The sequence below is a fragment of the Stenotrophomonas sp. NPDC077421 genome (genome assembly GCF_049545505.1).
In the GTDB taxonomy this organism is placed as follows: domain Bacteria; phylum Pseudomonadota; class Gammaproteobacteria; order Xanthomonadales; family Xanthomonadaceae; genus Stenotrophomonas; species Stenotrophomonas nematodicola.
On record NZ_JBMWDP010000010.1, the window covers coordinates 56,566 to 114,236 of the forward strand.

Here is a 57,671-nt window from a genome sequence, read left to right on the forward strand (position 1 = left end):
GCCGTGGCGCAGACCACGGGTCAGCCACAGGTAGCCCCCGCCGAACGCCAGGTAGGCCACGAACAGCAGCACGGCGAACAGGTCCACCCCACCGCTGTGGCGGATCAGGGCTTCGTACTGGGAGTACACCAGCGGCAGGCCGAGCATGACCCAGGTGAACAGGCCGGCCAGTCGCAGTACTCGGGTTTGGCTGAGGTATCCCAACATGGATGCATCTTAGGCTGAACCTGCGCCCCTGCACCCGGACATAAGTCATGGCCGCCGGGTCGCGGGGGGCCTCCACCCATGCAATAATCCGGCGCAGGGCCCCTTGATGGGCCAACCGCGTTACCCCACGGAGTCACAATGTCGATTGTCATCCGCGACGTGCGCGAGCACGAGCTCGATTCCGTCCTGGCCCTGAACAACAACGCCGGCCTGGCCATCCTGCCGCTGGATGCCGCGCGACTGCGTCTGTTCTACGAAACCGCTGAATATTTCCGCGTCGCCGAGCGCGACGGCAACCTGGCCGGTTTCCTGATCGGCTTCGGCAGCGAGAGCCAGCACGACAGCACCAACTTCGCCTGGTTCAAGCAGCACCTGGGCACCGGCTTCTTCTACATCGACCGCATCGTGGTCGCCAGCCGCCGTCGCGGCGGTGGCGTCGGCCGTGCGTTCTATGCCGATGCACAGAGCTACGCCGAGCTGCGCTACCCGCAGATGACCTGCGAGGTGTTCCTGGACCACGGCGCCGACGCCGCCCTGCTCTTCCACGGCAGCTTCGGCTTCCGCGAGGTCGGGCAGAACACGATGTCGCACGTGGACGTGCGCGCCAGCATGCTGCTCAAGGACCTGTGCAGTTACCAGTGGGTGCACGACACCTACGGCGACCAGCTGCCCGACGTGCCCTGGGTGGGCCACCGTCGCGAGCCGCTGCGCGTACAACGGCCGACGGGGACCTGATTGGTGGCAGCGAACATGGATTTTGAACAGGCCGGGGAACTGAAGATCGGCCAGGTCGGTATCGCCAACCTGCGCATCCGCACCCTCGACGTAGAACGCCTCACCCGTGAAATGCACGACCGCGTGGCACGCGCGCCCAAACTGTTCGGGCGCGCGGCGGTGATTCTGGATTTCGGCGGCCTGAGCCAGATGCCCGACGTGGCCACGGCCCGGGCACTGCTCGATGGCCTGCGTGGTGCCGGCGTGCTGCCGGTGGCGCTGGCCTATGGCACCACCGAGACCGAGCTGCTGTCCCAGCAGCTCGGCCTGCCCCTGCTGGCCAAGTTCCGCGCGCAGTACGAGCGCGCCGAGGCCGAACCCGTCGCCCCGCCACCGGCACCGGAACCGCCGCGCCGCACCCGCGCGGCGGCGGCCACGCCCGCACCGGTTGCAGCGCCCCCGGCCGCTGCAGCGTCGCAGCCCGGCCGCATGCAGACCAGCAACGTGCGGTCGGGCCAGCAGCTGTATGCCGAAAACTGCGACCTGACCGTGATGGCCACGGTGGGCGCCGGCGCGGAAGTGATCGCCGACGGCAGCATCCATATCTACGGTACGCTGCGGGGCCGCGCCCTGGCAGGTGCCCAAGGCAATACCACGGCGCGTATTTTCTGCCGTGATTTCCATGCTGAACTGGTCGCCATTGCCGGCCATTACAAGGTACTGGACGATGTCCCGGACACGCTGCGCGGCAAGGCCGTGCAGGTGTGGCTGGAACAGGACCAGATCAAGATCGCTGCGCTGGACTGATGCAGCCCCCAAAATACAAGAATCAGGAGAAGTCCTTTGGCTGAAATCATCGTAGTCACCTCCGGCAAAGGCGGCGTCGGCAAGACCACCAGCAGCGCCAGCCTGGCCTGCGGGCTGGCACGTCGTGGCAAAAAGGTGGCGGTGATCGACTTCGACGTCGGCCTGCGCAACCTGGACCTGATCATGGGCTGCGAGCGCCGCGTGGTGTACGACTTCGTCAACGTGGTACACGGCGAAGCCACGCTCAAGCAGGCGCTGATCAAGGACAAGCGGTTCGACAACCTGTACGTGCTGGCTGCCTCGCAGACCCGCGACAAGGATGCGCTGACCCAGGAAGGCGTGGGCAAGGTGCTCAAGGACCTGGCCGCCGACGGCTTCGACTACATCATCTGCGACTCGCCGGCCGGTATCGAGAAGGGTGCCTTCCTGGCGATGTACTACGCCGACCGCGCCGTGGTGGTGGTGAACCCGGAAGTGTCGTCGGTGCGCGACTCCGACCGCATCATCGGCCTGCTCGATTCGAAGACGCACAAGGCCGAGTCCGGGCAGAGTGTGCCGGCCTTCCTGCTTCTCACGCGCTACAGCCCGGCACGGGTGGAAAGTGGCGAGATGCTGAGCATCACCGACGTCGAGGAAGTGCTGGGCCTGAAGGCGATCGGCGTGGTGCCCGAATCGGGCGACGTGCTGAACGCGTCCAACAAGGGCGAGCCGGTGATCCTGGACCCCGAATCGGCGGCAGGCCAGGCCTACGAAGATGCGGTGGGCCGCATCCTCGGCGAAGAGCGTCCGATGCGCTTCACCACCGTGGAGAAGAAAGGCTTCTTCAGCAAGCTGTTCGGAGGGTAAGCATGGGACTGTTCGATTTCCTGAACCGGAAGAAGACCACTGCCGAAACGGCCAAGAACCGCCTGCAGATCATCATCGCGCAGGAACGCAGCCACCGTGGCGGCCCGGATTATCTGCCGCTGCTGCAGCGCGAGCTGCTGGAAGTGATCAAGAAGTACGTCAATATCGACGCCGACGCGGTCAAGGTGGACCTGGTCAAGGACGGCGAGCACGACGTGCTGGATATCTCCGTGGCGCTGCCGGAAGGTCCGCAGCAGCCCTGACCGACACCGCCCCTTCCCTCCGGAAGGGGCGCACTTTTCGTATTGCATGACCACCGTCGCCACCGACGCCGAGCCGCAGGTCACCTGCGTAGGCGATATTGATTTCGAGGATGCCGCCACACTGCTGGCGGCGCATGCGCTGCGCCTGCATCGGATCGAGGCGGGTGCGCCGATCCCGGGCAGCTACTGGGGCGAGCCGGAGGCGGGCATCATCGGCAGCGATGTGTACGTCCGCGACGACACGCCGGTGCATTCGATGCTGCACGAGGCCTGCCACCTGATCGTGCTGCCGCCGGAGCGGCGCGCACGGGTCCACACGGACGCGACCGATTCGGTCCCCGAGGAAGACGCCACCTGTTACCTGCAGATCGTGCTGGCCGCGCAGCTGCCGGGCGTGGGCAGCGATCGGCTGATGGCCGACATGGACGCGTGGGGGTATACGTATCGCCTGGGGTCGACCAGAGCGTGGTTCGAGCAGGATGCGGATGATGCGAAAGCGTGGCTGATCGAACGCGGTCTTCTTCCTGCGTAAAGCATCGGTAGTGCCGGCCGTTGGCCGGCACGCGCTCTGTGTGCGTGCAAGTCCCCGGCGCTGCGCGCCGTCGCCCGACCGGCGGTCGGGCGCTACCCGGGTGTGGGCCGGGGGCTAGTGCCCTGCCAGCGAGCGCAGGGTGACGCCGACGATGTAGGCCAGATAGGTGCCGGTGGCGTAGCCCATCGTGCCGAGCAGCACGCCGACCGGGGCCAGCGACGGATGGAACGCGCTCGCCACGACCGGTGCCGAGGCCGGGCCACCGATGTTGGATTGCGAACCGATCGCAAAGTAGAAGAACGGCACCTTCAGCACCATCGCCAGCGTCGACAGCAGGACGATGTGCACGGCGATCCAGATCAAGCCGAGCAGGAACAGCCACGGGCGTTCCAGCAGCGCGAGCAGGTCCATCTGCATGCCGATGCACGCGATCAGGAAGTAGAGCAGCAACGAGCCGAGCTTGGAGGCACCGGCGCCTTCGAGATTGCGAGCCCGGGTGAAGCTCAGGGCCAGACCGCAGGTGGTGGAGATGACCACGACCCAGACGAATGGCGCGTCGAGGCTGAACTGCGGGGCCCAGCTGACGTGGCCCTTGAACCAGGCCGATACCGGCCCGGCGATGGCATGCGACAGGCCGACGGTGCCGAAGGCGACCGCGATGATCAGCATCAGGTCGGTCAGGCTGGCCACGCGTTCGTGTTCGGCCTGGAACTTCTCGATGCGCACCTTCAGCGCATCGATCGCCGAGGTATCGGCACCGGTGGCCGCGTCGATCTTCGATGCATGGCCGGCCATGAAGATCAGCACCGCCATCCACACGTAGCCCACGCCGACGTCGACCACGGCGAACTGGCCGAAGGTGGTGGCGTTGACGTCGAACACTTCGCGCATCGCCAGCATGTTGGCGCCGCCACCGATCCAGCTGCCGGCCAGCGCGGCCATGCCGGCCCAGGTATCGCCGGCAACGGTGGACGGATGCATCCACTTCATCACCAGAAAGGCCACCACTGCACCGAGCATGATGCTGAAGGACGCGCCCAGGTACATCGCGATGAGTTTCGGGCCGAGCCGCAGAATGCCCTTGATGTCCACCGCCAGGGTCAGCAGCACCAGCGCGGCGGGCAGCAGGACATCACGGGCGATCGGGTTGTACAGGCGCGTGTTCTGGCCGTCGATCAGCCCGACGGTGTTGTAGATGCCGGGGATCAGATAGCACAGCAGCAGAGCCGGCACGACGGCGTAGAAGTGTTTCCACAGCCCGCGCGGTCGCGAGGCGGTCCAGAACACGGCACCGAGGGTGGCGGCGATCAGGCCGAAGACGACGATGTCGTTCTGGATCAGGGGCATGAGAGCATCCTGGTAGTGCCGGCCGGGGCCGGCAACCTTGCAGAGTCGATGGGGGTGCCGGTCAGCCGCCGGCGCCAATGAAAAGCGCCGCCCCGGAGGGCGGCGCTGCAATCCGGCTTACTGGCCGATGTGCTGCTTCAACCAGCCGTTGACGGTGTCGTGCCACTGCACGCTGTTCTGCGGCTTGAGCACCCAGTGGTTTTCGTCCGGGAAGTACAGGAATTTGGACTCGATGCCCTGGCGCTGCGCAGCGGTGAACGCGGCCAGGCCCTGTTCGACCGGAATGCGGAAGTCGAGCTGGCCGTGGATCACCAGGATCGGCTTCTTCCACTCGGCAACATGGTTGACCGGGTTGAACTTCTCGTAGTTCGCGGCCTTCTGGTACGGCGTACCGCCCTGCTCCCACTCGGTGAACCACAGTTCCTCGGTGGCGTAGCCCATCATGCGCTGGTCGAACACGCCGTCATGGTTGACCAGGCACTTCCACGGCTCGTTCCAGTTGCCGGCAATCCAGTTGACCATGAAGCCGCCGTAGCTGGCGCCCAGCGCGCACGCCTTGTCGCCGTTGAGGAACGGGTACTGCTTCTGCGCGGCCGCCCAGCCCTTCTGCAGGTCTTCCAGCGGGCGGTCGCCCCAGTGCTGGCTGATCGCATCGGTGAAGGCCTGGCCGTAGCCGGTGGACCCGTGGAAGTCGATCATCACCACGGCGTAGCCCTGGCCCGCGTAGGTCTGCGGGTTCCAGCGGTAGCTCCAGCCGTTGCCGAAGCTGCCCTGCGGGCCGCCGTGGATCAGAAACGCCACCGGGTAGGTCTTGCCTTCCTGGTAGTTGTACGGCTTGACCACGTAACCGTGCACGGTCTCGTTGTTCCAGCCCTTGAACTGGAACTGCTCGTAGTCGCCAAAAGCCACGTCGGGCAGCATCTGGCCGGCGCTCGGGGTGATCTCGCGCTCGTTGGCACCATCGAAGGCGGCCACCACGATCTGGTCGCCGCTCTTGAGGCTGTTGCGGGTGTAGGCCAAGGTCGTACCGCCACGGGTCGGCGACCCGATGCTGCCACCTTCGGCGATCACCGCCGCCTCGCCGCTGTCGATATCGACCAGGAACAGGCGGTGTTCGCCCATGTCGTCGGCCGAGGTGTAGATGCCCTTGCCGTCGCCGGACAGGACGATCTCGCCGGCCGAGCGGTCCCACTTCGGCGCGATCTCGCGGGTCTTGCCGGTGGCCACGTCCATCGCCATCAGGCCGAAGCGGTCGGCTTCGAAGCCCGGGCGCTTCATCGCGCGGTAGTACAGGGTCTTGCCGTCTTCGCTGAACACCGGACCGGCATCCCAGGCCGGGTTGGCGGCGGTGAGGTTCACCGGTGCCTGCTTGCCGTCTGCATCGAGACGGTACAGGTCGAAGTTGGTCGACCACGGCTCCTGCTTGCCGGCCACGCGGATCGCAGCGACCACGGACGTACCGTCCGGGGACCAGGTGAAGTCGTCATTGCCACCGAACGGCTTGGACGGCGCATCGCCATCGAGCGTGGCGCTGATCGCCGAGGCGCCCTTGACTGCGGCGCCCTTGGCTGCCGGCAGCGGCGCCACGAACAGCGTATTGCGGCGGCCATCGTTCCAGGTGTCCCAATGGCGCACGAACAGGCTGTCGAAGACTTCGCCGGTGTTCTTGCGCGCCTTGTGCGCGTCCAGCTTCCTGCTGGTGCAGGCCAGGTCCGAGCCGCAGGCCTGGAACACGCCGCTGCTGAAGGCCACGCGGTCGCCCTGCGGGGACACGTGGTAGCTGTCCACATCGACCGGGAAATCGGTGAGCTGGCGCGGCGTGCCGCCGGCGGTCGGCATGGCATACAGCTGCTGGCTGCCGCCCTTGGCGCTCAGGAAGTACACGGTCTGGCCGTCACCGGACAGCGCGGCGGAGTTGACGTTCCAGCCGGCCGGGGTCAGCGGCTTCGGCGGTGCGGCGTCACGGGTGCGCAGATCGCGGATGTACAGGCCGGTGCTGGCCTTGCTGTCCGTCCCGACCACGCGCTTGGCGAACACCACCTTGCCGCCGTCGGCGGTCAGCAGCGGGGCCGAAACCCGATCCAGCGCGATCATGTCGCGCACATCCAGGCCGCGCGTGGCCGCCAGCGACGGCATCGCGGTCAGCAGGCACAACGGCAGCAGGGCGTAACGAAGTTTCATCGGGGTCTCCGCGGGACGGCAAAACGCCGATGGTAGGGCGGCACCCGGTCCGAAGCAAAGGCCACAGGTCATGGGCTTGGCCAGATCCGGCAAACCCCGTGGGGGCACGCGTTGCGCGCGCCCCCTGGCGGTGGAGCCGGGCCCTGCCCGGCTCCCTGCGGCGGCTTACACGTTGCCGACGGCGCGCTTGCCGGTGCGGTAGATCAACCAGCCGACCAGGAACAGCACGACCAGGCCGATCCATTGGGCGCCCGGCAGGTGGAACGGCAGGGCCAGCACGTCGGCACGGCTGCTCAGCACGATCGGGACCGCGATGGCGATGCCCATCAGGGCCTCACCGGTGATCAGGCCGGCGGCGAACAGCACGCCCGGCTTGTGCACGCGGTCGCGGCCTTCTTCGTCGTCGGCGCGCACCTTGTGGAAGCGTTCCACCAGATAGGCGATCAGGCCGCCCAGGAAGATCGGCACCATCAGCTCCAGCGGCAGGTAGATACCGATCGCCGCCGCCAGCACCGGCACGCGGAAGCGGGCGTTGCGCGACTTCAGCCAGCTGTCGAAGGCGATGATCGCCGCGCCGACCACGGCGCCGATGCCGATGAAGGTCCACGGCAGCTCGCCACCGAACAGGCCCTTGGCCACCGAGGCCATCAGGTTCGCCTGCGGCGCCGCCAGTGCATTGGGGTGCAGCTCGGACTTGACGCCGATGCCGTATGCGGTGGCCAGCAGGTTCAGCACCGGGGCCATGATCAGGGCGCAGGAGAACGCACCGATGCCCAGCATCAGCTGCTGCTTCCACGGCGTGGCGCCGACGATGTAACCGGCCTTGAGATCCTGCAGGTTGTCACCGCCGACCGCCGCCGCACAGCACACCACCGCGCCGATCATGATCGCGGCCACGGCACCCAGCGGGGCCCCGCCAACGCCGACCGGCTTGAGGCCGTCGGCCCCCAGCAGCACCACCAGCACCGCCGAGGCGAACAGGATGGTGGAAATGGTGATGCCCGAGACCGGGTTGTTGGACGAACCGATCAGGCCGGCCAGGTAGGCCGAGACCGACACGAACAGGAAGCCCGCAGCGATCATGATCAGGGTCATCGGGATCGACACGTGCCACTGGCCCACGATGGCCTGGTACAGCGCCAGCAGCGGCAGGGTGAACACCACCAGGGCCACCAGCATCCACTTCATCGGCAGGTCGCGCTCGGTGTGTGCCAGCGCCGGTCCGCCGCTCTTGCGCGCGGCGGCAAAGCCGCTCTTGACGCCGTTGAGCAGCGACTTGCGCAGCGAGATCAGGGTCCAGACGCCGCCGATCAGCATGGCGCCCACGCCCAGGTAACGCATTTTCGCGCCCCAGATGGCGAATGCCGCCTCGGTCGAGCTGGCCGTGGCGATCGATGCCGCCAGTGCCGGATCGGTGTTCATGAAGAACGCCTGGTACAGCGGAATGGCGATGTGCCAGGTCAGGATCGAGCCGGACACCACCACGATGCCGACATTCAGGCCGACGATGTACCCCACGCCGAGCAGCGCCGGGGACAGGTTGGTGCCGATGAAGGCGGTGATCTTCGAGCTGCCCACGTAGGCCGAGGTGGCCCAGGCATCCGGGATCAGGCGCAGGCCACTTTCGGCCGCCAGCTTCACGAAGGCGCCGATCACGGCCGACACCGCCAGGATCTTCAGGCCCGGGCCCGGGTTCTCACCGGCCTTGAGCACTTCGGCGGCCGCCTTGCCTTCCGGGAAGGGCAGTGGATCTTCGACGATCATCGACCGGCGCAGCGGCACCGAGAACAGCACGCCCAGCAGGCCGCCCAGACCGGCGATGCCCAGCACCCACCAGTACTTGAAGTCCGGCCAGTAGCCCATGATCACCAGCGCGGGGATGGTGAAGATCACACCGGCGGCGATCGACGAGCCGGCGGAGGCGCCGGTCTGGACGATGTTGTTCTCAAGGATGGTGCCGCCGCCGAGCAGGCGCAGCACGCCCATCGAGATGACGGCCGCGGGAATCGCGGTGGCGATGGTCAGGCCTGCGAACAGACCCAGGTAGGCGTTGGCCGCCGACAGGATCACCGCCAGCACGATGGCAAGCACCACCGCGCGGAAAGTGAGCTGTTTGGGCGCAGCGTCGTTGTTCATGTAAGCCCCTGCTGGCAAAAAATCTGGTCCACGCTAGCGTTCATGTCCGGGCAAGTCCAGTGTGAAACGTGCTGCAGCGCGCGTGACTCACGGTGGTCACGACGTTGGGGCGGCAACGCCGCCGCCATGCCGCCCGGATCGGCAAGGCCTGGTCGCCCGGTCACCTGGGCGCGCCAATTAGTTATGTTATATCCTATCGCGCCACATCCTGGCGTTGCCGTGACCACTCCCCTCGCCTCCCGCCTGACCTCCATCGACCAGCTGCGTGGCACGGTGATCGTGCTGATGCTGCTGGACCATGTCCGCGAAACGTTCTACCTGCACCATCAGGTCCCGGACCCGATGGTGGTGGACCAGACCGAGCCGGCGCTGTTCGTCAGCCGCCTGCTCGCCCACCTGTGCGCCCCCGTGTTCGTGCTGCTCACCGGGCTGTCGGCCTGGCTGTATGGCAGCACGAAGGCCGATGGCCGGCGCGCCACCAGCGCGTTCCTGCTCAAGCGGGGCCTGTTCCTGGTGGCGCTGGAGCTGCTGGTGGTCAACTTCGCCTGGACCCTGCAGTTCCCGCCCAGCGTGATCTACCTGCAGGTGATCTGGGCGATCGGCCTGAGCATGATCGTCCTGGCCGGGCTGCTGTGGCTGCCGCGTGGCGCGCTGGCGGCACTGGCACTGGTGCTGATCGCCGGGCACAACCTGCTGGACGGTGTGCGGGTGACGGGCGACGGGCCGCTGGCGATCCTGTGGAAGGTGCTGCACCAGCGCGACTGGATCGCGCTGGGTGACCACCTGCGCCTGCGCACCTCCTACCCGGTGCTGCCGTGGATCGGCGTGATCGCCCTGGGCTACGCGATCGGGCCGTGGTTCGCGCGCGGCGGCGATGCCGCACAACGCCAGCAGCGGCTGGTGCTGGCCGGCGGCGGCGCCCTGCTCGGCTTCGTGCTGCTGCGCGCGGTCAACGTCTACGGCGACAGTCCGTGGCAGACGCTGGGCACCGCCGGTGCGACGCTGATGAGCATGTTCAACGTCACCAAGTACCCGCCTTCGCTGCTGTTCCTGCTGCTGACCCTGGGTGTGGGGCTGTTGCTGCTGCGCCTGTACGAGCGGCCGGCCGTCGCGCGTGTGCTGGCACCGCTGGCCGATATCGGTGCCGCGCCGATGTTCTTCTACCTGCTGCACCTGCGTGCTGAAGCTGCTGTACGTGCTTGCCGAGGCGTACCGGGGGCCGACCCACGGGGCATACGTCGGGGTGGACCATGTGGCCACCCTGTGGGTCCTGACCGCCGTGCTGGTCCTCGCCCTGTACTGGCCGACCCGGGCGTTCGCGCGGTTGAAGGCACGGCGGCGCGATGTGGCCTGGTTGCGGTATCTCTGAACGCCGGCGTATGAGGGACGTGCCGCCGCCCTATCGGGGGCGATCCGGAACCGCCCGGATGGGTGCCAGCACCTGTCCGGCGCACGGGTCATAATCGCGGCCTGTCTGTTGCCTGCCCGCCCATGACCGCCATTGCCCTGCCCGCCTCCGACGACTTCCTCGGTCACCCCAAAGGGGTGTACGTCTGCTTCTTCACCGAGATGTGGGAGCGGTTCTCGTTCTACGGCATGAAGGCGCTGCTGCTGCTGTACCTCACCAAGTACCACCTGTTCGGCGACAAGGCCGGGCTCGACCTGCTCGGTGCGTACGGGGGTCTGGTGTATTGCATCCCGGTGTTCGGCGGCCTGCTCGCCGACCGCTGGCTGGGCATGCGCAAGGCGGTGGTGTTCGGCGGCGTGCTGCTCGTGCTCGGCCACCTGGGCATGGCCTTCGAAGGTCACGCCGCCACCCGCATCGACGGCCAGATCGTGCGCGACGAGGCGGCGCTGGGCATCACTTACCTGTCGCTGGCGCTGATCATCATGGGCGTGGGCTTCCTCAAGCCCAACATCTCCACCATCGTCGGCAAGCTCTATCCCGAGAACGACCCGCGCCGCGACTCGGGCTTCTCGCTGTTCTATGCCGGCATCAACCTCGGTGCATTGTTCGCCTCGCTGGTGTGTGGATTTCTCGGCGAAGCCTACGGCTGGAAGTACGGCTTCGGCGCCGCCGGCATCGGCATGGTGATCGGTCTGGTCATGTTCCTGTGGGGCCAGAAGTACCTGCAGGGCCATGCCGAACCGTCCGACGCACCGGCCCTGCGCCACCGCGTGCTCGGCATCCGCCGCGAATGGCTGATCTACGCGGTCGCGGTGCTCGGGGTGATCCCGGTGGCCGCGCTGATGTGGGCCGCCGCCAATGGCGCCTTCGCGCTGGGCGGCGAAATCAGCCTCGCGTTGATGCTGATGATCGTCGTGCTGGGCGGCGTGCTGGTGTGGTTCGCCTGGTTCACCGGCACCCGCTGCACGCCGGTGCAGCGCCAGCAGATGATCGCGTTGATGGCGCTGATCTTCATGGCCCTGGTGTTCTTCACCCTGTACGAGCAGACCTACGGCTCGTGGGTGACCTTTACCGACCGCCTGCTGACCAAGGACCTGGTGCCCGCGCTGGTGATCCAGGGCGGCACCCCGCTGCCGTGGTCGATCGCCTCGCTGCTGCTGGCGCCGCTGGGCTTCGTGGTGGCCGCGCGTCTGTCCGAACGCAACCCGGCCTCGGCCGCGCCGCGCACCCTGTTCATCGCCATCGTCGCGCTGATGCTGGTGATGCTGGTCCGCGACTGCCTGGTGATTCCGCAGACCGCCGGCTCGCTGACCTATCTCGGCGGCCTGTTCCTGGTGGTGCTGGCGCCGTTGTTCGCGATGCTCTGGGCGTGGCTGGACCGTCGCCGCATGGACCCGTCCAAGCCGGTCAAATCCTCGTTCGGCCTGGTCTTCGCCGCGCTCTCGTTCGTGCCGCTGGCACTGGCCGCGCAGCACGTTGGTGCCACCGGCCAGATGGCCAGCGTGTGGTGGCTGGTACTGGCCTATCTGATCCTGGAGATCGGCGAAATGTGCCTGTCGCCGGTTGGCCTGTCGGCGGTCACCCAGCTGGCCGCGCCGCGCGTGGTCAGCCTGATGATGGGCACCTGGTTCCTGGCCACCGCGTTCTCCGAAACCCTGGCCGCGCTGTTCGGCAAGCTCGCCGCGATCGACGTGCCCGAAGGCGAAACGATGAACATCGCCGCTGCCGCAGCCAGCTACGAGCATCTGTTCTGGCTGCTGATGTGGATCGGCCTGGGCTGTGCGGCGGTGGCACTGCTGTGCTCACCGCTGCTGAAAAGGATGATGCACGGGGTGAAGTAGCGCGGCATCGCAACGCACCTGCACAACGGCACCCATGTGGTGCCGTTGTGCGTTTCAGGCGCTGTGATTTAGCAGCAACACATAAACGTTTCCTAACACCATACGACCCGGTCACATTCTGGGTTTTTCGTATTTGTTTCAAATACAGCCTCCGGCGTTGTCACGACCATGACGCTCCTTCACCGCCCTCGCGCGGTCGGAGCGGTGTCGCGACCGGCACCCGCTCCGTTTTTCCTCGTCCTGCACCTACGACTGGAGCTGCCCATGCGCCGTACCGTTCTCTTCCACCACCCGCTCGCCGCGATGATTGCCCTGACCCTGTGCGGCGTGCCCGCACTGCCTGCCCACGCGGAAACCGCGGCGCAGTGCGATCCGGTCGGCGACACCGACTGCGAAACGGCGCAGGGCAGCGACCGAGGCGGCCTGTCGGCGTGGTGGATCGGCGGCATTGTCGCGGTGGCAGCAGGTGCGGCGGGCGCTGCCGGCGGCGGCGGTAGCAACGGCGGCGGCAATGGCGGTGGGAACGGCGGCGGCGGTCCCGTCCCCGGCCAGGAAGGCGGCCAGTTCGGCGATCGCCAGACCTTGGTGGCGGCTGGCAGTGAGTCCGTATGGAATCAGCCGGTGGACACCCGCATCATCGGCAACGCACGCAACGACGGCCACCTGGATCTGAATGCCGGCAGCCTCACGGTGCGCGGCAACGGTCATCTGCACAACCACGGCACGCTGCGCGTCGGCGAGGCCGCGCGCCTGGTGATCGAGCGCGATGGCGACCTCGACAACCGTGGCAAGCTCGACCTGCGCGGCAGCCTGCATCTGCAGGCCGATGCCAGCCTGGAGAATTTCGGCCGCCTGTCGGCACAGGGGGCACGCATCACCCTGGATGGCGATGCGGAGATCGACAACCACGGCGACATGCAGCTGCGCGACACACTGGTGGTGCTGCAGGGCGACAGCGATTTCGACAACGGCGAGCGCCAGCGCCCCGCAAGGCTGGTCGTGGACGGCGGCGGGTTCGTGCTGGGCGGTGCCGCCGGGTTCGAGAATCACGGCACCCTCCACGCCAGTGGCGCGCTGAACCAGGGCAGCCTGATCCACGCCACCACCGCGCGCGTCGGCAATGACCGCGACACCATCGACGCGTTCAACAACCACGGCAGCATCGTGCTCGATGCCGATGCCCGGGTGCTCACCCTGCTCGCCGATACCCACGCCAGCACGGGCATCAACCGGGTGGGCGGACAGATCACCAGCCATGCCCGCAACCACGCGGCCCTGCATGCCGAAGGCGCATCGGCGACGCTGCTCAACCAGGGTACCCTCACCGTGACCGGTGATCACGCCGTGGCCATGTCCGGCGCGCGCGGCGCCACCCTGATCAACGACGGCACGATCAACCTCGGTATCGCCGGTGCGGCCAACGGCCAGCACCTGGTGGCGATGCGTTCGGATGGCTCGGCCACGCTCAACAACCGCCGTGGCGGCGTGATCAACATCCACGCCGACCACTCGCATGCCTTCCAGAGTGCGGGGGGCGGGAGCGGCCGGCTGATCAACAACGGCCAGGTCAATGTGTATGGCAGAGGCAGCGGCATCAACGCCGATGCCGCCACCGCTGCGGTCAATCGGCCCGGTGCCGACCTGGGTTGGCAGGCACCGCGCGGCATCAGCGGCTACACCGTGGGCACGAACGCCGATGGCAGCGCCGGGCGCATGGCGCTGCATCAGGGCGGTCACTTGGCCGATGTCGCGGTGGACACCGGCTTCACCCGCGGTACCGCCGCGTCGCAGGTCCACCTGCCGGGTGTGTTTACCGGGGCCGACAGCGGTGAAGACAACATCCGCAGCGCGACGGTGGTGTGGCGCGCGCAGGCCGAGCGCGATGCCAGCGGCAACGTCGATGTGGTGATGACACGCAATGACTACCGCGCGCTGGCCGATGCATCGGTCCAGGGCGTGGCGGCCGCGCTGGAAGCTGGTTATGGCAACTCGGCGCTGTTCCACAGCCTGGAAGTGGCCGACACCGCCGAGTTCAACCGTGCGCTGCACCAGCTGTCCGGTGGGCAGGTGATGGCGGCGAGCCAGCGCCTGGCCGCCAACGGCGAGGCGTTCTGGTCGAGCCTGGCACGCAGCGCGCCGACCGACGGCCACCACCTGCTGGCGTTCGGTCCGGGCGCTGACACCCGCTACGGCGTGCAGGGCGTGGGCAGCGGCCTGCAGTTTGCGGTACCGATGCAGGGCGGCCGCCATCTGCAGATGATGTCCGGCCTGCTCAGCACGGATGTCGCGCACGACGGCGGGCAGACGCGCAGCCAGTCGCGCTTCGCCGGCGTGGGCATCGGCCAGTCGTTGGGTGCGTTCCGCGTGCAGCACACCCTCGGCAACGAGTGGCACCGGATGGACGGTCAACGACAGCTCCAGTGGGGCGCTACGCACACGACGGCGCACAGCCGGCGCGCGCTCTCGCGCACCCGCATCGGCAGCATGCTGAGCCGCGATGTGGTGGCCGCCACCGTGCACTGGCAACCGCGGCTGGGCGTCACCGCGTTCCACACCCGCGAGGCCGCCTTCCACGAACATGGCGCCGACGCATTCGGGCTCTCGGTGGGCGCGGGCACGCGCCGTGGCGTGCAGTGGGAAGCCGGCACGGGCGCGCAGGCGCGGGTCGGGTCGGCGTGGACAGTGCGTGGCGACGCGGCATTGATCGGCTCCGTCAAGGAGCATGCCCGCGGTCGCCTGGCGTATCTGCACGGGGCGGCGGGCCACGCATTCGAGCTGCCGGGCCGCACGTCGGGCGTGGACTACCGGGTGATGATCGGCGCGGATTACCGTCGCCAGCGCCTGGCGCTGGGCGGGGCGGTGCTGGCGCAACGCCTGCTGGGCACTCCGGACACCCAGGCGCAGATGCACCTCAACTACGTGTTCTGATCCCGCCGGACGATGGCGCGCAGGCGCCATCGTCCGCCGTGCCGGCTCAGGGCTGGGCCGGTGCCGCCGGTGCCGTGGCGGTCGCGCCGCCCAGGCTGCGCGACAGGAAGGCGAGCAGCCTGGTGTAGTACTCGCGCCGGTGGTCGTCGGTGTAGAAGCCGTGGCCTTCGGTGGGGTAGTACAACGACTCCACCGGAACACCGGCCTTCTGCAACGCCGCTTCCATGCGCCTGGTGTGCTGGATGGGGGCGCGTTCGTCCTGGCCCCCGGCCGCCAGGAACACCGGCACCTTGATGCGGTCGGCCAGATTGACCGGCGACACCGCCGCGAGCTCGCTCCGCTCGCCGATCCATTCCTTCAGATAGGTTTCGCCCGAGCGCCGCCCCTGGATGTCGCCGGTGGTATGCATCATCGGCAGATCGTAGACGCCCACATAGCCCGCCGCGCAACGGTACAGCGCCGGTTCCCTGGCCACGCCCATCAGCGCGGCGTAGCCGCCGTAGCTGGCACCGTAGATGCAGATCTTCGAGCCGTCGGCGATGCCCTGTTCCACCGCCCAGCGGGTGGCGTCGGTCACGTCGTCCTGCATCGTGCCGCCCCACTGGCGCGCGCCGGCCTGCTCGTGGGCACGGCCGTAGTTGCCCGAGCCACGGAAATTGACCTGCAGCACCGCATAACCGGCGGCGGCCAGCAGCTGGTTCTCGCTGTCGTAGCGGCCATCGTCATAGACATCGAACGGACCGCCGTGCGGCACCACCACCATCGGCAGGCGCTTGCCTTCGCTGCCCTTGGGCACGGTCACGTAGCCGTGCAGCGGCAGACCGTCGCGTGCCTTCAGCGCGATCGGGCGCACCACCGCCGCCGCCTCCGGATCGATCCAGTCGCTGCGGCTCAGCAGGTGTTCGGCATGTTTGGCCACAGTGTCGAACAGGAAGAAGTCGCCGGGGTTGCGGCCGGACCAGACTTCCAGCAGCAGGCGCTTGCCGTCGCGGGTGGACGAGGTGACATACACCGCCTCGCCGCCGAAGGCCGCTTCCAGGCTGCGATGCATGCGTGCGTCGGCGGATTTCTCGTCGAAGAAGCGCGTCCGCGGGGTATCGCCCATGAACAGCGCACCGACCGGGATCGAGGTGCCCTGCCGGTAGATCACCCGTGCCGGGTCCACGACGGGATCGGAGAGCACGGGCAGGCGTTCGCCGGTGGCCGGGTTCCACGAGACGAATGCCGCCGGCCCGCGCGGCTGCTCCACGATCAGGTAGGCCAGCGTGCCATCGGAGGAGAAGCCGACCGGCCGTTCGATGTGCCCACTGACGTTCTCATCGTTGACCAGCGTCCAGTCGTTGCCGGCCGCCGCGCGGTAGTACAGCTTGTTGATGTTGTCGCCGCCGGCCCCATAGGCAAAACGCACCTCGCCCTGCGGGTCGGTCGCAAAGCGCGCGCGCTGGACCGGTGCGCGCGCGGCCACCTGGCGATGACCGGTGACCACGTCCAGGCGCTCGGCGCGGGTGAAGGGATCGGCGGAGAACGGCCACGTGGTGACCAGCACGCCGCGCGGATCATTGGGCAGGTCGTCGGCCAGGAACGCAGCCACCGCGTCGCCCTTCTTCGGCTGGATGCGCGATCCCTGCCGCGCGGTCGCGCGGTAGCCGATCAGCAGCTCGCCCCGGCCGCCGTTGGCGTTCATGGCGAACAGCTCACCGGTGGGGCGCGGCGCATCATGCGAGCCGAACTTCTCGGCCAGGCCGATCACCACACGGTCATCGCTGGCCCAGTGGAAGTCGGACGCATGGTTGTCGCGCGGCGGCACGAACGAGCCGGTCAGGCGACCTTCCACGCGGTGCATGATCGCCAGCGCGGTACGGTCCTCCATCGGCACGGTGGCGGCGAAGTAGTCGCCCGATGGCGAAATCTTGATGCTGGTGAATTTGTCCCGGCGGAGGTAGTGATCCAGATCCACCGCGGCGGCCTGCCCGGCCAGGGTCATGCAGACGGCCAGTGCCGCCAGAGTCAACGTGCGCATCCTTCCCCCTTGGCTGCCGGACGGCGTGTCCGGCAGATAACGATGTTCCGGGCCAGGCAGGCCCCGGTGTGGCGCGGCGGCGGGCGATGCCGCCACCGCACGCGGCGCGGTCAGGGCGCCTTGCCCTTGCCGGCAGGTGTAGTGGTGGCCGTGGCACCGCCGAGGCTGCGCGACAGGAACGCCAGCAACCGGGTGTAGTACACGGTGCGGTGTTCCTCGGTGTAGAACCCGTGCCCTTCGGTGGGGTAGTACAGCGATTCCACCGGTACGCCGGCCTTCTTGAGGGCGGCTTCCATGCGCTTGGTATGCTCGATCGGCGCGCGCTCGTCCTTGCCGCCGGCAGCCAGGAACACCGGCACCTTGATGCTCTCGGCCAGGTTGACCGGCGAGCGGTCGGCCAGGTCCTTCGGACGGCCCATCCACTCGCGCAGGTAAGTCAGGCCGAATGCGGTCTTCTGCACATCGCCGCGCGCGTACATCAGCGGCAGGTCATACACGCCTACATACCCGGCCGCGCACTGGTACAGGCCGGGCTCGCGCACCGCCCCCATCATCGCCGCGTAGCCGCCATAGCTGGCGCCGTAGATGCAGATGCGCGCCTTGTCGGCCACGCCCTGCGCGATCGCCCAGCGCGTGGCATCGGTGACATCGTCCTGCATCGCCATGCCCCACTGCAGGCGGCCGGCCTCGGTATGTGCGCGCCCATAGTTGGACGAGCCGCGGAAGTTGATCTGCATGACGGCATAACCGGCGGCAGCCAGCAGTTGCGACTCGATGTCGTAATCACCGCGGTCGAACACGCCGATCGGCCCGCCGTGCGGCACCACCACCATCGGCAGGTTGCGCCCGTCGCTGCCGTACGGCAGCGTGAGGAACCCATGCAGCGGCAGACCGTCGCGGGCCTTGAAGGCAACCGGCCGTACCTCGGCACTCTTGGTCGCGTCGATCCAGTGGCTGCGGCTGGCCAGGTGCGCGGCGTTCTTGCGGGCGGTATCGAACAGGAAGAAGTCGCCGGGATTGCGCCCGGACCAGGTTTCCAGCAGCAGCTTGCTGCCATCGCGGGTGCTGGAGGTGATGTAGACCGGCCCACCCAGCGCGGCTTCCAGGCTGCGGTACTGCCGCGCCGTGGCCGAGGCATCATCGAAGAACGCGGTACGGGGCGTATCGCCCAGGTACAGCGCACCAACCGGGATGCGGGTGCCGGGCTGGCGGATGATCCGATGCGGGTCCACGACCGCATCGCGCAACAGCGTCCGGCGCTCGTTGGTCTCCGGGTCCCAGCTGACGATCGCATCCGGCCCGCTGGCCTGTTCGACCTGCAGGTAGGCCAGACGGCCATCGGCCGAGAAGCCCAGCGGTACCTCGGTGCGCCCGCTCACGCTCTGGCTGTTGACCAGCGACCACTCGCCGCCAGGCGCGCGGTAGTACAGCTTGTTGACGCGGTCGTTCGCCGCGCCCAGTGCAAAGCGCACCTCGCCCTGGTTGTCGGTGGTGAAGCTGCCGCGCTGCACCGGCGACCGCACCACCATCGTGCGCCGGCCGCTGAGCACGTCCATGCGTTCGACCTGCGGATAGGGATCGTCGCTGAAGGGCCACACCTCGATCAGCGCATACCGGTCGTCGTCGGGCAGGTCGTCGGCCATGTAGGCGGCCACATCGCCCGCTTTCTTGACCTTGATATAGGTACCCTGACCTTCCTGCACCCGGTAGCCGACGAGCAGCTCGGCGCGCTTGCCATCGGCATTGATGCCGAACAGCTCGCCGGTGGGCTGCGGCGCATCGCGCGCGCCGAGCTTCTGGGCCAGGCCGACCACGATGCGCTCGTTGCTGACCCAGTTGACCGTATGGGCGTGGTTGTTCCTGGGCGGTTTGAAATTGCCCACCATCTGCATGTCCGGCAGACGCAGGATCGCTACCGCGGTTGCATCTTCCAGCGGTATCGTCGCGGCGATGTACTCGCCTCCCGGCGATATCTGGATGTCCTCGAAACTCTGCTGCCGCAGATGGCGGTCCAGATCCACCGTCCCGGCCTGCGCCGGAAGTGCCGCACACACCACCGCCAGCATGGCGGCCCATCTGATCCTGCTCATCCATTCCCCCGGCTATCGGACTTCATGTCCAAGCGCCCGATTCTAGGCGGAAGGCAGGGTCGGGAACCAGTGCGGAAAGCACACAGAAAAATGGCACCGCGAACGGTGCCATTCAAGGCATGCATCGATGGAGAGAGGTATCAATGCATACCGCGGAACGCGAGGGTCAGCGCCAGGATCGACAGGATCACCGCGATGGTGCCATCGAGGATGCGCCAGGTCTTCGGCTTGGTGAACAACGGTGCCAGCAGGCGCGCGCCGAGCCCCTGCGCGGTCAGCCACAGGCAGCTGGCGGTGACCACGCCGGCGGCGAAGGCCATGCGCGACGTACCGAAGTTCTCGGCAATCGAACCGATCACCATCATGTCCAGCCAGAAGTGCGGGTTGATCAGCGAAAAGCCGACGGCCGACATCAGCACCGCGCGGCGCGAGGTGTCGCCGCCGTCGTCCATGTCCATGCCGCCGCCACCGCCGGCCAGCGCGCGGCGCGCCGACTGCCACGCATACCAGGCCAGGAACGCCACGCCGCCCCACAGCACCGCCGTGGTCAGCCACGGCAGCGCCTGCGTCAGGGTGCGCAGGCCGGCGACGCTGGCGAAAATGAAGGCGGCGTCGATCGCCGCGCAGGTCGCCACGACCGGCACGATGTGCTTGCGCAGGATGCCCTGGCGCAGGATGAAGGCGCTCTGCGCGCCGACGACGGCGAACAGACCAATGCCGGTGGCGGCGCCGCTGAACCATGCGGCGAGCCCGGCGCTGCCGGAAATGATGGAGAACATGGGAGACCACCTGTGTTGCGGGGGGCGGTGCCTCGCCAAGGCGTACAGCACCGGATGGCGCGTATTGTCGCGCCGCAGCATGGAAAAGTAGAGCTAAACTTACTTAACCTCCTTTAGCCATACTTAAGATCATGCGGATCGACCACGCCCAGCTCCGCGCCCTTGCCGCCGTCGTCCGCGAAGGCAGTTTCGAGCGCGCCGCCCAGTCGCTCAATGTCACCGCCTCGGCGGTGTCCCAACGGATCAAGGCGCTGGAGGACCGGGTCGGCCGGCTGCTGGTCAAGCGCTCGTCCCCGGCGGTGGCGACCCCGGAAGGCCAGGTGCTGGTGCAGCTGGCCGAGCAGACCGCGCTGCTCGAGCACGACGCCCTGCATCGCATGGGCATCGCCGACGAGGACCTCCCGCACGCCAGCATCCCGGTGGCGGTCAACCACGACAGTCTGGAAACCTGGTTTCCCGAGGCTGCGCGCAGCTTCGCCGCACAGACCGGCACCACCCTGGACCTGCGCCTGGAAGACCAGGACCACACAGTCGCGCTGCTCCGCCAGGGCGCGGTGCTGGGTGCCGTGACCACGCTGGACGAGCCGGTGCAGGGCTGCCAGATCCACGCGCTGGGCAGCATCCGCTACGCCGCCACGTGCACCCCGGCCTTCCATGCCCAGCACTTCGCCAAGGGCGTCAACGCGCAGTCGCTGGCGCAGGCCCCGGTGCTGGTGTTCAACCGCAAGGACGACCTGCAGGCACGCTTCGCCCGGCGCCTGGCCGGTGAGGACCTGCCGCTGACCGCCCCGACCTGGTGGATTCCGTCGACCCGCGCATTCGTGCAGGCCAACCTCGGCGGGCTGGGCTGGACCATGAATCCCCTGCCCCTGGTCAAGCGCCACCTGGAGGCCGGGCGGCTGGTGCTGATGAAGCAGCGCGCCTGGGAAGACGTGCCGCTGTACTGGCAGCACTGGAAGGGCGATGTGCAGACGATGTCGCTGCTGACCCGCGCGGTGCTGGGGGCCTCGGCGGCGCTGGTGCGGAAGAAGCGATAGCCCGCGAGCGCGGCGGTGACGGCGGTCACGCGCCGCTGACCTGCGCGCGGGCAGCATCAGCCCATTCCCGCCACGGGGTCGTCGATGGAAAGCGATCCGCTGTTCCTGCATATCCGGGTGGTGCTCGGCATCATCCTCGGCCTGAGCATCACCACACTGCTGCGCGGGCTGGCGTCGATCATCGAGCACCCCCAGCGCCGGGGACTGTCGTGGGTCCACCTGTGCTGGGTGGCGTGGGCGCTGGTCTCGGTGGTGACGTTCTGGTGGTGGGAGTTCCGGCTCACCGAGGTGCGGCACTGGACCTTCGGCACCTACGTGTTCGTGATCGGCTACTGCGCCGCCTGGTACATGCTGTGCGTGCTGCTGTTCCCCGACGACGTGCGCGAGTTCGGCAGCCTGGAGAACTACCTGCTGCAGCGTCGCAGCGGCTTTTTCGGGGTGCTGGCGCTGATCACCCTGCTGGACCTGGGGGATACGGCGATCAAGGGCCACAGCCGCTGGCAGGCGCTGGGCGAGGCCTATCTGCTGCACACCGCGGCAATGCTGCTGATTGCCGGGCTGGGCGTCGCGCTGCGATCGCGGCGCGCCCATCTGCTGCTGGCCGCGACCGCGCTGGCGTACCAGGCGACCTACTTCCTGCTGGAGTATTTCACGCTGGGCGGGACCTGAGCCCCCCGGCCGCCAGCCGGCTCAGCGCGCGTCGAGCCCGGCGCGGCCGTCCACGATGTGCACCTTCGCGCGCACGATGGTGGCGTCGGCACCCTTGCGTTCGGGGGTGATGTTGAAGCTGAAGACCGCATCCAGATCGACCGGGCGCAGCGCGAAATCGTTGATTTCCTTCGGCACGATCGGCCAGCTGAAACGCACCGACTGGCCCGGTGCCAGGGTCTCCAGGTCCTTCAGCATCAGGCCGTCCACCGGGTTGCGGCGCAACTGCTTTTCCTTGCCCGAATGGCGGTCCACCAGCCGTACCGCCGGGCCGCGCTTGCGCAGGAAGGCGACCGGCAGCGCCACCGCGCTGCGGCCGCCGTTGCGCAGTTCCAGTTCCACCCGGACGTCGTCGCCGGTGAAGCGGCAGTGGGCGTCGTCGATGCAGCGGGCGTGGAGTTCGATCATGGGGGCAGGCTCTGGGTTCTGTGCAGACGAAGGTGAAACGGCAAACAGGGCAATCAGGGGAATCAGGAAACGGTGCATGTCAGCTCCCGGCCGAGCTCGCGACGGAGCAGTTCCTGCACCTCGCGACCGATGTTCCAGGCATGCCTGGGGTGGGTACCGGCGCTATGGTACGTGGACATGATGGTGGCCTGCGGGTCGGTGCTGTCGCGGTAGGCCATCGCCTCCACCCCCACGGGGTCGACAGTGCCGTCGGGGCGGATGTAGCGCACCGTGTCCGAGGCGTCGTCCTCGTTCTCGGAATACTCGTCGGGCAGGCCCAGGGTGTGGGCAAACTCGTGCGCGTAGGTCCAGGGGTCGGTGGTGGTGGCGACATACACCAGCGGCGGATCGACCATTTCGCGGTCGTACTCCTTGTGCAGCTGCAGCGTGTAGTCCTGGCCACCGTCCACCCACTGGATCGCATAGCGGATCGGGAACGTGCGCGTGCCGCACTGCGGGTCGTTGACCGCCAGGGTGAACTTGCCGTTCCAGTAGGTATCCACGCCTTCCATCATGCGCAGCTTGGCCGTGGTGACGTCGCCGGCGGTGACGCCGGCCAGCGGCTGCACGCGGACCTTGATCGACACCACGACATCCCCGCCGGACCTGAGCGGCACGGCGATGCTGTAGGTCACCGGGAACGTCCAGTCGTAGCGGGTGCCCGCCGGGTCGAACGTTTCGGAATAGCGCCCGTCGGCGTTCACCGCGATCTTCGCCTCATGGTCACTCACCCAGCATTGCGGGGCCTCCTCGGGCGCGGCCGGTGGCGCATCGGCAGGCTTGCTCGCCTTCAGCACTGCCGCCGCGATGGAGACTGCGGCGGCGAGCACCGCGGCGGCGTTGCCGGACCCACCGCTACCACCACCGCCACCGCCACCGCCGGCCTCCACGCTCACCGTCGCCTGCTGGCCGGCCAGCAGCGTGCAGCCACAGCTGGCCTTGTCGCCATGCCGGGCGACCGGGTTGCCGTCGATGATCAGGGTGGCGTCGCCGCTGGCGATCACGCCGGGGCCGTGCTTGCTGCACAGCACCGCGTCGTTGACCCGGGCCACTGCGCGTCCGTCGATATCCGTGAAGGGCGAGCCGGCCAGTACCGTGCCGCCCAGATGGAGGTGGTCACCGACCACAACCAGCGTCCTTGCCATTGCGTACCTGTCTCTTTCGTAGCGATCCGTTGCGCATTCAGTTTACCTGCGGGAACCGGTGGGGTCACCCCATCGGATGCTGCGTTGCACCAAATCCGTACCGGAAAGGGCTAGAATCCGCGCCAAGGAACCGCTGTGACCCCTGTTTTCACGGGCGTCCCCGGCAGCGGCGGCATCCTGTTCACGTCTCCTTCCTCTGGGATCCCCATGAAAAAAATAGCGAAGGTCGCCCTCGGCCTGCTCGTGCTGTTGCTGCTGGCATCGGCCCTCTTCCTGTACTGGCCGCTGACCCAGCGCTCGGTCCCCGCCGCCGGCAACGACAAGCCGGTGGACGTGGTCCTGATCGGCGGCGGCATCATGAGCATCACCCTGGCCACGTTCCTGCAGGAACTGCAGCCGGACTGGAACATCCAGCTCTATGAGCGCCTCGACGGCGTCGCGCTGGAAAGCTCGGACGGCTGGAACAACGCCGGCACCGGGCATTCGGCGTTCGCCGAACTCAACTACACCCCGGAACTGCCCGATGGCAGCATCGAGACCAAGCGTGCGGTGGGCATCGCCGAGCAGTTCGAGATCTCGCGCCAGTTCTGGTCGCACCAGGTCAAGGCCGGCCGCCTGAGCCAGCCGTCGGACTTCATCAACCCCACCCCGCACATGAGCTTTGTGTGGGGCGACGACAACATCGCCTATCTGCACAAGCGCCAGCAGGCGCTGGTGAAGAACCCGCTGTTCTACGGCATGCAGTACTCCGAAGATCCCGCGCAGATCCGGGAGTGGGCACCGCTGTTGATGGAAGGCCGCGATCCGAAGCAGAAGGTGGCGGCCACCTGGATGCCGCTGGGCACCGACGTGAACTTCGGCGTGATCACCCGCCAGCTCACCGCCGGCCTGCAGCGCAGCCCGAACTTCCAGCTGCATCTGAAGCATGAAGTCGGCGCGCTGCGCCAGAACGATGACAAGAGCTGGAACGTCACCGTGAAGGACCTCACCTCGGGCACCGAGTCGACCATCAAGTCGCGCTTTGTGTTCATTGGTGCCGGTGGTGCCGCGTTGAAGCTGCTGCAGCTGTCGGGCATCCCGGAGTCGAAGAACTACGCCGGCTTCCCGGTGGGCGGCCAGTTCCTGGCGTTCCAGTCGCCGGCCATCGCCGGGCGTCACGGGGTGAAGGCATACGGCATGGCCGAGACCGGCTCGCCGCCGATGTCGGTGCCGCACCTGGATGCGCGCAAGCTGGATGGCAAGCCGGTGGTGCTGTTCGGGCCCTTCGCGCTGTACAGCACCAAGTTCCTCAAGCACGGGTCGTGGTTCGATCTGTATTCGTCGGTGAACCACAACAACGTGGCCGGCATGCTCGACGTGGGCGCCGAGAACCTGGACCTGGTGAAGTATCTGATGGGCCAGGCGCGCCTGAACGACGACGACCGCCAGGCCGAACTGGTCAAGTACTTTCCCAGCGCCAAGCGCGAGGACTGGACACTGGTCACCGCCGGGCAGCGGGTGCAGATCATCAAGCGTGATCCGGAGAAGGGCGCGATCCTGCAGTTCGGCACCGAGATCGTGACCGACAAGGACCACACCCTCGCGGCCCTGCTGGGTGCGTCTCCGGGCGCCTCGACCTCGCCGCCGATCATGCTGGAGCTGCTCAGGAAGGCCTTCCCCGAGCAGATGGCGGCCGGGTGGGAAACGCGGCTGAAGCAGATCGTGCCGTCGTACGGGCGAAAGCTCAACGACAGCGCGGCGCTGACCAACGAAGTGCGCCGCCAGACCAGCGAAACCCTGAAGCTGCCCTACCTGGACGTGCCGGTGGACACGTCGCCGGCGGTGATGCTGACCCCGCCGGCCAACGCACCGGCCGAGAAGAAGCGCAACGCCAACGAAGAACTCCAGGCACTGTAAGGCCTGCGGCGCCCGCCACCGGGCGCCTTTGCCGGAGCGGCCCCCGCCGGGGGCCGGCCGGATGCTGCGGCCCGTCGCGGCACCCGTCGACGCGGATACCGGCCGCCAATGTCGTCCCGCACGACCCTCCGCGCCCCTTGGCGTCGCAGTGACTATTTGTAAAGCGAATGCGAACGCTTTACATTTGCACCCCGCTGCATCGCCGGTGCGGGTGCTGGACGGTCTCAACGGACTGCCGTCTGCCCCGCTGAACGCTCCACGGCACCCCTGGCGGACGCTTGCCCGCGCCGCCTTCAGAAGGACCTGTCGCCTGGCGCTGTCGCGTCGGGCCGCTGTGCTGCCCCCTCTCCCGAGACCGATTCGAGACCCCTGCATGTCTTTCCGTGACCGTCCGCTCCGCTCCCCCCGCCGTGCGCCGCTGGGCCTGGCCCTGCTCTCCGTGCTGTCACTGACCCCGTCGCTGGCGCTGGCCGATGCCGCCACCGATGCAGCCGGCACCACCGACGCCAGGACCCTGGACAAGGTCCGCGTAGTCGCCGCCCAGGCCACGCCGTCGAGCAGTACGCGCCTGCCCATCACGCTGCAGGAGACCCCGCAGTCGACCAGCGTGATCGGCCTGGAACGCCTGCAGAGCGAATCGCTGTACAGCATCAACGACGTGATGCGCAACGTCACCGGCGTCAACGTGTCCTTCTACGATACCCAGCGCCCGCTCTACTACGCGCGTGGCTTCACCATCACCGACTTCCAGGTGGATGGCCTGCCCACCTACAGCGGGTCCACCAACCAGGAATATGACACCGCGTTCTACGACCGCATCGAGGTGATCCGCGGCGCCAACGGCCTGCTCAGCGGTGCCGGTATTCCCTCGGCCACGGTCAACCTGCTGCGCAAGCGCCCCGGTCGCGAGTTCGATGCGTCCTTCGCGATCAGCGCCGGCAGCTGGGATTTCCGCCGCATGGAAGCGGACGTCAACGCGCCGCTGACCGCCGATGGCCGTTTCCGCAGCCGCGTGGTCGCCGCCTACCAGGACCGCGACTACTACTACGACCGCTACACCGAAGACAAAATGTCCGGGATGGCGGTGCTGGAAGGCGACCTCACCGACAGCACCACCGTCACCGTGGGCTACCAGCGCCAGGACAACAACCCGGTCGGCTCGACCTGGGGTACCGTGCCGTTCTTCAACAGCGATGGCAGCTTTGCGCACCTCCCGCGCGAAACCAACATGGCCCCGAAGTGGACACGCTGGCAGCGCGAGACCAGCACCGCGTTCGCCAATCTGGAGCAGACATTCGGTGAGAACTGGATGCTGAGGGTCAATGCGGCTCACACCGAAGGCAATGTGCAGAACGTGCGCGTGTACGGCAGCGGCTATCCCGATCCCACCACGGGCAGCGGCGTGACCCTGATGGCCGGTGCCGGTGACGCCGAGGACACCCGCAACGGCGTGGACGTGTTTCTGTCGGGCAGTTTCGCGCTGTTCGGCCGCGAGCACGATGTGGTGGTGGGTGGCAGCTGGTCGGACCTGGAATCGACCACCTGGACGCTCACCCCGGTCAACACCTGGCGCTACGACATCCCGAACCTGTACACCTGGGACGGCGACATCCCCGAGCTGACCGCCAGCCGCACCGGCGCCCGCCGCGTCCAACGCACCACGCAGAGCGGCGTGTACGCCTCCACCCGCCTGCGTCTGGCCGATCCGCTGTCGCTGATCGCCGGCGCGCGCCTGAGCCGCTGGGAAACCCTGACCCGCGCCTACAACACGCGCGGTGCGTATACCGCCACCAGCGGCCAGTACAAGGTCACCGACGAGGTCACGCCGTATGTGGGCCTGGTGTACGAGATCCTGCCGGCGCTGTCGGTCTATGCCAGCTACACCGAGATCTTCAACCCGCAGAATTTCAAGGACAGGAATGAGAACCTGCTCGCGCCGGTGCAGGGCTCCAACCTGGAAGCGGGCATCAAGTCGCAGTGGTTCGATGGCCGCCTGACCGCCAACGCGGCGATCTTCGAGGCCAAGCAGGACAACTACGCGGTGCGCGACATGACCCAGCCGGACGGGTCGCTGAGCGATGGCAGCTCGGCGTACGTGGGCGTGAACGGCACGAAGTCACGTGGCTGGGAAGTGGACGTCAACGGCCAGATTCTGCCGGGCTGGACAGTCAATGCCGGCTACACGCACGTCAAGGTGACCCGTGCGGCGACCGACCTGATCTACGCCAACCTGCCCGAAGACTTCCTGCAGCTCAACACCACCGTGCAGCTGTCCGGCGCGCTGGAGCGGCTGAGCCTGGGCGGCGGGTTCTCATGGCAGAGCAGGGTCCGCGGCTACAACATCCCCTACCCGCTGGGTGGCACCGTCACCGTCAACCAGCCGGCGTACATGCTGGTGAACCTCAACGCCAACTACCGCATCAGCGACAACTGGATGGCCACCCTCAGCGTGCGCAACGCGCTGGACAAGACCTACTGGGCCAACCTGGACTACAACAACTACGGTGAGCCGCGCTTCGTCTCGGCCAGCCTGCGCTGGAAGTTCTGAGGACGCGTCTCGCGCAGCGTCCACATCACCGGCAGGACCAGCACGGCCACCAGCGCGATCATCGCGCCCGGCGCAGCGGACCACCCGCTGTGCCGGACCAGCAGTTCGGCGACCAGCGGCGTGGCGCCGCCGAAGAACGCCGTCGCCATCGTCACGCCCAGCGCCAGCCCGCTGAGGCGGCCTTCGCCCGGGAACTGTTCAGCGGTCGCCGGGGCGGCGACCGCACTGACGCCTCCGGCCAGGCAGGCCAGCACCACGGCGGCAACAGCGATCTGCACGGTGCTGCCCGCGGCCATCACCGCGAACATGCCCAACGGCAGCAGCGCCGACAGCAGCGCCAGCGCGATCAGTACCGGGCGTCGACCGATCCGGTCCGACAGCGCGCCGGCCAGCGGCGTCACCCCGATCACGGCCACTGCCGCCACGGTGGACAACCACAACGCCGTCGACTCCCCGACCTTGCCCACCGAGCCGAGAAACGCCGGAACGTAGGTGATGCCCACGTAGTAGGTGATCGAACCGAGCGCGGAAATCGCGAAGGTGCGCGCCACCGCGCTGCGATGATGCCGCCAGGTGTCGCGGATGGGTGACACCGGCACGGTGCCAGCCGCCTGTTGCCGTTCGAACTCCGGCGATTCCTGCATCCGCGAGCGTGCCAGCAGGATCGCACCAGCGAGGGCAGCCCCGACAAAGAACGGAATGCGCCAGCCCCACGCATCCAGCTGCGCCGTGCTCAACAACGCAACGGTCAATGCCGACAGCCCCACCGCCAGCAGCGCGCCCACCTCACTGGCAGCCGACGCCAGCGAAGTGATCAACCCCCGCCGCCGCGGCGGCGCGGATTCCAGCAGGTAGGCGACCACGCCGGTGTACTCGCCACCGACCGAGAACGCCATCAGGCAGCGCAGCAGCAGCAACAGCACCCCGGCAGTGGTGCCCAGCGTGGCGAACGTGGGCAACAGCGCGGTGGCCAGCATGGCCACGGTCATCAGCAGCATCGAGGCCAGCATCATCACGCGCCGCCCGAAGCGGTCGCCGAGATGGCCAAAGCACAGCGCCCCCAGCGGGCGCATCAGATAGGACACGGCGAACCCGGCCAGGGTGGCCAGCAACGCATGCTCGCCGCCCCCGAAGAACACCCGCGACACCACCGTGGCCAGGTACAGGTACAGCGTGAAGTCGTACCACTCCACCACCGTGGACAGGCCGGCGATCAGCATCGAGCGCGAGCGTCCGGCAGGCGCTGCGGGCACGCCACTGATCATCGGTTCGGCATCACGCATGCGGTCGGGCTCCACGACAGGGACATGGCTGGCGAGCCTACGGCATCGGGCCTCCACGCCATGTCATCCCGGCTCAGACCACGGCGGTCACACTGCCAGCCTAGCGGGTGTAGCGCAGCAGACGGCCACGCCCCGGGGCATTGCCCTCGTCCTCGAACAGGCCGTACTCCTCGCTGACCGCATACCCCTGCAACGCCATCGCGCGCGAGAAGCCTCCGACATTGCCGCGCCCGGGGTCGGTGAGCAGCAGCTCGGCATCCGGTCGCGCATGGCGCTCCATCATCGCGGCGATCTGCACGCCGTGCCCGCGTTCGTACAGCACATCGCTGCCGATGATCAGGTCGAACCGGCCCAGTGTCGTATCCGGCAGTTCCCAGGGCAGATCGCGGTAGTGGATCGCCGGAAGATCGTTGAGGCCGGCGTTGTAGGCCAGGAACGACTCGGCCAACGGATGGTGGTCACTGGCCACCACATCGGCCCCGCGATGCGCCAGCACCAGACTGGACAGGCCCAGACCGCACCCCAGCTCGAGGATGCGCTTGCCGGCGATATCGACGCGGCTCATGGTCTCGGCCAGCACCCGCCCGGCTGGCCATATCTGGCCGAACAGGCTCCACAGCGAGGAGTGGATGCCGGCGCGCTGGGCGCGGCCGGTGGGGTCGGCAAACTGCTGCAGATCGCTGAGTGCGCGGATGCGGAAGTCGTGGCCTGCAACCGGAATGGTGAGAATGCGGGTGGTATAGCCCGGCATGTGCGCTCCGTAGGGGTACGGCGACGGCGGCCTCCACGCGGAAAGCGGCAGTCAGGAAGTGGAGCGAAGCGGGCGGTCGGGAACGGACCGCGCAGGACGCGCGTAACGGCGTGGGACCCGCGCATCGTACAGCAGCCGCGCCGCGTACCCTTCACCCCGCGCTGCCCATGCCGGCCAGCAGCACCTGCAGCCGTGCCGCATTGGGCACGGCGAAGCCCTGCGCGGTGTTGTCGAAGATGACCCACGCCGGTGCATGCGCAGGCAGATGGCGTTGCACCGCGGCGGCCAGCGCCGCGAGTGCGGCGTCGGGGTAGTCGCTGTAGTACATGCGGGGTGAGCCGTGCCAGCGCCAGTAGGCTGGCGTGGGCGCGCCACCGGGAACGGCCGACTGCGGATGCACGACCGGATCAACCGCCGCGCGTGCCACCCCATGTCGCTGCAGCAACGCATCGGCCCGCGGATCGAACCAACTGGCATGACGCGGCTCGCAGACCACCGGCGCACGCGTACGCCGGCGCAGCGCACGCAGGAAGGCCGATACGCGGCGCGCATCGAAGGTCAGTGACGGCGGCAGCTGCAGCAGCAACGCGCCCAGATGCGGCCCCAGACCGGCCACTTCACCCAGGAAGCGATCCAGCAACGGGCCTGCGCCGACCAGGCCCGCCTCATGCGACACCGCGCGGGGCATCTTCACCGAGAAGCGGAAGTGCGCCGGCACCGTGGCTGCCCAACGCTCGTACGTACGACGCTGATGGGCCCGGTAAAACGAGGAGTTGATCTCGACCACGCTGAACCGCGTGGCGTATCGCGCAAGCAGGCTGTCGCCCGCCCCGAACAGCGCGGCGTCACGGGTCGGGATGGACCAGCCGGCGCATCCGACCTGGACCGGCGGCGCCGGCGGTTGGCGGGACATCGCGGCCGGACCTCAGCGCAGGATCTCGCCCTCGTCTTCACCGTCCCAGTAATGGATGCGCGTGGCGGCGACATGGATGAGCAGCAGGCCGGGCGTATCCACGCCCTGGTCGAACCAGCGCTCCAGATCCTTCACCCAATGCTGCTGCATCGTCGCCCTGTCGCGCACCAGCGCCGCCCGGCCCTGCACCGCCACGAACAGCGGCGGCTTGCCGAGCAGTGACTTCTTCCCGGTGAAGCTCAGCGCCACCTTGGGGTTGCGCTGGATCTGACGCACCGCATCAGTGTCTTCCAGCGAGAAGAACCAGCTGTCGCCGTCGTAGTCGACGTCGCCGTTGTTGCTCATCGGACGGCCGGCGATGTCGCCGCTGTCGGTATGGGTCTGCAGCAGGGTGAAGTCGATGCCGGCCATCTTCTTGGCCAGGTCGTGCAGGGTCAGGGTGGTCATGGCGGTTCCACTCGGGAAGGGACGGACAGCGTCCGTGCCGGCCGGTGACCCCGCCGTGCACGGACGCTGCCTTGCCCTTCACATCACCGGGCCTGGTGGACCACCCGGTGCCAATGGCGCGTGAAGTGCGTCGCAGGGCAACGGCTGCAGGTGACCGAGTGGTGCCGACGGGCGCTTGACATCGGCGCGCGGGCAGAACACCATTAATTAACGAATTAGTTAACTGATGGTCATGGACCGCATCTTCGACGCCCTCGCCTCCACTGCCCGCCGCCAGATCCTCGCCTACCTCAATGGCGGCGAGCTGAGTGCCGGCGAACTGGGCGAACGCTTCGATTTCAGCAAGCCGGCCCTGTCCAGCCATCTGCGCATCCTCGAAGACGCCGGCCTGATCGAGCGCGAGAAGCGGGGCCAGTTCGTGTACTTCCGCCAGGTGCCTGACCGGCTGGCCAACACCCTGTTCGCCTGGGCCGCCGAAGTGTGCCCGGTCGGCGGGCCGCTGCAGCGCGAAAGCCGCGCCCGCGCGCGGCGCAGGACCCCCACCGGATAAGGAGCCCGGCATGCTGGACGTGACCCTTCCCAGTCGTTCGTTTCCCAGCATCCACCTGCCCTCCGTCGGCGACGGCAGCCCCGTCGAAGTCACCGTGATCACCCGGCTCGGCATCGGTGCCGGCGACCAGGCCGTGAACGATGCCGGCGCGCGACAGGCCGCCCATCCGCAGTTCGTCGACGCCCTGGACGAGCCCTCCGCCCGCCTCGGCGACATGCATCTGGCGCACGGCGATGCATCGTCGTTGTACTCCTTCGCGGTTGGACCGCAGGGGCACCCGTTCCACCGCCACGCCGGGCCACGCATGTTCACCGCCATTGCCGGCAGCGGCGGCGCACAGCTGCGCTTCTCGACCGTCACGGACGCACAGTTGGACCACGCGCCTGCGGCGTTCGTGCAGGCATTGCGCTGCGTGGACATTCCGCCGGACTGCCTGTTCACCGTGCGCTTCGGCGGCGGCACCTGGCACCAGTTCGTCAGCCGGCGACCGCCGCACCCGGCATTGTTCGCCCTGTCCTGCCATCCTGACGACCGCGCCGGCGCGCTGTCCGACGCGCAGCGCGCGCGCGTGGCCGATGGCAGCGCCGACCTTCCCACGCTGACCGATACCCTGCCGCCGGTCGTGCAGCGCCTGCTGGACGAACTCGACATGGACAGTGTGCCGCGCGTGACCCTGTCGATGCAGGCCCCGTCGCGCGGGCACGTGCGCCGCCCGGCAGCACCGATGCCGGTGACGCGCCATCCGGCGCCGCCGGCCGACTCCCTGCTACGGCACGCGTTTCCCGACGGCTGCCACCATCAGGATCATGCCTTCCTCACCCTGCCACCGCGCGCGTCCGGCACGCCCTCTGCACGCCGCCTGCTGGAGGCGGTGCTCGACGGGTTCGTGCGCAATCCGCCGGCGTCGGTGGGTCGCCTGATGGCCCTGCGCAATGTGCTGGTGGCACCGCTGCGGTTGCGCACCTCACCGCTCGGCTGCCCGGTGTCCTCACTGCTGTCGGAGGATCGACGCGAACTGTTCGCCGGCCGCTTCCCCGTGCTGGCCCAGGCGCTGGCAGCCGACGATCGCCGGGCCGAGGTCATGCTCGGTGCCGACGACCGCCATCTGCAGTTCCGCTCCTGCGTGAGCGTGCAGTACCTGGAGGACGGCAGCGCGCGGGTGTCGCTCGGCACACGGGTGCGTACCCTCAACCGGTTCGGCCGGATCTACATGCTGCTGATCGATCATGTGCACCGCCACTACATCGGCCCCACCCTGCTGCGAAGGGCGGTCGAACATGCGCTGGCACCAGCGTCGAGCGGGACCGCGCGGAACACCGCAGTGCAACCGTCGGTCTAGCGGCTCAGTCGCCCCCACCGCCACCGTCACAGCCACCCCCACCATCGCTGCCGCCACCGCTGTCGCCACTGTCACAGCCGCCACTCCAGCCCGTGCCAGCCGCATCGCTGCTGGTGTAGGAATACGGATAGGCACCATCCGCCGGGTCCTGCGTGGTGCTGCCACTGCTGCGCGAGGGCTGGCCCGGCGTGCGGTCCATGAAGGTGATCAGCACGCCGAGCAGCGCACCGAACACCGGCAGCAGCCAGACAATGGCCAGCATGCCCACGCGCCGGCGTGCAGACCCTTTCAGCCGGCGCCACGCGTACAGCGACACGACCAGATTGAATACCACCAGCCCGATGGCCACCTGACTCAGCATGCAGTGGATCTCCGCCACGCGGCACCTCGCCGCCGGGGTGGACTATAGCGCGCGTGCCGACCGCGCTGATCTACGGCTGCCGGGCGCTGCGCAGCGTGATCAGGGTGATCTCCGACGGCACGCCGATGCGGGCCGCGAAGCCCGGCCACAAGCCCGCACCGTTGCTGACATACAGCGTCATGCCGTCGACCGCGTAGCGGCCCGACACGAAGCCACCGTTGGCGCGCTTGACCAGCTGGTCCATGCCCACGATATGGCCGCCGTGCGTATGCCCGGACAACTGCAGCGCCACACCGCGGGCGGCATGGGCATGCGCTTGGCGCGGGCGATGATCGAGCAGGATCACTGGCGCCGCCGGATCGGCGCCCGCCAGCGCCGCGTCGAGGTCAGGCATCGGCAGGTCGTAGCGCGTGGCGACCGGGTCGGTCACGCCCGCCACGGTCAAAGTCGCCCCGTTGCGCCGGATCTGCGCATGGCTGTTCTCCAGTACCTGCATGCCCATGCCGCGGAAGGTGTGCATCCAGCCTGCGTAGTCGGCGTAGTACTCATGATTGCCGGTAATGGCGATCACGCCATCGCGTGCGTGCAGCTGGCCGAGCGGACGGATGTCATCGGCGCGCGCCGCGACGGTGCCATCGACCAGATCGCCGGTGATCACCACCAGGTCCGGCGCCACCGCGTTGCTGCGCGCCACCACCTCGGCCACCCAGTCCCCGGTGAGCAGGCGGCTGGCGTGGAGATCGGTCAACTGCAGCACGCGGTAGCCGTCGAACTGTGCCGGGAGACCGACAATGGCGACCTCGATCTGGCGCGTCTTCGGTACGGCGATGCCCTGCTGGATGCCGTAGGCCGACACCAGCAGTGCCACAGCGGCGGCGGCCGGACGCAGCCAGGGACGGCGCAGCGCGGCCACCGCCTGCGGACGCCGCAGGAGCCGGGCACCAAGCAGCAGGCCATCGAGCGCAAGCAGTGCGAGCGCGGACAGCAGCACTGCGATGAAGCCGGTGGCCAGCACGACGATGAGTGGGCCTGGAATCTCCGGGGATGCCATCGTCCCGGCGAAGGTTGCCACGATGCGATGGTGCAGCCCCATCGCCACCACCAGCAGCGCCAGCACACCGCGCGCCCCGCGTGGCACACGCAAGGGCCATACCAACCGCCAGACGACATACAACGACAGCACCAACGCAACCAAACTCAGCACAGGCAATTCCTGGAAAACCGTGGGGACAGGCGCACGGCCGCCGTCGGCGACGCGCATGCAGTCGGACATGGTGGCTGATCCGCCCGACCGGCTCCAGTGCGTTGCGCGCTGCCCTGCCCTCGCCGGGTGTCAGACCTTCCTGGCGACCTTCCGCGCCGGCCGCGCAGCCGCCTTCTTCGCCAGCGCGCGCATCTTTGACGCGTTCAACGCCACCGCCGCGCGGATCAGTGCTTTCAACGCCGTGGCGTTGAGCGTGTCGCCCTCATGCACATCGATGGCGCGGCGCGTGTTGCCGTCCAGGCTGGCATTGAACAGGCCGGCCGGATCCGGCAACGACGCGCCTTTGGCGAAGGTCATCTTCACCGCCGACGTGTAGGTTTCGCCGGTGCACAGGATGCCGTCGTGCTCCCACACCGGCACGCCCCGCCACTTCACGGTTTCCACGACCTGCGGATCGGCCGCGTGGATGATCGTGCGGATGCGGGCCAGCACCTCGCCGCGCCAGTCGTCGAGGGCGGCGATCTTCGCGTCGATCTGCCGGGCAGCGGAGGGGCCGGGGTCGGTGGCAGGCAGGGCGGGGGCGGTACGCGGGGTCATGGTCGGCTCCTGGCAAGCGGTCAACGGGGCAAGGGAACAAGGATGGCGTTACATGCGTTCGCCGGGCAGGCTGCTGGCCTGTTCCACCCAGCGCGTGAACTGCGCTTCATCCAGCGGTACATGTTCCTCGATGTGCAGGTAGCGCGTGTCCTGGCTGCGCGACGCCACCGGGGGCACCGGCTGCAGCGACAGGCCGCGGAAGAAGGCCACCTTGATGTAGCCGGTGAAGCAATGCAGGCTGAGGAACCAGCCGTCGCCCGGCTGGCCATACAGCGGCGAATTCCACTTCACTGCCTTGTGCACGCCGGGAACGGCGGCCACGATCAGCGTGTCCAGCCGCGCGCCAACGGCGCGTTTCCAACCAGGCATGGCCGCGATGTACGCCTGCACGGGCGCATCGCCGTCGCCTTTGGCGATCTGCGGATTGCCGCCGGACAGCAGGCGGGGTGCTTCAGATGCGGGGCGCGCAGGCGGTCTGGTCGACATGGCAGGTCTGTGCGGCGGGGTCCCTCCGCCTTATAGACCCGTGCGCGGCGCATGACAATGCACGCACTCAGCGCCGGTGTCGGTAGACCAGGTCCATGGGGTCCGCACGCGGCGCCGCATCATCGCGCACAGCGCCCATGCGCTGCGCGACCCGCGCGGAAGCCACATTGCCGGGACTCATGTAGCTGACCAGCGTGTCCAGCGCCAACGTCGTGTACGCCCAATCACGCAGCGCGGTGGCGGCTTCGGTGGCATAGCCCTGGCCCTCCTGCCCGGCATACAGCAGCCAGCCCAGCTCCTTCTCCGGGAACAGCGGACCGTGGTTGATGCCGACCTGGCCGATGCAGGCGCCGGTGTCGCGGTGCTCGATCATCAACGCGCCGTGGCCGAAAAAGTGCCAGTTCGCCAGGTCGTGGCAGAACAGGCCCCACGCGCCGCGTTGGTCATAGGGCCCGCCCACCCCGCCCGACCGCGCCGAGGCGAGAAACGCCGCGTAGGCCGGGAAGTCGTCCAGGGTCTGGGCACGCAGGCGCAGGCGCGGCGTCAGCAGGGTGATGATCGAAGCGGCGTCCATCCAACAGCGTTCCGTACGGGTCACCGCTCAGTATGAACGGCTCCGCAGCGCGGCGTAACGTGTGCTTGCTCGGGGCGGCAAAACACCGTTAAATGAGCACTCACTCACTTAATGATCCTCATGGCCCGTCCCCTCAGCGAAGCGAAACGAGACGCCATCCTGGCTGCCGCCGGTGCGCTGGTGGCGGCGCAGGGCGTGGGCGCGTCGACCGCGCAGATCGCGCGCGCGGCCAAGGTCGCCGAAGGCACGGTGTTCACCTATTTCGAGACCAAGGATGCGCTGCTCAACGCGCTGTTCGTGCGCCTGGAGATGCGCCTGGCAGCCGCCATCGGTGACGACTTCCCTGCCGATGCCGACGCCCACGACCAGTTGCAGCATGTCTGGAACGCGCTGGTTGCGTGGGGCGCGGCGCACCCGGTGGACCGCATGGCGCTACGCCAGCTCAAGGTCTCCGAGCGCATCAGCGCGCCGACGCGGGCCCACTGCGAAGGCCTGTTCGGCGGCATGCTGCAGTCGCTGGAAACCAATCTGGCCCGGCACATCGACGCCGACCGGCTGCCGTTCTACCTCGGCCGGGTGCTGGTCAGCCTGCTGGAAACCACGCTGGAAGCGATGGCCGCCCAGCCCGACCAGCGCCAGGCCCTGCAGCAGGCCGCGTTTGACCTGTTCTGGAAAGGCATCCAGCGCTGACCTGTTTTTTCACCATTTAAATGAGTGCCTACACACTCATATATCGAGACCCGCATGCGATTCCTGCCCGTCCTCGCCGTTGTGCTTGCCACCACCTCCCTCCTCATCTGGACCCTGCACGTGCCTATCGCCGCCCATGACCGCTCGCCGCAGATGACCGCCGGCCAGTTCACCAATCCCGCCCCGAAGCCAAAGGAAACCCTGGGCGGCACGCTCAAGCTGCTGTGGGAATTCCTGTTCGACCGCCCGGCCGGCACCACGCCGCCGCAGGCGCCTCCGGTGCGTGCGGTAAGCGCGCGGGAACTGGCCACGGCCCCCGACCACAGCCTGTACCGGCTCGGTCATTCGACGCTGCTGATCAAGCTGCGCGGTGGCTGGTGGCTGACCGACCCGGTGTTCTCAAGGCGCGCCTCGCCGGTGCAGTGGATGGGACCCAAGCGCTTCCATGCGCCGCCGATCGCGTTGAAGGACCTGCCACCGATCCGGGGCGTGGTGCTCTCGCACGATCACTACGACCACCTCGACCGCGCCACGATCAAGCATCTGGCCACCCGCGCGGACGTGTTCCTGACCCCGCTTGGCGTCGGCGACCGCCTGATCGCCTGGGGCGTTCCGCGCGAGCGCGTGCACCAGCTCGACTGGTGGGAGCAGATCGATATCGACGGCGTGCGTTTTGTCGCCACCCCGGCGCAGCACTTCTCCGGGCGCGGCCTCCGCGATGCCAACCGAACGCTGTGGGCGTCCTGGGTGATTCTGGACGCAGACCTGCGCGTGTTCTTCAGTGGTGACACCGGCTATTTCGACGGCTTCAAGCGCATCGGCGAACGCTACGGTCCCTTCGATGTCACCTTCATCGAAACCGGTGCCTACGATGCCAAGTGGCCGTTCGTGCACATGCAGCCCGAGCAGACCGTGCAGGCCCACCAGGACCTGCGCGGGCGTTGGCTGCTGCCGATCCACAACGGCACCTTCGACCTGGCGCTGCACCAATGGGACGAGCCGTTCGAGCGGGTCAGCACGCTGGCCGCCGAGCGGGCGATTCCGCTGGCCACCCCGGGCATGGGCGAACGCATGGATCTGGATGCGCCGCAGTCGTTCAGCCCGTGGTGGCGCACGGTCAAGGCCGCGCAGGATGCACGCCGCGACGTGCCGGTGGGATCACCGATGTAACCCCGTACAGCGGAACCGCAAGGGCGCCACGCTATCATCGACACCCCGCGCAGCAACGCACTGCCGCCCCCCCAGGACCCTCCATGCAGATCGACCTCCGCGCGATACCCACCGCGGGATGGGACGCCACCGGCGTCCCGGAGTTTCCCTGCTGCCCGGACCCGCAGCTGGGCAGTCTGGCCAAGGCCGGACGTGATGCAGCCGACATCGACGCGCTCATCGCGTTCCTGCAGGACAGTTTCACCAGCACGCTGTATGCGTTCGGCCACATCCTGCGCGCGCATCTGCCGCCCCGCGACCTGCGCCTGCAGGCGGCAGCCATCGGCACCCTGCACCAGGGCGGCACCGACGCCATCGTCCACCACGGCAACCTGATCGTCGACGGCGACCTGCAGCCGCCCTCGCTGCTGCTGGTCACCGGCAACCTCACCGTCAACGGCGTCCTGCGCGACACCGGCAATGTGGCGGTGCTCGGTGACCTGCACTGTCGACACGTGGGCTCGGAAGCCTGGTTCATCGTTGGCGGCGACTGCGTGGCCGAGGGCTTCGTCTACGGTGCCTGCAACGACACCGTGTTCGAAGTGCTGGGTACGCTGCGCGCCCGCGCGGTGGTGACCGACGACCATGCGATGTACGCCGAAGACGGCATGATCGTCACGCACGCGCCCACCTTGCCGGGGGTCAACTGGGAGGTGCAGGTGTTCGATCTGTGGGACCCGGTGCACCGCCAGGAGCTGCTTGCCGCCGTGGGAACCGATATCCATGCGGTGGTGCCGGTGAAGGCGTTCGAGGACGAGGACCTGGGGTGAGCGCGGTCACGGTGTGCTGGACTGCACAGCAGTCCTGCTTCCCAGCGTCCTGGCTTTCTGGAACCGACTTTCTGGTATCGCGAAACGCATCGAACACGAACGCCGCGCGCGCGGAGGCAAGTTCCGGACGCTGGCCTCATCCACGTCAACATGAAAAAACCCCGGATGGCACCAGGCCACCGGGGTTTGATTCATGCGCCAAGTCAATGAAGACTCAGAACGGAATATCGTCATCCGCGAAGTCGTCCATCGGCGGTGCCGACTGCTGCGGCTGCTGCTGCGGACGCTGCTGCTGGCCGTAACCACCGCCACCGCCGCGCTGACCGCCGCCACCACCACCACCGCCGTACTCCTGGCGCGGGGCCTGCTGGCGCTGCGGACGCTCGCCGCCGGCGTAGTTGCCACCGCCGCCACCGCCACCGCCGCCTTCACCACGGCCGCCCAGCATCTGCATTTCATCGGCGATGATGTCGGTGGAGTACTTCTCCACGCCGTCCTGGCCGGTGTACTTGTCGTAACGCAGGCTGCCTTCGACGTAGACCGAGCTGCCCTTGCGCAGGTATTCACCGGCGATTTCGCCGAGCTTTCCGAAGAACACCACGCGATGCCATTCGGTACGCTCCTGCTGGTTGCCGTCCTTGTCCTTGCGGACGCTGGTGGTCGCCAGGCTGATGCGGGTGATCGCCATGCCGCCTTGGGTGTACTTCACGTCCGGGTCGTTGCCGAGGTTGCCGACCAGGATGACTTTGTTGATGCCGCGCGCCATAGGGTTGCTCTTCCGTTGTCCGAGGGCAGACCGCAGTCATACCACAGCCCGGACGGGGTGCGGATGCGCGGGACCGCCCAAGGGAAATTTGGGGGGTGACAGAATGCCCCATCTTACCATTGCCACCACGCCCGACCCTGTGGGAATTCCGGTGGGAAGCGGCCAGAAACCTCCCAATGGCCTGTGCGGCAAGGGCCACGGCGGTTCAGGCTGGCGCCGCCGGCCCCTGCCCTGCCGGCCTGTCCGGCCAGGGCTGGCGGGCGGCCGGGGCAGGCCAGGACCGGTCGCACATGGCATCATGCAGGTCGTCGTTCCCGCCGTACCCCGCAATGACCATCCGAGGCAAAGCCACTTCCCTGGACATCGCCCACCTGGCCGGGGTGTCGCAGCCGACCGTGTCGCGCGCCCTGCGCGGCAGCCCGATGGTCAACCCGGAAACCCGCGAGCGTATCCTGCGCATCGCCCGGGAGCTGAACTACAAGGTCGACAAGAACGCCTCCAGCCTGCGCCTGCGCAATGCCGGCACGCTGGCGCTGCTGTTCTTCGAGGACCCCACCAACGACGACTCGCTGATCAACCCGTTCTTCCACGCCATGCTCGGCTCGATCACCCGCGCCTGCGCGCTGCGTGGCTACGACCTGCTGGTGTCGTTCCAGCAGCTGTCCACCGACTGGCAGGCCGATTACGAAGACAGCAACAAGGCCGACGGCATCATCCTGCTCGGCTACGGCGACTACCACGAGTCGCGCGAGCGCCTGCAGCGGCTGGTCGAGCAAGGCACCCACTTCGTGCGCTGGGGTGCCGCCCTGCCCGACCAGCCCGGGCTGTCGATCGGCAGCGACAACTTCCAGGGCGGCTTCGACATCACCGCCCACCTGCTCGACCAGGGCTGCCGGCGCATCGCCTTCATCGGCCATGCCTCCAGCCACTACCCGGAGTTCGAGGAACGTTATCGCGGCCACGTGGCGGCGATGGCCGCGCGCGGGGTGGCTGCCGAGCCGGCGCTGCAGCATGACGCGATCACCACCGAGCAGGACGGCTTCGATGCGTGCCAGGCACTGCTGGCGCGCGGCGAAGCGCTGGACGGGATCTTCGCCGCCAGCGACCTGATCGCCATCGGAGCGATGCGCGCCCTGCGCGAGCACGGCCTGCGCGTGCCGCAGGACGTGGCGCTGGCCGGGTTCGACGATATTCCGCTGGCCGCATCGGTCTCGCCCACGCTCACCACCGTGCAGCAGGACACCAAGCAGGCCGGCCAGCTGCTGGTGGAGAAGCTGCTGGCGCTGATCAACGGCGAGGCGGTGGACGGCCAGACCATCGCGGTGAAGCAGGTGCTGCGGGAATCCTCGCGGCGCGGCTGAGGCGGGCCCGGCGGCGGCCATGACTTACGGCGGATGCAGCGCCGCCCGTTTCCCCGGATAAGTCGATCTTCAACACAGGGAAAGGTGTCCGCCCCCATGCTGCAGATCCGCTCGCTGTCCAAGACCTACGCCAATGGCGTGCACGCGCTCGACGCGGTCACCCTGGATATTCCCCGTGGCATGTTCGGGCTGCTCGGCCCCAACGGCGCCGGCAAGTCCTCGCTGATGCGGACCCTGTCCACCCTGCAGGAAGCCGACAGCGGCAGCGTAACGCTGGAAATCCCCGGCGAGGCCCCCATCGACGTGCTGCGCGACAAGGATGCCGTGCGTCGCCGGCTGGGCTATCTGCCGCAGGATTTCGGCGTATACCCCAAGGTCAGCGCGCTGGATCTGCTGGAGCACTTCGCCGTGCTCAAGGGCATCACCCACAAGGGCCAGCGCCGCGAGGTGGTGGACGGTCTGCTGCAGCAGGTGAACCTGTGGGACGCGCGCAAGCGCAAGCTGGGCACCTACTCCGGCGGCATGCGCCAGCGCTTCGGTATCGCCCAGGCGCTGCTCGGCGACCCGCGCCTGGTGATCGTCGATGAGCCCACCGCCGGCCTGGACCCGGAAGAGCGCAACCGCTTCCTCAACCTGCTGGCGGCCATCGGCGAGAACGTAGCGGTGATCCTGTCCACCCACATCGTGGAGGACGTGACCGACCTGTGCCCGACGATGGCGATCATGAACAAGGGCCAGGTGCTGCTGACCGGCAAACCCAGCGATGCGATCGATGCCCTGCAGCACCAGGTGTGGCGCAAGCAGGTCGATCCGTCCGCGCTGGCCGGTTACGAGGCCAACCATGTGGTGCTGTCCACGCGCCTGGTCGGGGGCCGGCCGGTGATCCATGTGCACAGTGCCAGCGATCCGGGCGATGGATTCCAGGCGGTCGCGCCCGATCTCGAGGATGTGTATTTCCAGCGACTGCGCCTGCAGTCGCGGGCCGCCTGACCGGAGCGCGCCCATGATCACAGCCTTCTTCCGCTTCGAGCTGCGCGAGCAGCTCCGTTCCCCCCTGCTGTGGCTGCTCTCGGCGCTGTTCGCGGCGCTGGCCTTTGCCGCGGCGTCCTCCGATGCGGTGCAGATCGGCGGGGGCATCGGCAATGTCCACAGCAACGCCCCGACGGTGATCGCCACCTTCATGGGCGGGTTCACCATGCTGGGAATGCTGGTGTCCACCCTGTTCGTGAGCAACGCGCTGCTGCGCGATTTCGACCTGGGCACCGCCGAACTGATCTTCGCCAGCCCGATCAAGCGCCGCGACTACCTCACCGGCCGCATCCTGGCGGCGCTGTTCGCCGGACTGCTGTTCTACCTGGTCATCGCGCTGGGCATGTTCCTGGCCCCCTTCATGCCCTGGGTGGACCCGGAGCGGATGGGCGCAGTCTCGCTGCGCGCGTATGCGTGGACCTTCGCCGTCGTCGTCATTCCCAACCTGATCTTCACCACGGCGCTGCTGTCGCTGCTGGCTGCACTGACCCGCTCGATCCTGTGGGTCTACATCGGCCTGATCGGCTACTTCGTGCTGTATGGGGTGAGCGCCTCGCTGCTGCGCGACATCGACAACACCTGGGTCGCCACCCTGTCCGAGCCGCTGGGCATGCGTGCGCTGTCGCGGACGATCCGCTACTGGGCCGCGGAACAACGCAACACCCAGCTGCCTGAACTGGCGGGCTATCTGCTGGCCAACCGCGCCGTGTGGCTGGCGGCCGCACTGGCGATGTTCGCCGCGACCTTCGCCCTGTTCCGCACCGAGCGCAGCGGCAGCGGCCGCCGTCGCTGGGGCCGCAAGGTGGCGCCGCCGGTTGCGTCGGGCGTGCGCCCGGCCGATGTGGTGGTGCCGCGCATCCACCCGACCTTCGGCGCGGCCACCGGCTGGCGCCAGTTTCTGCGCCAGGTCCGTTTCGATACCGCCGGGGTGCTGCGCAGCGTGCCGTTCCTGGTGCTGCTGGTGCTGGGCATGGCCAACTTCATCCCCAACGCGATGTCCCAGCAGTCGCTGTATGGCACGCCGATCTACCCGGTCACCGCCGAGATGCTCGGGTCACTGCAGGGCGCCTACAGCTGGCTGCTGGTGATCATCGTGCTGTTCTACGCCGGGGAACTGGTGTGGAAGGAGCGCGGCGCGCGCCTCAACGAGGTCAACGACGCCATGCCGGTGCCCAACTGGGTACCGCTGCTGGCCAAGTTCACCGTGCTGGTGGCTGTGATCGCCTGCTTCCAGGCCATCGGCGCGGTGGTGTCGATGCTGATCCAGCTGGCGCAGGGCTATACGCGGCTGGAACCGCTGCTGTACCTGCAGACCCTGGCGCTGGACGCGGTGTTCTACGTGCTGATGGGCGGCATGGCGCTGGTGCTGCAGGTACTGACCAACAACAAGTTCATCGGCTATGCGCTGCTGATCGTAGTGATGATCGGCCAGATCGCGCTGGGCCTGCTGGACTACACCCAGAACCTGTACAACTTCGGCGCCTGGCCGAACGCGCCCTATTCGGACATGAACGGCTTCGGCCACTTCCTGGCCGGACAACTGGCCTTCCAGGGCTATTGGGCGCTGCTGCTGGCGGCGCTGCTGTGCCTGGCCTCGGCCTTCTGGGTGCGTGGCGTCGGCATGGGCCTGCGCCAGCGGCTGGCACTGGCCGGCCGCCGTCTGCGCGGCCCCGCCGGTGCGGGGATGGCAACGGCCCTGCTCGCCTTCGTGGCGGTCGGTGGGTGGCTGTATTGGAGCACCAACATCCGCAACCCGTTCATGTCGCCCGACCAGGAGCGCGACCTGCAGGTACGCTACGAACGCGAACTGTCCAAATACCGCAACCTGCCGCAGCCGCGCATCGTCGCGGTGGACAACCGGGTCGACCTGCATCCGGAAACCCAGACCCTCACCATCGACGCGGACTGGACGGTGCGCAACACCCACGCCACACCGATCACCGATGTGCACGTGGGCATGAGCGATGACCGCCAGCTGGTCGCGGTGGACCTGGGCGGGCAGACCCTGGGCTTTCACGATGTGGATCTGGGCTACCGCATCTACCGGCTGAGCACGCCCCTGCAGCCAGGCGAGGAACGACGCTTCAGGTTCCGCGTGGAGCAGCGCCCCAAGGGCATCACCGCCGGGCAGGCTCCGACCAACGTGGTGGACAACGGCAGCTTCTTCAACAGCCAGATGCTGCCTCAGTTCGGCTACAACGAGCGCGTGCAGCTCACCGACCGCAACGAACGGCGCAAGCGCGGGCTGGGCGAACCGACCCGCATGCCCAAGCTGGAAGACGAGGCCGCGCGCGCGAACACGTACATCACCGACGACGCCGACTGGCTGCAGTTCCGCACGACCATCTGCACCGCGCCGGACCAGATCGCACTGGCGCCCGGCTATCTGCAGGAGGAGACCACGGTGGATGGGCGGCGTTGCTTCCGCTACGCAATGGACCGGCCGATGCTCAACTTCTACGCGTACCTGTCGGCACGCTGGGAGGTCAAGCGGGGCCGCTACAGGGACATTCCGATCGAGGTCTATTACGACCCGCGCCATGCCTACAACGTGGACCGCATGATCGAGGCGGTACAGAAGTCGATGGCCTACTACGAGGCCAACTTCACTCCGTACCAGCACCGCCAGGTACGCATCATCGAGTTCCCCGGTTACCAGAGTTTTGCGCAGTCCTTTGCCAACACCATCCCTTATTCCGAGTCGATCGGCTTCATTGCCGACCTGCGCGACCCGGACGATGTGGACTACGTGTTCTACGTGACTGCCCATGAGATCGCACATCAATGGTGGGCGCACCAGGTGATCGGCGCCAACGTGCAGGGCGCCACGGTGCTGTCCGAGTCGCTGTCGCAGTACTCGGCATTGATGGTGATGGAGAAGGAGTACGGTCGCCAGCACATGCGCCAGTTCCTGAAGACCGAGCTGGACCGCTACCTGTCCGGCCGCGGCGGTGAACGCATCGAGGAGCTGCCGCTGGAGCGGGTGGAAAACCAGCAGTACATCCACTACCAGAAGGGCTCGCTGGTGTTCTACCGCCTGCGCGAGGAGATCGGCGAGGAGGCCTTGAACCGTGCGCTCAAGCGTTTCCTGCAGGACAAGGGCTTCCAGCAGCCGCCGTACACCACCTCGCGCGAGCTGCTGGGCTACATCCGTGCCGAAACCCCGGCCGATCGCCAGCAGCTGGTCACCGACCTGTTCGAGAAGATCAGCTTCTACGACAACCGGTTGCTGTCGGCCACCGCGCGCAAGCGTCCGGATGGACGCTACGACGTCACCCTGGCGCTGCACGCCGAGAAGCGGTACGCCGACGGCAGGGGCAAGGAGACGGCCGGGAACATGGACGACTGGATCGAGGTCGGTGTGTTCGCCAACGCCCCGTCGGGCAAGGAACGCGACCAGAAGGTACTGTACCTGCAGCGGCACCACATCACCGACGCTACGCCGACCCTGACCGTCACCGTGGACCAGAAACCCGACGAAGCCGGCTTCGACCCGTACAACAAGCTGATCGACCGCGTCAGCAACGACAACCGTCGCAACGTCACCCCGTAGCGCCGGGCTCTGCCCGGCAACCACGTACAGCACGAACGGAACGGGGACGGCCGACCCACGGTCGGCGTTCCCTGTGCGTCAGCCGAAATCCTTCAGGATTTCGCCGATGCCCTGCGGCGACAGTTCGAAGCCCAGCGCGGTGCCCGGGTTGACGACCACGCCGTAGCCACCGGGCACGCGGCGCAGGACCTCGATCATCAGCATGCGGATCGTGTGCGGCGCCTGCTGGTTGTGGACCCCCACGCGCGACGGATCGGTGAACACCGCCACGTGCAGGACGCCCTGCTTGTCGAACAGCAGGGGATCGAAGCCGCTGCCGTCCGGGGTGACCAGGCTGCCGGTCTGCAGCACCACCTCGGCGGCCACGAAGGCCTTCATGAACAGACCGATCGGGAGCTGACCGTCCATTGCGGATCTGAGCAGGGTTTCGATCGGGGTCTGCGGGGGAAGATCGGTCATGGCGGGGCGGGCGGTGCGGGGGCGCCCATTGTACCTGCGGGCGCCGCGCGGCTTAACGGGCCAGCCGGCGGGTTCTGGCCTGCTGGTCATCGACCGCCCGCTGCAGCTCGACCTCCAGCGCCTTCTGGGCAACCGGCGCATCGAGCACGAACACCCGTACACCATGCGCGGGAACCTCGGCCTTCAACGTCGCCCCCACCTCGATGGTGCCCTGCCCCAGCGCATCGCGCCACGTGCCGGGCTGCAGGTAGCGGCGCACCTCGATGCGGCGCGCGGCATCGCCCTTGTTGAGCAGTACCAGCGCCGTCTGGGCAACATCGCCGTGCTGCAGCACACGGTAGAACACGGCTTCGTCGCCCTGCAGACGTTCGTTGACCTGCAGGCCACGCTGCAGCGCCGGGGTTGTCTGGCGCAGGCGGGCGATACGCTGCAGCGGCCCGAAAATCGGACTCTGCGGCGCGGCGTCCACCCGTGCCTGGCCGAAGTACGCACGGTTGCCGGCGTGTTCGGCGCGGCTGCGCATGAAGCCGGTTTCCGAACCGTAGTACAGCACCGGGATGCCGCGCGCGGTGAACAGCCAGTTGTGCGCGTCGATGAAGCCGTTGTCGGTGGCATCCAGCCGCGCCATGTCGTGGTTGTCGTAGAAGCTCATCAGCGCATACGGGTTCGCGTACGGGCCGCCGAGCAGGTGCAGCGGTTCGGCCAGCGCCTGGAAGCCCTTCTGCTCCTTGCCGAATACCGACGACATCGCCCCGCGCAGCGGGAAGTCCAGCACGCTGACATTGGCGTTGGCAGGCCAGGTGTGCTCGGCAATCCTGCCGGCGTCGTAGTCGAAGGCCTCGCCGAACATGAACATGCCCGGGTGCTCGGCGCGGATGCGGTTGACGAACGCATGCCACCAGGGGTGCGGCAGCCAGCCGATGGTGTCGATGCGCAGCGCGTCCACGCCCTGCGCGGCCCACTGCAGGTAGGCACCCACCAGATAGTCCATCACGGCCGGATTGTGCTGGTTGAAGTCACCCAGCTCGGCCAGGTTGCCGTCGAAGATCGAGCCGTCCTTGCCGTCGACGGGGCCAACGGTGTTGTAGAACCTGTGCAGCGGGACGTGCGCCGGATCGAGCTGCGGCGGCAACAGGTTCTGGTGGTCGGCGATGAGGGTGCCGTCCTTGTCGAAGATCTGGCCGAACTGCGGCTGCTTCACCGGCATCGTCCAGGCCGGGGAGCCGTGGTTGGCGACGATGTCCAGCACCACCTTCAGGTCGGCGTCGTGCAGGCCGCGGGTGAGCCCGGCGAAGTCCAGGTCCTTGCTGGGCAGGTGCTCATCGACTCTGTAGAAGTTGACACCCCAGTACCCGTGGTAGCCGGTCTTGCCGCGGTCGGTGAGCGTGCTGGTGCAGCTGATCGGCTTGCTGCCGGTGAAGGCCTCGTCCGGGTTGTCGACGATGGGGGTGATCCACACCGCGCCGAAGCCGAGGTTGCGGATGTACGCCGCGTTGTCGAGCACGCCCTTGAAATCACCGCCCAGGTAGCCGATGTTGCCGTCCACCTTGTCCGCGCACGGCACGGGAATGTCGAAGGTGCGATGCTTGCCCCCCTGGTCGCGGTGGTCATTGGACGGGTCGCCGTTGACGAACCGGTCGGTGACCACGAAATACACCGCGTCGCCGGCGAAGGGCTCCAGCGTGCCCACGTACTCCGGGCGGCTGCCCGCCCACGCGGCGTTGCTCAGCAGCGCCAGCGTCAGGCCCAGCGACAAGGGGGAATACGCACGCATCAGACAACCTCCTGGTGGGCCGGCACCCGCAGTACGCACAGCCCGGCAATGAACAGACTCACCCCGCCCAGCACCAGCACGTGCATCGGCTCGCCGCCGAGCCACACGCGCAGGGTGAAGCCGAGCGCGGCAGCCGCGACCAGCTGGGGAATGACGATGAAGAAATTGAACAGGCCCATGTAGATGCCCATCTTGGCGGCCGGTACGCTGTCGGACAGCAATGCATAGGGCAGCGACAGGATCGACGCCCAGGCAAAGCCGACGCCGACCATCGACAGCAGCAGCCAGCGCGGATCATCGATCAGCATCAGCGAAATGAGCCCCAGCCCGCCCAGCCACAGGTTGACCAGGTGGCTCCAGCGCAGGCCCATCCAGCGGACCATCACCGGAATCAACAGGGCGGCCAGTGCCGCAAAGCCGTTGTAGGCGCCGAACAGCACGCCCACCCAGTTGGCGCCTTCGTTGTAGGCGGCCGTGGCCGGATCGCTGGAGCCGAAGTGGGTACCGGCCACGGCGGCGGTGGTGTAGATCCACATCGCGAACAGCGCGAACCAGGAGAAGAACTGCACCCACGCCAGCCGCCGCATGGTGCGCGGCATGGCGCGCAGGTCGTCGACGATGACAGCCAGCATGTGCCGTCCGGGAACCACCCGCGCCACGCCCAGCAGCAGGCCGTAGGCCGCGCACAACCCGGCCAGCACGTAGAGCATCTTGTCGCCGTCACGCCACGCGATGGCCATCGCCAGCGCGACGCCGAGTGCGATCCACGCGCCGATCCGGCTCCACGCCGGCGGACCGGTCAACGGCGCGCTCTGCTGCGCGGCAGGCGGTTCGGCGTCGTCGAAGCCGGCCAGTTCCTGCGGCGAATACTCGCGGGTGCTGAACACCGTCCACGCGATGGACGCCAGCAGCACCGCGGCGCCGAAGTAGAACGCGTAGCGCACGGTCGGCGGCACCTCGCCGGCAGCGGCGGTGTTGGCCACGCCGAAGTGGGCCAGGATGAACGGCAGGAAGCTGGCGATGATGGCACCGACGCCGATGAAGAAGCTCTGCATCGCATAGCCGGTGGGGCGCTGTCGCGGCGAGAGCTTGTCGCCGACGAAGGCGCGGAACGGCTCCATCGAGATGTTGATGGAGGCATCCAGCACCCACAGCGTACCGGCCGCGATCCACAAGGTGGGCGAGTTCGGCATCACCAGCAGCGCCAGCGTGGTGAACACCGCGCCGATCATGAAGTACGGGCGGCGGCGGCCCCAGCGCGTCCAGGTGCGGTCGGACAGGTAGCCGATGATCGGCTGCACCAGCAGGCCGGTCAGCGGCGCGGCGATCCACAGCCCGGGCACGGCATCCATCGGTGCGCCCAGCGTTTCAAAGATGCGGCTGGCGTTCGCGTTCTGCAGCGCGAAACCGAACTGGATGCCGAGGAAGCCGAAGCACATGTTCCAGATCTGCCAGAACGACAGCGTTGGCTTGGCGGTGCGGCTCATCGCACGACCTCCGCGTCGCCCGCAATCGGCGCGATCAGCAGTGCGCTGACGGTGGCCGCGTTGAGCATGCCATCGCGCCCGCCCTTGCCGCCGTTGTACTGGGCGAAGTGCTCCAGCGCGCTCATGTTGAAGCCCTGCGCCAGACTGAACCGGCATCGCCCCCTGGGGAGGTCGAACTCGGCGGCGGTGGACTCCTGCGCGCCAACGCTGTGCGGCATCGCCAGCGTGGCGCGCTGCCCCGGCTGGCCCGCGCACTGCACCTCGAGCTGCTTCACTGCCGCGGTGACGCCGGTGTTGATCGGGCCGTTGGGGTTGTCGTAGCGCAGCCGTACCCGCACGCGCGTCGGCGCGGGGGCGGTCCAGGTCCATGCGGCCGCACCGGCCAGACGCTGCTGCGGACCCACGCAGGTGGTCGGGCTGTGCAGCGATTCCAGGGCACCTTCGCGCCGGGTGAGGCTGAGGCAGTGCTGATGGCCGTTGTCGGTGAGGGTATGCGTGGTGCCGCCCACCGGCATGCCGTCCTGCCATAGCTGGTGATGGGCAGGAACCACGACCGTCCAGGTCTTGCCCCGCTTCTGCGGCCGGGGGGCGGCCGGCGTGGCGGGGGCGAAGGCGCTGGGGTCCGCCTGGTCGGGGCGGAACGCGGACGCGCGCGGCGTGTCTCCTGCCGATGCTGCCGCCGGCGGGTCGGCGAGCGGTTCGAGCTGTACGGTCACGGTGTTGCCCTTGCGCACGATTTTCTTCGCCACCAGCAGCGCGCCGTCCAGTGTGCGCGGACGCTTGAGAACGTAGCGGGTGGTGCCGTCGTCGAGTTCGATGCTGCTACGCGCGCCGAACAGTTGGGGCACCAGGGCGACGGGCAGCTTGGGGGCCACCGTGCCGTCGGCCTCCACGCCGAACACGCCTTCCAGCACCATCGAGAGGTAGCCGGCCACCGACCACAGCTGGCGCGGCGAGTTGACCACCGGGCCGCTCAGCGCGCCTTCGTCCACATGCACGGCCAGGCGGCGCATCTCGTAGTTTTCCATGTTCGATCCGGCCAGCGCGCTGCCGCGCATCAGCGACTCGATCTCCAGCCGGATGCGCGCGGCATCGTCGACGCGGCGTGCGGCGCGCAGCGAATAGGCGCTCACGAACGGCCACACAGCGCGGTTGTGATAGATCGGCTGCTGCGCTTCCTGCGGCCAGACCACCGGGCTGCCGCCCTCCACCACCGGGTAGTTGGCCAGCGCCCGGCGTGCACGGTCGGCCGGGAACACATCGGCCAGTACGCCCAGCGACATCCCCAGCAGGTCGTACTTGGCGTAGGGCACCGGGTGCGCGGCCTCGCCGATGTAGCTCATGTACATCCCGGCGTCCTCGCGCCAGAAGCGCGCGTCGATCTGCCGGGCCAGCGCGTCGGCCCAGGCGGCGTACGTCACGGCGCGTTCGTCGCCCACCTCGCGCGCCATTTTCTCGGCCAGGCGCAACGCCTGATAGTGCAGCACGTTGGTGGACAGCGCGAAGGAATCCCCGATGAAACGGACATCCTCGCGGGTCCAGTCCGGGTAGGTCTGTTCGCGCCAGTCCAGGAATGAGGTTTCACCGCGGTACAGCCCCACGCGCGCATCGAACACCATCGCGCGGTCCTGCGCCAGCGTGGCCTGCAGTGCCTCCCAGGTCTGGCTGGCGAACGGGGTACTGTCGAGCAGGCCGCGCGCGGCCAGGAACCAGACCACCCGGTCGCTGCTGATCGGCCAACTGCCGCCGGAGCCGGTGTCCTGGGCCACGAACAGACCCGGGGTATGCCCGTCGCGGGCGGCGGAGAGTTTGAACTGCAGGGACTGCCGGGTGCGCACCGGATCCAGCCGCGACAGCGCCAGGTCGGCGGCGAAGCTCACATCACGCGTCCATACGTAGGGCCAGCGCTCGCCGGTCTGGAAGCAGGCGCAGGGCACCGGGTTGCCCTGGTTGAAGGCGGGGTCGCGGATCGCCTCGACGCGGTCGGCCGCAAGCTCCTGCTGCGCCAGCGCGAACAGCGCATCGAACATCACGCTGCCGGTCTGGCTGCGCATCGGCTGGGCACCAATGGCGACCACGGTCTGCCCGCTGGACAGGCGGAATCCGCCGTCGGCAGCCACATCCGCGCGCGCCGTGCGGCCATCAAACGTCAGGTCGGCCGCCGCAGCGGTCGACATCGTCGCCGCCCCAAGGGCCGCGGTCAGGCAGATCATCTTCAGCATCGAAGCGGCGGACCGGCTTGCGCCCGTCGGCCTCCCTCCCTCTTTGCACGCGTTGTGGTTCCCCCGCTCCGGCTGCCCGGCCCGGGGGTCGCGGCCCCCTCCCAGGGTGCCTGTCCTCATGGTAGACGGCACGCCACGGCGCGCGCCTGCCTGCATACGTATTCATGCCGATGCAGCGCACCGGCCGGCCGGGACGCGGGAATCGCGTGGCTATAGTCCAGCCTGGTTCCGGCCACCTTGGGAGGGGAAATGCCGACGAAACTGCTTTCACCGCGCGGCATGAACGCGCACGTCTACCGGCTGGGTGCGCTGCTGGCGCTGCTGGTGGCCACCGCGGCCGCCTGGGCTGCGCCGGTCACTGTGGCCAGCGTGGAATCACCCGGGAAGGTGCTGCGCGTGTCGCTGCAGCTCGATGGCGGCATGCCGACCTACCGGGTGGAGCGCCTGGGCGAGACGGTGGTGGCCGAGTCCCGGCTCGGTTTCCAGCTGCGTGACGGACGGCTGGACCGCGACCTGTCCCTGCTCGGCCAGAGCACGCGCAGTGCCGACGGGCAATGGGAACAGCCGTGGGGCGAACGTCGCTTCGTGCGCGACCACTACAACGAAGTGACCGTGCAGCTGGGCGAACGCAGCGGCGCCCGGCGTCGCATCGATCTGGTGTTCCGCGTCTACGACGACGGTCTTGGCTTCCGCTACCGCTTCCCGGAGCAGGCAGGCATGCGCGAGGCGATCATCGACGAGGAACTGACCGAGTTCGTCATCGCCTCCGAATCAACCGCGTGGTGGATCCCGGCCGGTGAGCCGATCCACTATGAGTACCTGTACCAGCGCACGCCGCTGGAGCAGGTGCCGGTGGTGCATACGCCGATCACCCTGCGCAGCCGCGACGGCCTGCACGTGGCGATCCACGAAGCGGCGCTGGTGGATTACGCCGGCATGTGGCTGCGCCGTACCGAAGGCCAACGCCTGCGCGCCCAGCTGTCGCCGTCGGCCGAGGGATGGAAGGTGCGCCGCACCCTGCCCTTCGATACGCCGTGGCGCACCCTGCAGATCAGCGACCGGGCCGGCGGGCTGGTCGAGTCCGACCTGATCCTCAACCTCAACGAACCCAATGTGCTGGGCGATGTGAGCTGGGTGAAGCCGTCCAAGTACCTGGGCGTGTGGTGGTCGATGCACCTGGACAACGAAAGCTGGGCCACCGGCCCGAAGCACGCGGCCACCACCGCCAAGACCCGCAAGGTGATCGACTTCGCCGCCGCACACGGATTCCGCGGCGTGCTCGTGGAAGGCTGGAATCCCGGCTGGGACGGCAACTGGGTGGGCAACGGCTACGACTTCGACTTCACCCGCCCCACCGCCGATTTCGACATCGAGGCGCTGGCCGCCTATGGCGCGAAGAAGGGCGTGCACCTGATCGGCCACCACGAGACCGGCTGCGCGATCGAGCATTATGAAGACCAGCTCGGTGCCGCGCTGGACCTGTATGCGCGGCTCGGCGTGGATGCGTTCAAAAGTGGCTACGTCTGCGATGACGGCCAGGTGGACCGGCGCAATCCGGCCGGCGGCCCGCTCTGGCGTGAGTGGCACGACGGCCAGTTCATGGCCCGCCACCACCTGAAGGTGGTGCAGGAAGCGGCAAAACGACACATCGCGGTGAACCCGCACGAGCCGATCAAGGACACCGGCCTGCGCCGCACCTATCCCAACTGGGTGTCCCGCGAGGGCGCGCGTGGCATGGAGTACAACGCCTGGGGCCAGCCTCCCAATCCGCCCGAACACGAAGTCAACCTGGTGTTCACCCGGATGCTGTCCGGGCCGATGGATTACACCCCCGGCATCCTCAGCCTGAAGGGGCGCGGCGGTCAGGCCATCCCCAGCACGCTCGCACGGCAGATCGCGCTGTACGTGGCGATCTACAGCCCGATCCAGATGGCGGCCGACCTGCCCGAGCACTACGAACAGCATCGCGAGGCGTTCCGCTTCATCGAAGATGTGGCCGTGGACTGGGACGACAGCCGTGTGCTGAACGGCGAGGTTGGGGACTACGTCACCCTGGTGCGCAAGGACCGTCACAGCCGCGACTGGTACCTGGGCAGCATCACCGACGAGCACGGCCGCGTGCTGCCGGTGTCGCTGGGGTTCCTGGAACCGGACGTGCGCTACCGCGCCGAGATCTACCGCGATGGCGAGCGCGCCGATTACCGCAGCAATCCGTTCGCGTTCGAGCGCGAAACACGCGAAGTGACCAGCGCCGATACGTTGAGCATCGTTCTCGCGCCGGGCGGTGGCCAGGCCATTCGTTTCACGCCGTTGTGAACGACAACCGCGGCAGCGCGCACCACGCCTGACCGGGCGTGCCGGCCGCTTGCCCGGCACGCCCCTTCATGACGCATCTGTAATCGCTTACAGCCGCTGAAATTCCATTGAATACGTATGCAGGGTGATTCCCGCAGCGGATGCCCTGCCTACCATAGCCACGCAGTCAACGGCCACCGCGCCGCGACGCTCCCGGGTCCTCCGGGCAAACACAAATCGATTGGCAACATTGCCTGGGAGGGGAAAATGTTGAACCGCAAGCGCAGCGCGCTGAGTCTCGCGCTGGCCGTCGCCCTGACGCCGTTGATGGCATCGGCGCAGACCGCCGAAACGGACACCACCACACCGAAGACCGCGACCTCGGCCACCAACCTGGACACCGTGCAGGTCACGGGCATCCGCCGCGGCATCGAGAACGCGATCGCGATCAAGCAGGACGCCACCTCGGTGGTCGAAGCGATCTCGGCCGAGGACATCGGCAAGCTGCCCGACGTGAGCATCGCCGAATCGCTTGGCCGCCTGCCCGGCCTGGCGGCCCAGCGTGTGGCCGGTCGCGCCCAGGTGATCAGCGTGCGCGGCCTGTCCCCGGACTTCGCCACCACCCTGCTCAACGGACGTGAGGTGGTCAGCACCGGCGACAACCGCAGCGTCGAGTTCGATCAGTACCCCTCGGAACTGGTCAATGGCGTGGTGGTCTACAAGACCCCCGATGCGGCGCTGGTCGGCCAGGGTCTGTCGGGCACCATCGATATGCAGACCGTGCGCCCGCTGAGCTTTGCCGACCGCGTGATCGCCATCAGCGGCCGCTACCAGAAGAGCTCGCTCGGCAAGGCCGCCAACGTGGATGCGTTCGGCAACCGCTTCAGCGCCAGCTACATCGACCAGTTCATGGACAACACCCTGGGCCTGTCGATCGGCTATGCGCACAGCGACAATCCGATCCAGGAAAACCAGGTCGGCCTGTACGAGCCGTGGACCACCGAGCATACCGACAACGGCAACCGCCCCGGCCTGGCCCCGGGCACCGCGTTCTCCGACGGCATCAAGGCGCTGCGCCGTACCGGCAACAACAAGCGTGACGGCTACATGGCCACCGTGCAGTTCCGTCCGTCCAACACCTGGACCAGCACGCTCGACGCCTTCCACACCGAAGCCGAGCAGATCGATACCGCCAACCAGTTCGAGCTCAACCTCAGCAACTACAACGGCGGCTACACCCCGGGCCTGCTGATCACCAACCCGCAGGTGAACGCCGACGGCACCTTCACCGGTGGCACTGCCACCGGCGTGTACCCGCTGGTGCGCGGTATGTACAACCAGCGCAAGGACAAGATCGACGCGTTCGGCTGGAACAACGAGTTGAACTTCGACGGCATCAAGGTGGTTGCCGACGTCAACTACTCCAAGGCCACGCGCGACGAGCTGAATCTGGAAAACAACCTGCAGCTCACCCCGATGCCGCAGCTGGATTCGGTGGGCGTGGTGGTGAACCCGAACGGCTTCTCGCAGATCCGCCCGGGCCTGGACTATTCCAACCCCGACGCGTTGTTCCTGACCAACACCATCTATGGCTCCGGCTACGGCAAGGTGCCGCAGGTGGAAGACCGGCTGAAGGGCGCGCGCCTGCAGGCCACCTTCGCCATGCCCGAGGCGCTGGACTGGTTCTCCGACCTGGACGTTGGCGTGAACTACGCCGACCGCCGCAAGGAAAAGACCCAGGCCGAAGGCAACATCCTGCTCGGCGCACAGGGTGATGCGAACATCGAACGCGACCTGCAGTACGCGCCGGTCAACCTGGGCTTTGCCGGGCTGGGCTATATTCCGGCCTGGAACGTACCGGGCGCCGTCTCGCGCTACATGACGTTCAATCCGGTCACCAATCTGGACTACCTGATTCCCAAGTCGTGGGTGGTGCAGGAGAAGACCACCACGGCGTGGCTGCGCGCCAACCTCAACACCGACATCGGCGAGGTGGGCGTGCGCGGCAACATCGGTGTGCAGATGATCCGCACCGACCAGAGCTCGCAGTCCAACTACTTCGACCGCTCGCGCCCGGCCGGCCAGGAAGTGCTGCCGATCGACGCCGGCAAGACCTACACCGACTGGCTGCCGAGCTTGAACCTGGTCTTCATGTTCCCGCACCAGCAGACGCTGCGCTTCGCCGCCGCCAAGCAGGTCGCGCGCCCGCGTGTGGACCAGATGCGCGCCGGCCTGGAGTTCGGTGTGGATACCGCCACCGGCAAGCCCGGCGGCAGCGGCGGCAACCCCCTGCTCGACCCGTGGCGCGCCAACGCGATCGACCTGTCCTACGAGAAGTACTTTGGCGAGAAGGCCTACGTGGCCGCGGCTGTCTTCTTCAAGGATCTGAAGAGCTACGTCTACACCCAGTCGGTGGATGACTACGACTTCAGCGACCTGCTGGCCAGCTACGTGATTCCGCCGGGCATGAGCGCCCCGCTGCTGACCACCGGCACCTTCTCCGCACCGCAGAACGGCCAGGGCGGCAAGCTGAAGGGCCTGGAGCTGACCGCCTCGTTCCCGCTCGAGATGCTCTCCGACAGCCTGCGCGGCTTCGGCATCCAGGCCGCTGCCACCTTCAACGACAGCGACATCAAGATCCTCGACCCGGAAAGCGCGTCCAGCGTCGGCAGCGATCCGATCAGCCTGCCGGGCCTGTCCGAACGCGTGTACAACTTCACCGCGTACTTCGAGCGCAATGGGTTCGAGGCCCGCATCAGCCAGCGGCGGCGCTCGGACTTCATCGGCGAGATCGGCAACTTCAACGGCAACCGCACCCTGCGTTACGTGGTGGGCGAGAACGTGACCGATGCGCAGGTGAGCTATACCTTCGCCGACAGCAGCAGCCTGCACGGGCTGACCCTGCTCCTGCAGGGAAGCAACCTGACCAACGAGCCGTACCGCACCTATGCCGGCACCAAGGACAAACCGCTGGAGTACGTCGAGTGGGGCCGGACGTACATGCTGGGTGTGAACTACAGGTTCTGATTCCCGCGCAGCAACGTTGACGAGAACCCGCTGCCTGGCAGCGGGTTTTCTGTTTTCGGCGAACGCGGAATCTTCGCAACCCCGCCAGACAGCGCCGAGCCCTCGGCTGTCGCACCGTAGAGCCGGGCTCTGCCCGGCTGCCGCGCGATGCGCGGGATTTTTGGCGCCGGGGCGAAGGGCAGCCGGGCAGAGCCCGGCTCTACAGGCGACGCGCGGGATGTTCGATGCCGGGGCGAAGGGCAGCCGGGCAGAGCTCGGCGCTACAGGCGACGCGCGGGATGTTCGATGCCGGGGCCAAGGGCAGCCGGGCAGAGCCCGGCTCTACGGGCGACGCGCGGGATGTTCGATGCCGGCACGAAGGGCAGCCGGGCAGAGCCCGGCTCTACGGGCGACGCGCGGGATGCTCGATGCCGGGGCGAAGGGCAGCCGGGCAGAGCCCGGCGCTACGGGGATGTCGGGGTTGTCGCTGCCTGCCGGGCCAAAAAAAGGGCGGGGCACGTGGCCCCGCCCTCTCAATACCACCGGAAAAACGTGTCAGTCCCTGCGCGCGCAATACATCGACTGTGCCGGCAATGTCAGCTCGCCCGCCGCTGCGGTTCCCACGTCCGGCCCCGGCACGTGCAGCGGCTGCCACTGGCCCGCCG

The 57,671-nt window shown here is 67.9% G+C and carries 45 protein-coding genes and 1 pseudogene (2 of these 46 only partly in view); 22 read left to right on the top strand and 24 right to left on the bottom strand.

From position 1 onward, the window contains the following. Positions 1-207, bottom strand: partial view of a sensor histidine kinase gene (locus ACPEH1_RS07565; RefSeq protein WP_017356779.1) — the 5' end (the start) only. It extends 990 nt beyond the left edge of the window; only the first 207 of its 1,197 coding nucleotides appear in the window; it begins with the start codon at positions 205-207; the stop codon falls past the left edge of the window. Positions 208-345: 138 nt separating this feature from the next. On the opposite strand from ACPEH1_RS07565, the gene ACPEH1_RS07570 reads away from it, so the two are divergent. Genes ACPEH1_RS07570 through ACPEH1_RS07590 form a run of 5 tightly spaced genes read left to right on the top strand, consistent with a single transcriptional unit; the run spans position 346 to position 3,369 of the window. Then, positions 346-942, top strand: coding sequence for a GNAT family N-acetyltransferase (locus ACPEH1_RS07570; protein ID WP_017356780.1), 597 nt, complete (start codon positions 346-348; stop codon positions 940-942). A 15-nt stretch (positions 943-957) separates the two neighbouring features. Continuing rightward, positions 958-1,728 carry a septum site-determining protein MinC gene (gene minC, locus ACPEH1_RS07575; protein ID WP_423666619.1) on the top strand — a complete coding sequence of 257 codons (771 nt, stop codon included), beginning with the start codon at positions 958-960 and terminating at the stop codon, positions 1,726-1,728. A 36-nt stretch (positions 1,729-1,764) separates the two neighbouring features. Next, positions 1,765-2,574, top strand: a complete 810-nt coding sequence (gene minD, locus ACPEH1_RS07580) for a septum site-determining protein MinD (RefSeq protein WP_136006162.1) — start codon at positions 1,765-1,767, stop codon at positions 2,572-2,574. Between the two features lie 2 nt (positions 2,575-2,576). Beyond that, positions 2,577-2,837, top strand: a complete 261-nt coding sequence (gene minE, locus ACPEH1_RS07585; protein WP_017355894.1) for a cell division topological specificity factor MinE — start codon at positions 2,577-2,579, stop codon at positions 2,835-2,837. 46 nt (positions 2,838-2,883) lie between these two features. Then, complete coding sequence (locus ACPEH1_RS07590) at positions 2,884-3,369, top strand: hypothetical protein (RefSeq protein ID WP_423715564.1); 486 nt, start codon at positions 2,884-2,886, stop codon at positions 3,367-3,369. A gap of 114 nt (positions 3,370-3,483) precedes the next feature. Here the strand turns inward: ACPEH1_RS07590 and ACPEH1_RS07595 are convergent, their stop codons facing one another. From ACPEH1_RS07595 to ACPEH1_RS07605, 3 genes are all read right to left on the bottom strand, one after another. Continuing rightward, positions 3,484-4,716 (bottom strand): DUF819 domain-containing protein, encoded by a 1,233-nt coding sequence (locus ACPEH1_RS07595; protein WP_017355896.1) that lies wholly within the window; start codon positions 4,714-4,716, stop codon positions 3,484-3,486. Between the two features lie 117 nt (positions 4,717-4,833). Continuing rightward, positions 4,834-6,897: a S9 family peptidase gene (locus ACPEH1_RS07600; RefSeq protein ID WP_312710843.1), complete on the bottom strand. Its 2,064-nt coding sequence runs from the start codon at positions 6,895-6,897 to the stop codon at positions 4,834-4,836. Between the two features lie 165 nt (positions 6,898-7,062). After that, positions 7,063-9,033: an OPT family oligopeptide transporter gene (locus ACPEH1_RS07605; RefSeq protein ID WP_166472735.1), complete on the bottom strand. Its 1,971-nt coding sequence runs from the start codon at positions 9,031-9,033 to the stop codon at positions 7,063-7,065. Between the two features lie 183 nt (positions 9,034-9,216). Between ACPEH1_RS07605 and ACPEH1_RS07610 the strand changes: the two are divergent. The 3 genes and pseudogenes from ACPEH1_RS07610 (at position 9,217) to ACPEH1_RS07620 (ending at position 15,210) form a co-directional block, all read left to right on the top strand. After that, positions 9,217-10,402 (top strand): annotated as a pseudogene (locus tag ACPEH1_RS07610) (DUF1624 domain-containing protein). Between the two features lie 122 nt (positions 10,403-10,524). Continuing rightward, positions 10,525-12,282 carry an oligopeptide:H+ symporter gene (locus ACPEH1_RS07615; protein WP_017355900.1) on the top strand — a complete coding sequence of 586 codons (1,758 nt, stop codon included), beginning with the start codon at positions 10,525-10,527 and terminating at the stop codon, positions 12,280-12,282. Between the two features lie 264 nt (positions 12,283-12,546). Then, positions 12,547-15,210, top strand: a complete 2,664-nt coding sequence (locus tag ACPEH1_RS07620) for a hypothetical protein (RefSeq protein ID WP_423715566.1) — start codon at positions 12,547-12,549, stop codon at positions 15,208-15,210. Positions 15,211-15,256: 46 nt separating this feature from the next. Here the strand turns inward: ACPEH1_RS07620 and ACPEH1_RS07625 are convergent, their stop codons facing one another. The 3 genes from ACPEH1_RS07625 to ACPEH1_RS07635 form a co-directional block, all read right to left on the bottom strand. Next, positions 15,257-17,230 carry an alpha/beta hydrolase family protein gene (locus tag ACPEH1_RS07625; protein WP_017355776.1) on the bottom strand — a complete coding sequence of 658 codons (1,974 nt, stop codon included), beginning with the start codon at positions 17,228-17,230 and terminating at the stop codon, positions 15,257-15,259. A gap of 110 nt (positions 17,231-17,340) precedes the next feature. Then, positions 17,341-19,320, bottom strand: coding sequence for an alpha/beta hydrolase family protein (locus ACPEH1_RS07630; RefSeq protein ID WP_423715567.1), 1,980 nt, complete (start codon positions 19,318-19,320; stop codon positions 17,341-17,343). Between the two features lie 140 nt (positions 19,321-19,460). Further along, complete coding sequence (locus ACPEH1_RS07635) at positions 19,461-20,099, bottom strand: LysE/ArgO family amino acid transporter (protein ID WP_136006149.1); 639 nt, start codon at positions 20,097-20,099, stop codon at positions 19,461-19,463. 131 nt (positions 20,100-20,230) lie between these two features. On the opposite strand from ACPEH1_RS07635, the gene ACPEH1_RS07640 reads away from it, so the two are divergent. Both ACPEH1_RS07640 and ACPEH1_RS07645 read left to right on the top strand, forming a co-directional pair. After that, entirely contained in the window at positions 20,231-21,136 is a 906-nt protein-coding gene (locus ACPEH1_RS07640; protein WP_136006147.1) for a LysR family transcriptional regulator ArgP, read from the top strand. Positions 21,137-21,220: 84 nt separating this feature from the next. Further along, entirely contained in the window at positions 21,221-21,805 is a 585-nt protein-coding gene (locus ACPEH1_RS07645) for a hypothetical protein (RefSeq protein ID WP_017355772.1), read from the top strand. Between the two features lie 21 nt (positions 21,806-21,826). On the opposite strand, the gene ACPEH1_RS07650 is transcribed toward ACPEH1_RS07645, so the two are convergent. Both ACPEH1_RS07650 and ACPEH1_RS07655 read right to left on the bottom strand, forming a co-directional pair. Further along, positions 21,827-22,252 (bottom strand): hypothetical protein, encoded by a 426-nt coding sequence (locus tag ACPEH1_RS07650; protein WP_017355771.1) that lies wholly within the window; start codon positions 22,250-22,252, stop codon positions 21,827-21,829. A gap of 62 nt (positions 22,253-22,314) precedes the next feature. Then, positions 22,315-23,436, bottom strand: a complete 1,122-nt coding sequence (locus ACPEH1_RS07655) for a PAAR domain-containing protein (RefSeq protein WP_166472728.1) — start codon at positions 23,434-23,436, stop codon at positions 22,315-22,317. A 207-nt stretch (positions 23,437-23,643) separates the two neighbouring features. Between ACPEH1_RS07655 and mqo the strand changes: the two genes are divergently transcribed. Beyond that, complete coding sequence (mqo, locus tag ACPEH1_RS07660) at positions 23,644-25,332, top strand: malate dehydrogenase (quinone) (RefSeq protein ID WP_423715568.1); 1,689 nt, start codon at positions 23,644-23,646, stop codon at positions 25,330-25,332. Positions 25,333-25,705: 373 nt separating this feature from the next. Then, positions 25,706-27,880, top strand: coding sequence for a TonB-dependent siderophore receptor (locus ACPEH1_RS07665; RefSeq protein WP_166472726.1), 2,175 nt, complete (start codon positions 25,706-25,708; stop codon positions 27,878-27,880). Here ACPEH1_RS07665 and ACPEH1_RS07670 read toward each other — a convergent pair. From ACPEH1_RS07670 to ACPEH1_RS07685, 4 genes are all read right to left on the bottom strand, one after another. Further along, positions 27,832-29,163: an MFS transporter gene (locus ACPEH1_RS07670; protein ID WP_243746322.1), complete on the bottom strand. Its 1,332-nt coding sequence runs from the start codon at positions 29,161-29,163 to the stop codon at positions 27,832-27,834. The genes ACPEH1_RS07665 and ACPEH1_RS07670 overlap by 49 nt on opposite strands. A 100-nt stretch (positions 29,164-29,263) precedes the next feature. Next, positions 29,264-29,914, bottom strand: a complete 651-nt coding sequence (locus tag ACPEH1_RS07675; protein ID WP_423715569.1) for a class I SAM-dependent methyltransferase — start codon at positions 29,912-29,914, stop codon at positions 29,264-29,266. Between the two features lie 151 nt (positions 29,915-30,065). Then, positions 30,066-30,827: a DUF72 domain-containing protein gene (locus tag ACPEH1_RS07680; protein WP_166472724.1), complete on the bottom strand. Its 762-nt coding sequence runs from the start codon at positions 30,825-30,827 to the stop codon at positions 30,066-30,068. A gap of 12 nt (positions 30,828-30,839) precedes the next feature. Then, a complete protein-coding gene (locus ACPEH1_RS07685; RefSeq protein WP_423715570.1) occupies positions 30,840-31,274 on the bottom strand; it encodes a pyridoxamine 5'-phosphate oxidase family protein in 435 nt (144 codons plus the stop codon). A 226-nt stretch (positions 31,275-31,500) separates the two neighbouring features. Here ACPEH1_RS07685 and ACPEH1_RS07690 point away from each other — a divergent pair, with 226 nt between their 5' ends. Together ACPEH1_RS07690 and ACPEH1_RS07695 are read left to right on the top strand one after the other, a co-directional pair. Further along, on the top strand, positions 31,501-31,824 hold the full coding sequence (locus ACPEH1_RS07690) for an ArsR/SmtB family transcription factor (RefSeq protein WP_017355763.1): 324 nt from the start codon (positions 31,501-31,503) through the stop codon (positions 31,822-31,824). 10 nt (positions 31,825-31,834) lie between these two features. After that, on the top strand, positions 31,835-33,163 hold the full coding sequence (locus ACPEH1_RS07695) for a DUF2867 domain-containing protein (protein ID WP_423715571.1): 1,329 nt from the start codon (positions 31,835-31,837) through the stop codon (positions 33,161-33,163). A gap of 4 nt (positions 33,164-33,167) precedes the next feature. On the opposite strand, the gene ACPEH1_RS07700 is transcribed toward ACPEH1_RS07695, so the two are convergent. The 5 genes from ACPEH1_RS07700 to ACPEH1_RS07720 form a co-directional block, all read right to left on the bottom strand. Then, complete coding sequence (locus ACPEH1_RS07700) at positions 33,168-33,524, bottom strand: hypothetical protein (RefSeq protein ID WP_017355761.1); 357 nt, start codon at positions 33,522-33,524, stop codon at positions 33,168-33,170. Between the two features lie 70 nt (positions 33,525-33,594). Further along, a complete protein-coding gene (locus ACPEH1_RS07705; RefSeq protein WP_208020034.1) occupies positions 33,595-34,785 on the bottom strand; it encodes a metallophosphoesterase in 1,191 nt (396 codons plus the stop codon). A 72-nt stretch (positions 34,786-34,857) separates the two neighbouring features. Beyond that, positions 34,858-35,325 carry a DUF1801 domain-containing protein gene (locus ACPEH1_RS07710; RefSeq protein ID WP_423715572.1) on the bottom strand — a complete coding sequence of 156 codons (468 nt, stop codon included), beginning with the start codon at positions 35,323-35,325 and terminating at the stop codon, positions 34,858-34,860. A gap of 48 nt (positions 35,326-35,373) precedes the next feature. Beyond that, positions 35,374-35,811 (bottom strand): DUF1801 domain-containing protein, encoded by a 438-nt coding sequence (locus tag ACPEH1_RS07715; RefSeq protein ID WP_313241957.1) that lies wholly within the window; start codon positions 35,809-35,811, stop codon positions 35,374-35,376. Between the two features lie 67 nt (positions 35,812-35,878). Next, positions 35,879-36,385 (bottom strand): GNAT family N-acetyltransferase, encoded by a 507-nt coding sequence (locus tag ACPEH1_RS07720; RefSeq protein WP_423715573.1) that lies wholly within the window; start codon positions 36,383-36,385, stop codon positions 35,879-35,881. 120 nt (positions 36,386-36,505) lie between these two features. Here ACPEH1_RS07720 and ACPEH1_RS07725 point away from each other — a divergent pair, with 120 nt between their 5' ends. From ACPEH1_RS07725 to ACPEH1_RS07735, 3 genes are all read left to right on the top strand, one after another. Next, positions 36,506-37,075 (top strand): TetR/AcrR family transcriptional regulator, encoded by a 570-nt coding sequence (locus ACPEH1_RS07725; RefSeq protein WP_153164508.1) that lies wholly within the window; start codon positions 36,506-36,508, stop codon positions 37,073-37,075. A 54-nt stretch (positions 37,076-37,129) separates the two neighbouring features. After that, the gene (locus ACPEH1_RS07730; RefSeq protein WP_017355755.1) at positions 37,130-38,245 is read left to right on the top strand and encodes an MBL fold metallo-hydrolase; all 1,116 of its coding nucleotides are present in this window, start codon (positions 37,130-37,132) and stop codon (positions 38,243-38,245) included. Positions 38,246-38,328: 83 nt separating this feature from the next. Further along, positions 38,329-39,054 (top strand): hypothetical protein, encoded by a 726-nt coding sequence (locus tag ACPEH1_RS07735; protein ID WP_287256207.1) that lies wholly within the window; start codon positions 38,329-38,331, stop codon positions 39,052-39,054. Positions 39,055-39,268: 214 nt separating this feature from the next. Here ACPEH1_RS07735 and ACPEH1_RS07740 read toward each other — a convergent pair whose 3' ends face one another. Next, on the bottom strand, positions 39,269-39,820 hold the full coding sequence (locus tag ACPEH1_RS07740; RefSeq protein WP_136006121.1) for a single-stranded DNA-binding protein: 552 nt from the start codon (positions 39,818-39,820) through the stop codon (positions 39,269-39,271). Between the two features lie 329 nt (positions 39,821-40,149). Here ACPEH1_RS07740 and ACPEH1_RS07745 point away from each other — a divergent pair, with 329 nt between their 5' ends. The 3 genes from ACPEH1_RS07745 (at position 40,150) to ACPEH1_RS07755 (ending at position 45,763) form a co-directional block, all read left to right on the top strand. Next, the gene (locus tag ACPEH1_RS07745; RefSeq protein ID WP_136006119.1) at positions 40,150-41,181 is read left to right on the top strand and encodes a LacI family DNA-binding transcriptional regulator; all 1,032 of its coding nucleotides are present in this window, start codon (positions 40,150-40,152) and stop codon (positions 41,179-41,181) included. Between the two features lie 96 nt (positions 41,182-41,277). Further along, positions 41,278-42,171, top strand: coding sequence for an ABC transporter ATP-binding protein (locus tag ACPEH1_RS07750; RefSeq protein WP_136006117.1), 894 nt, complete (start codon positions 41,278-41,280; stop codon positions 42,169-42,171). A gap of 13 nt (positions 42,172-42,184) precedes the next feature. After that, the gene (locus ACPEH1_RS07755) at positions 42,185-45,763 is read left to right on the top strand and encodes an ABC transporter permease/M1 family aminopeptidase (RefSeq protein WP_312710576.1); all 3,579 of its coding nucleotides are present in this window, start codon (positions 42,185-42,187) and stop codon (positions 45,761-45,763) included. Between the two features lie 78 nt (positions 45,764-45,841). On the opposite strand, the gene ACPEH1_RS07760 is transcribed toward ACPEH1_RS07755, so the two are convergent. From ACPEH1_RS07760 to ACPEH1_RS07775, 4 genes are read right to left on the bottom strand one after another with little or no spacing between them, the layout of a single operon-like run. Further along, positions 45,842-46,222, bottom strand: coding sequence for an SseB family protein (locus tag ACPEH1_RS07760; protein WP_166472717.1), 381 nt, complete (start codon positions 46,220-46,222; stop codon positions 45,842-45,844). A 52-nt stretch (positions 46,223-46,274) separates the two neighbouring features. Then, positions 46,275-47,996 (bottom strand): alpha-amylase family glycosyl hydrolase, encoded by a 1,722-nt coding sequence (locus tag ACPEH1_RS07765; protein ID WP_423715574.1) that lies wholly within the window; start codon positions 47,994-47,996, stop codon positions 46,275-46,277. After that, entirely contained in the window at positions 47,996-49,483 is a 1,488-nt protein-coding gene (locus ACPEH1_RS07770) for an MFS transporter (RefSeq protein WP_136006111.1), read from the bottom strand. Before ACPEH1_RS07770 ends, ACPEH1_RS07765 begins: the two co-directional genes overlap by 1 nt. Continuing rightward, positions 49,480-51,705 (bottom strand): Six-hairpin glycosidase-like protein, encoded by a 2,226-nt coding sequence (locus ACPEH1_RS07775; RefSeq protein WP_423715576.1) that lies wholly within the window; start codon positions 51,703-51,705, stop codon positions 49,480-49,482. Before ACPEH1_RS07775 ends, ACPEH1_RS07770 begins: the two co-directional genes overlap by 4 nt. Before the next feature lie 249 nt (positions 51,706-51,954). Here ACPEH1_RS07775 and ACPEH1_RS07780 point away from each other — a divergent pair, with 249 nt between their 5' ends. Further along, the gene (locus ACPEH1_RS07780; RefSeq protein WP_423715577.1) at positions 51,955-54,021 is read left to right on the top strand and encodes a glycoside hydrolase family 97 protein; all 2,067 of its coding nucleotides are present in this window, start codon (positions 51,955-51,957) and stop codon (positions 54,019-54,021) included. Between the two features lie 246 nt (positions 54,022-54,267). Beyond that, on the top strand, positions 54,268-57,027 hold the full coding sequence (locus ACPEH1_RS07785; protein ID WP_017356712.1) for a TonB-dependent receptor: 2,760 nt from the start codon (positions 54,268-54,270) through the stop codon (positions 57,025-57,027). Positions 57,028-57,561: 534 nt separating this feature from the next. Here the strand turns inward: ACPEH1_RS07785 and ACPEH1_RS07790 are convergent. Continuing rightward, a protein-coding gene (locus tag ACPEH1_RS07790) for an alpha-glucosidase (protein WP_166472711.1) crosses the window boundary here: on the bottom strand, positions 57,562-57,671 show its end. The gene runs 1,504 nt beyond the window's last position; the window shows 110 of its 1,614 coding nt (coding positions 1,505-1,614); the start codon falls outside the window, past its right edge; its stop codon occupies positions 57,562-57,564.

Bases quoted from the DNA above. Each gene is read 5' to 3' on its own strand.
- ACPEH1_RS07625 (WP_017355776.1), bottom strand. From the start codon at position 17,230: ATGCGCACGTTGACTCTGGCGGCACTGGCCGTCTGCATGACCCTGGCC.
- ACPEH1_RS07685 (WP_423715570.1), bottom strand. From the start codon at position 31,274: ATGACCACCCTGACCCTGCACGACCTGGCCAAGAAGATGGCCGGCATC.
- ACPEH1_RS07770 (WP_136006111.1), bottom strand. From the start codon at position 49,483: ATGAGCCGCACCGCCAAGCCAACGCTGTCGTTCTGGCAGATCTGGAAC.
- ACPEH1_RS07710 (WP_423715572.1), bottom strand. From the start codon at position 35,325: ATGACCCCGCGTACCGCCCCCGCCCTGCCTGCCACCGACCCCGGCCCC.
- ACPEH1_RS07780 (WP_423715577.1), top strand. From the start codon at position 51,955: ATGCCGACGAAACTGCTTTCACCGCGCGGCATGAACGCGCACGTCTAC.
- mqo (WP_423715568.1), top strand. From the start codon at position 23,644: ATGAAAAAAATAGCGAAGGTCGCCCTCGGCCTGCTCGTGCTGTTGCTG.
- ACPEH1_RS07600 (WP_312710843.1), bottom strand. From the start codon at position 6,897: ATGAAACTTCGTTACGCCCTGCTGCCGTTGTGCCTGCTGACCGCGATG.
- ACPEH1_RS07650 (WP_017355771.1), bottom strand. From the start codon at position 22,252: ATGATCGAACTCCACGCCCGCTGCATCGACGACGCCCACTGCCGCTTC.
- minC (WP_423666619.1), top strand. From the start codon at position 958: ATGGATTTTGAACAGGCCGGGGAACTGAAGATCGGCCAGGTCGGTATC.
- ACPEH1_RS07570 (WP_017356780.1), top strand. From the start codon at position 346: ATGTCGATTGTCATCCGCGACGTGCGCGAGCACGAGCTCGATTCCGTC.
- ACPEH1_RS07680 (WP_166472724.1), bottom strand. From the start codon at position 30,827: ATGTCCCGCCAACCGCCGGCGCCGCCGGTCCAGGTCGGATGCGCCGGC.
- ACPEH1_RS07700 (WP_017355761.1), bottom strand. From the start codon at position 33,524: ATGCTGAGTCAGGTGGCCATCGGGCTGGTGGTATTCAATCTGGTCGTG.
- ACPEH1_RS07615 (WP_017355900.1), top strand. From the start codon at position 10,525: ATGACCGCCATTGCCCTGCCCGCCTCCGACGACTTCCTCGGTCACCCC.
- ACPEH1_RS07705 (WP_208020034.1), bottom strand. From the start codon at position 34,785: ATGCGCGTCGCCGACGGCGGCCGTGCGCCTGTCCCCACGGTTTTCCAG.
- ACPEH1_RS07590 (WP_423715564.1), top strand. From the start codon at position 2,884: ATGACCACCGTCGCCACCGACGCCGAGCCGCAGGTCACCTGCGTAGGC.
- ACPEH1_RS07595 (WP_017355896.1), bottom strand. From the start codon at position 4,716: ATGCCCCTGATCCAGAACGACATCGTCGTCTTCGGCCTGATCGCCGCC.
- ACPEH1_RS07630 (WP_423715567.1), bottom strand. From the start codon at position 19,320: ATGAGCAGGATCAGATGGGCCGCCATGCTGGCGGTGGTGTGTGCGGCA.
- ACPEH1_RS07715 (WP_313241957.1), bottom strand. From the start codon at position 35,811: ATGTCGACCAGACCGCCTGCGCGCCCCGCATCTGAAGCACCCCGCCTG.
- ACPEH1_RS07675 (WP_423715569.1), bottom strand. From the start codon at position 29,914: ATGCCGGGCTATACCACCCGCATTCTCACCATTCCGGTTGCAGGCCAC.
- ACPEH1_RS07785 (WP_017356712.1), top strand. From the start codon at position 54,268: ATGTTGAACCGCAAGCGCAGCGCGCTGAGTCTCGCGCTGGCCGTCGCC.
- ACPEH1_RS07655 (WP_166472728.1), bottom strand. From the start codon at position 23,436: ATGGCAAGGACGCTGGTTGTGGTCGGTGACCACCTCCATCTGGGCGGC.
- ACPEH1_RS07760 (WP_166472717.1), bottom strand. From the start codon at position 46,222: ATGACCGATCTTCCCCCGCAGACCCCGATCGAAACCCTGCTCAGATCC.
- ACPEH1_RS07755 (WP_312710576.1), top strand. From the start codon at position 42,185: ATGATCACAGCCTTCTTCCGCTTCGAGCTGCGCGAGCAGCTCCGTTCC.
- ACPEH1_RS07775 (WP_423715576.1), bottom strand. From the start codon at position 51,705: ATGCTGAAGATGATCTGCCTGACCGCGGCCCTTGGGGCGGCGACGATG.
- minE (WP_017355894.1), top strand. From the start codon at position 2,577: ATGGGACTGTTCGATTTCCTGAACCGGAAGAAGACCACTGCCGAAACG.
- ACPEH1_RS07605 (WP_166472735.1), bottom strand. From the start codon at position 9,033: ATGAACAACGACGCTGCGCCCAAACAGCTCACTTTCCGCGCGGTGGTG.
- ACPEH1_RS07665 (WP_166472726.1), top strand. From the start codon at position 25,706: ATGTCTTTCCGTGACCGTCCGCTCCGCTCCCCCCGCCGTGCGCCGCTG.
- ACPEH1_RS07670 (WP_243746322.1), bottom strand. From the start codon at position 29,163: ATGCGTGATGCCGAACCGATGATCAGTGGCGTGCCCGCAGCGCCTGCC.
- ACPEH1_RS07730 (WP_017355755.1), top strand. From the start codon at position 37,130: ATGCGATTCCTGCCCGTCCTCGCCGTTGTGCTTGCCACCACCTCCCTC.
- ACPEH1_RS07735 (WP_287256207.1), top strand. From the start codon at position 38,329: ATGCAGATCGACCTCCGCGCGATACCCACCGCGGGATGGGACGCCACC.
- ACPEH1_RS07635 (WP_136006149.1), bottom strand. From the start codon at position 20,099: ATGTTCTCCATCATTTCCGGCAGCGCCGGGCTCGCCGCATGGTTCAGC.
- ACPEH1_RS07645 (WP_017355772.1), top strand. From the start codon at position 21,221: ATGGAAAGCGATCCGCTGTTCCTGCATATCCGGGTGGTGCTCGGCATC.
- ACPEH1_RS07640 (WP_136006147.1), top strand. From the start codon at position 20,231: ATGCGGATCGACCACGCCCAGCTCCGCGCCCTTGCCGCCGTCGTCCGC.
- ACPEH1_RS07695 (WP_423715571.1), top strand. From the start codon at position 31,835: ATGCTGGACGTGACCCTTCCCAGTCGTTCGTTTCCCAGCATCCACCTG.
- ACPEH1_RS07725 (WP_153164508.1), top strand. From the start codon at position 36,506: ATGGCCCGTCCCCTCAGCGAAGCGAAACGAGACGCCATCCTGGCTGCC.
- ACPEH1_RS07745 (WP_136006119.1), top strand. From the start codon at position 40,150: ATGACCATCCGAGGCAAAGCCACTTCCCTGGACATCGCCCACCTGGCC.
- ACPEH1_RS07720 (WP_423715573.1), bottom strand. From the start codon at position 36,385: ATGGACGCCGCTTCGATCATCACCCTGCTGACGCCGCGCCTGCGCCTG.
- ACPEH1_RS07765 (WP_423715574.1), bottom strand. From the start codon at position 47,996: ATGCGTGCGTATTCCCCCTTGTCGCTGGGCCTGACGCTGGCGCTGCTG.
- ACPEH1_RS07690 (WP_017355763.1), top strand. From the start codon at position 31,501: ATGGTCATGGACCGCATCTTCGACGCCCTCGCCTCCACTGCCCGCCGC.
- ACPEH1_RS07740 (WP_136006121.1), bottom strand. From the start codon at position 39,820: ATGGCGCGCGGCATCAACAAAGTCATCCTGGTCGGCAACCTCGGCAAC.
- ACPEH1_RS07750 (WP_136006117.1), top strand. From the start codon at position 41,278: ATGCTGCAGATCCGCTCGCTGTCCAAGACCTACGCCAATGGCGTGCAC.
- ACPEH1_RS07620 (WP_423715566.1), top strand. From the start codon at position 12,547: ATGCGCCGTACCGTTCTCTTCCACCACCCGCTCGCCGCGATGATTGCC.